The sequence below is a fragment of the Pseudomonas sp. Xaverov 259 genome, from assembly GCF_019352915.1.
GTDB lineage: Bacteria > Pseudomonadota > Gammaproteobacteria > Pseudomonadales > Pseudomonadaceae > Aquipseudomonas.
In genome coordinates this window covers 1-56,319 of record NZ_JAAAFV010000023.1, presented here as the reverse complement: position 1 = coordinate 56,319, position 56,319 = coordinate 1, and the positions used below count along the sequence as shown (strand labels likewise).

Here is a 56,319-nt window from a genome sequence, read left to right as displayed (position 1 = left end):
ACGAAAATTCAAACCAAACTGTCATTCTCACACTGACGCATGAAGCGATCAAAATCGGCACGCACTCAGTGAGTGAACACGGAAAGGCCTCTACCACGTTCGGCTATCGCCCCGTATCTTACCCAGGTATAAGTGGCGAGATTAAAATCACCGAGCTGGACTCAGAAAAACAGCATGTTAAAGGCAGCTTTTCATTTGAAACCCTACACGGAGGCGGCGTGTCTGGTCATTTTGACCTGAACCGCTTTCGCGTTAGCCCTTAGCGCAAGAGCCGGTTACCCAAAAATGAAGGTCTGGCATTGCGACAGCCACTGTTAGACCTTCATCATCAGCAACCCAAACTTTCAAGCGCCTGATCCCGCACTCAGGCTTCAAGACCTTCGCCCTCGACGGCCACAACTAAAACAAGGACTCCACCGTGAACGGACTCAACGTACTGCTGACCGGCGCCTGCGGCAGAATCGGCAAGACATTTTTCGAAGCCTCGAAAGACCGCTACCGCTTCACCCTCACTGACCGCATCGCGCCGGCGTTCGACTTGGGCGAGCACCGTTTCGTCCACGCCGACCTGAGCGACAAAGCCAGCCTGGCCGCGCTGCTCGACGGCATCGACGTGGTGGTGCACCTGTCGGGCATCCCCCACGCCAGTGCTTCATTCGACGAATTGCTGCCGAACAATATCCTCGCCACGACTTACCTGTTCGAAGCCGCCGTGGCCGCCGGCGTGAAACGTTTGGTGTTCGCCAGCAGCGCACAGACCATCGAAGGCTACCCGGTGGACCGGCAGATCACGCCCGGCATGCCGGTGATGCCCGCCAACCTGTACGGCGTGAGCAAATGCTACGGCGAGGCGCTGTGCGGCTATTACGCCGCCAAGACGCCGCTGTCGACCATCGCCCTGCGCATCGGCGCCTTTGAGTTCGCCGAAACCCACGACCTCAACAACGCCCGCGACCTCAGCGCCTGGCTCAGCCCGCGTGATGCGGTGCAACTGCTGCAACGCTCAGTGGAAGCCGAAGGCGTGAAACACCTGATCGCCCATGGCATTTCCAATAACCGTTTCAAGCGCCTGGACCTGAGCGAAACCACACGGGTGTTGGGTTACCATCCGGTCGACGATGCATTCCAGGAATTTGAAATCCCGATTACTTATTGAGTTCTGCCCATGCCCGCACCTTCCACCGCTGACGGCATCGACCCGATCCGCGCTGCCCACATCAGCGCGCGCATTGACCGCCTGCCCGCCGTCGCCACCGTCTGGCGCCTGGTGGCGCTGCTGTCGATCGGTGGTTTTTTCGAGCTGTATGACCTGTTCCAGACCGCCTATATCAGCCCTGGCCTGATCAGCGACGGGATCTTCCACACCGGCAGCGAAGGCGTGTTTGGCTTCTCGGATCAAGCGGCGTTCGCCTCGGCGACCTTTCTGGGTCTGTTCCTCGGCGCCAGCCTGCTCAGCCCCATCGCCGACCGTTTCGGGCGCCGGGCGATCTTCACCTTTGCGTTGATCTGGTACACCGTGGCCACGGTGCTGATGGGCATTCAAACATCGGCGCTGGGCATTATCGGCATGCGCTTTCTGGTGGGCATTGGCCTGGGGATCGAGCTGGTAACCATCGACGCCTACCTGTCGGAACTGGTGCCCAAGCGCATGCGCAGTTCGGCGTTTGCCTTCGCGTTTTTTATTCAGTTTCTGTCGGTGCCGGCGGTGGCGTTGATGTCGTGGTGGCTGGTGCCCCAGGCGCCGTTCGGGGTTTCGGGTTGGCGCTGGGTGGTACTCAGCAGTGCAGTGTTTGCGCTGTTTATCTGGCAACTGCGCAAGCGCCTGCCGGAATCACCGCGCTGGCTCGCGCAAAAAGGTCGCTTTGATGAGGCCGGGCAGATCATGGACAACCTGGAGGCGCGCTGCCAGAAGGATCACGGCAAACCGCTGGATGAACCCGAATCGCAGGCCGTCAGCGTGCAAGGCAGCGGCCGTTTTGCCGATATCTGGCAACCGCCGTACCGGCGCCGTGCGTTGATGCTGATCGTGTTTCACGTGTTCCAGGCCATCGGCTTTTTCGGCTTCGGCAATTGGTTGCCGGCGTTGCTGTCGGGCCAGGGCGTGAGCGTGACCCACAGCCTGATGTACGCCTTTATCATCACCCTCGCCTACCCGCTTGGGCCGTTGCTGTTTGTGAAGGTGGCCAACCGTTTCGAAAACAAATGGCAGATCGTCGGCTCGGCCATGGGCGCAATGATCTTCGGCAGCCTGTTCGCCCTGCAAACCACGGCGGTGGGGCTGGTGATCTGCGGGGTGATGATCACCTTCTGCAACGCCTGGCTGAGCTTCAGTTACCACTCGTACCAGAGCGAACTGTTCCCGACCAATATCCGCGCACGGGCGGTGGGGTTCTGCTATTCGTTCAGCCGCTTGTCCACGGTGTTCAGCAGTTTATTGATCGGTTTTATCCTGGAGCACCTGGGCACGCCGGGCGTGCTGGCGTTTATTGCCAGCAGCATGCTGATTGTGATGATCACCATCAGTTGGTTCGGGCCACGCACGCGTAACCTGGCGTTGGAGAATATTGCGCACTGACGTGTAACCCGCTGGTCGGGTAGACGCCCAAACCTGTGAAATATGACAGTAGACGGTTTGTTTTATAAGTCACTAAATAGCCTTACTGACGCTGCCGGATGCAGAGTCGATAAGGAGCTCACAATGACCACAGGTACTTTTAACGTCACAAAATCGATTCACGGCGCCTTTACTGCGCCCACTTTAGAGTTTTATGAAAGTAGAGCAACACTCACCATCGGAGCATGGCATCCTAATTTAGCTAATAAAAAAGTGAATATTGAGCTCGCCGTAAAATCTATACTTGGCCAATCGAACGGTGCGTTCAAAGGAGACGGAAAAGTTCCCTTATCGCATTTCGGCATACACAAAGATGGCACTTCAATTTTTTACTCTTCAGCCACCGGCAGCTATGAAGTGACTTATGACAAAGCAAAGCAGCATGTAAAGGGCAAGGCTCATTTCCAATCGCGCGAATTGGACGAACAGGGCAAGCCGATCGAGTTTGCCTTCGATTTCGACCTCACGGGCTTCAGCTCATAAAACTGCCCGCCAACTGGCTCCCTGACGGCTAAACATGGCCGCGCAGCGGACAATGTTTGCCGCGGCCGCCACGCCATCCCCAACAAAACTGGGGGTGGCGCACCCGGCATGTTATTTGCTCCACCTGACGCACCGAACACATTCCAGGTGAGCAATCATGCTGATCAACAACAACACCCAAGCCGTATCGACCGTGCAACAGCTCAAGCGTCCCGACATGGACCCGGCCAACGCTGCCGCCAGCACGTTGTACAGCGGCGCCCTGCAAGCCGCACAGCAGAGCGTGACTGTGCCGGCTGCGCAAAAGGATTTGGACAAAGCCAACGACCGCATCGACGAAGCCTTCGCCAAGACCCGTGTGCAGCTGCAAGCCACCACCGCCGCCCCTGCCGCATCGACGGATGTGCCGGCAGCCGGTTCGGGCACCAGCACCGCACGTGCTGATTTCACCGACTACATGAACAAATCCCCGGCCGAACGCATCCGCGAGCAGTTGCTCAAGGAACAGGGTTTGACCGAGGCGCAAGTGCAGGCGATGCCGAAGGAAAAACAGGACGCGATTGCCAAAGAAGTGGCAGACCGCGTGAAGCAGCAGCAAGAGCAGCAGGTAGCGGCGAAAGCCACTGATCCGGCGCAGGCGGTTAAAGAAACCCTGGCGGCGATCTAACCGACACCGCTGGGTAAATGTGGGAGCCAGCTCCCACATGGATCGTGCTCACTGCGCTACAGCGCTTTGCCCGGCTGATCCGTCGGGGCGCTGAAGATCTGCTCCATCTGCGTGGAAAAGGGCACTTCGAGATTAAGCGTCTTGACCACAATCGGCGACTCAAACCATTTGGCATACAGCGTCTTGGCGTCCCCGGACGCCATTAACGCAGCCAGGGTCTTGTCCACAGTACGTTTTAACGCGGGGTTATTTTTCGGCATGATCAACCCCAGGTGTTCCACCACCAGCACATCGTTCAAAAACTGATAACGCGCAGGTTCGGCGGCGCTTGCCATCAGCGGCGCCACTACCACTTCATCGAACACCAGACTGTCGGCTCGGCTATCAACCAACATTTTGAATCCCTCAGTCAGGTTTTTGGCATGTACCTTTTTAAGGGTCCACCCTTCGCGCTTTTCAAGTTGTTGAACCACCTCGCCAACGGTGGTGCCATCAACAATCACCACGGATCGACCATTGAGGTCCTTCAAGCTATCCAACTTTTCACCGACCCTGGAAACCACTTTAATCGAGGCCGCGAAGGTTGAAACGCTGAAATCAACCTGCTTCTGGCGCTCCAGCGTGTTGGTGGTAGAGCCACATTCGAGGTCTACCGCACCGCTGCTGACGGCAGTGAGACGGTCTTTGAAACTCAAGGGTTTGAAGCTCAAGGCCAGTTGATCAAGCTTGAGGTTTTTCTTCACGTCATCGGCAATGCGCCGACACAGGTCGATGGAGTAACCCACCGGTTCACCCGCGCCGGTCTGATAGGAAAAAGGCAGCGCTTCCGCCGGATACCCAATGACCATTTGCTTCTTATCGCGGATTTTTTCCAGAACGGCATCGTTTGCCAGCGCGCTGGCCGACAGCATGCATAACGACAGGAATAAGGCACCTTGCAACTTCATAGTTCGTCTCACGCATTGAATAACCTGCGCTCTTATACCGACGCCGTTGAAGCTGCTCTGTAGGGCAAATCTGCGCTCGCTGCCGAACCTGTCTCGCCAGCAAGCGCGATGATGTCTATTGCAGTTGCAACGTCGAGTTGAACTGGCTGATGGCATCCACCACATGCCGCGAGCCTTCCTGAATCTCCAGGATCACCTGCCCCGCCTCATTCGCCAACTCCACACCCAGCCCTGTGCGGCTCAGGCTCGACTGCATGCTCGACACCGCGCTCAGCGACAGGTCGTGGTTCTTGCGTACCACATCCACAATCTCCACCGTTGCCTGGCTGGTGCGTGCGGCAAGGCTGCGCACTTCATCGGCCACCACCGCAAAACCACGCCCATGCTCACCGGCCCGGGCCGCTTCAATGGCCGCGTTGAGCGCGAGCATATTGGTCTGTTCGGCAATGCTGCGGATGGTCTGCACGATGGAGCCGATGATGTCCGATTGCTTGCTCACCGCATCGATACTCTGAGCCGCCTGGTTCAGGTCGTTGGAGATCGCCTCGATGATCTGCACGGTTTGCTGCACCACCTCCGAGCCTTTGCGCGCACAGGCGTCGTTCTGCACCGAGGTGGCATGCGCCGAATCGGCAGCGGTGCGCAGGGTGGTGACCTGGTCGGTGATGTCGCTGGCGAACTTCACCACTTTGTACAGGCGCCCGTTGGTGTCGAAAATCGGGTTGTAGGACGCTTCCAGAAACAGGGTCTTGCCGTATTTGTTCTTACGCTCGAAGCGGTGGGAATGGTATTCGCCACGGTTGAGCGAGGCCCAAAAGGCCTTGTACGCCGGCGATTCAACCTCGGCGCGATGGCAAAACATGCTGTGGTGCTGGCCGATGATTTCTTCGCGTGAGTACTGCACGGTGCGCAAGAAATTGTCGTTGGCGTTGAGGATCTGGCCTTGGGGCGTGAACTCGATCACCGCCATGGAACGGCTGATGGCATCGATCAGGCTCTGGTTCTCGTGTTCGTGGTGGACCCGCGCCGAAATATCCGATGCCACTTTGATTACGCTCTGCACCTGGTTGTGGCTGTCGAGCACCGGCATATAACTGGCTTCCAGCCACACCTCTTCGCCACGCTTGTTCAGGCGCATGAAGGTGCCGCTGAGGGCTTCGCCGCGCGCCAGGTCACGCCATAGCTTGGTGTAGGCCTCGGTGTGGGTGTAGGCCTCTTCGCAGAAAATACGGTGATGTTTGCCGCGAATCTCCTCCACGCTGTAGCCCATGGCTTTGCAGAAGTTGTCGTTGGCATCGAGGATCACGCCATTGCGGTCGAACTCGATCATCGCCATGGACCGGCTGATGGCAGCGAGTTTGGCGTTGGACTCGGTGAGGGCACAGGAGAAACGTTCGATTTCTTGCAGGTCGGATTTGTGATGGCGGTTGAACATGGTCAGATCACCCTTGATTCCCGGCGCCTGAAAGGCGCATTCCATTTATTTTTTGGATAGTACTGGCTAACCTTCATGGGGAAATAACCATCCGAAACGCTTTATATGCCAAACGTCATCAACGGTTCTGGGTGAGCATAGACAGGGCTTGGCGCTATGCAAGGCCACTAGTCAGCCAGCATTTTTAACAATGCGCAGGCTGCGGCTGAAGGCGCCCGGGTGGTGGAGCCGACCAAAGCAAATTCACGGTGCAGCGCCACCGTCAGCGGCATCACGCGCAGGCCATTGCGCTGGGCCGGCAAGGCCATTTCCGGTACGAGCGTGACACCGACGCCCTCGCGTACCAGGCTGTAGGCGCTGTTCCATTCGCGCACCTCTACGCGGATATCGCGCAAGCTCAACCCGGCAGCCGCGCCCAGGCTGCGGGCGTTGGCGGTGCAACCGCCGGTGGCGAGTACAAAGGGCTGTTCGAGCAACTCTTGCAGCGACACGCTGGCATCGGCCGGGCGCTGCGCGATGGGATGATCAACCGGCAGCACCGCCATCCAGTAATCACGCCCCAACACCGTGGCATTGCGCTCGGGCTTGGGGTTGAGGACGACGCCCAGGTCGATCAGGTCAGCGTCGAGCAAGGTAAGCACCTCGCTGTCGGTGACATCCAGGGTGGTGACCTCGATACCGGGGTTCAACTGACGGAAACGCTGCAACAACGGCGTCAGAAAGGTTGCCAGCACCATAGGGAAACTGGCGATGCGAATGCTGCCGCGCAACAACGGGCGGGCTTCATCGACGGTAGTGCGTATGGTCTGTAATGCCGCCATCATCACCCGCGCCTGCGCGATCACACTCAACCCGAGGGCAGTGGGCAAGGTCTTGCGCGGCTCACGGGTGAACAGTTGCGCACCCAGGGTGGCCTCCATGGACGCCATGGCCTGGCTGGCGGCGGACTGGGTCATGCCCACCTGTTCGGCCGCCGCCGTGATGCTGCCGTGATCGGCCACGGCCACCAGCAAGCGCCAGTGCATCAGGTTCATCATGGCAGTAGCTGTCCTTATGGATGGGGTCTGAAGGTTTAATTTTACCCACGGTGCCATGCCCATGAGACTGGCGCAAATTCAACCGAGCGCGCCAACATGAAACTGTATTTTTTCCCGAATGCCTGTTCCCTCGCCCCGCATATCGTGTTGCGCGAATTGGCCTTGCCCTTCGATTTGGTGCTGGTCGACAACCAGGCCAAAACCACCGCCAATGGCGAAGACTTCCTGCAGATCAACCCCAAGGGCTACGTGGCGGCGCTGCAACTGGATAACGGCCTGGTGCTGACCGAAGCCAGTGCGATCCTGCAATACTTGGCCGATCTGCAACCCACCGCCCATTTGGCCCCGGCCAATGGCAGTTGGGAGCGTGTGCGCTTGCAGGAATGGCTGAATTTTATCGCCAGCGAGATTCATGGCGGGCTGGCGATTTTCTTCAACCCGGCGATTCAGGGTGATGTGCGGGCGATGTTTGTGGCTACGTTGTACAAGCGTTTGGCGATTCTGGTGCAGACGCTGGAGCGTCAGGATTATTTGCTGGGCGAGCGGTATTCGGTGGCGGATGCGTATTTGTTTGTGGTGCTGCGCTGGGCTGGTTTCCACGATATTGATCTGCAGCAGTGGCCGGCGCTGGCGGCGTTTGTGCAGCGCGTGGGCGCACGGCCTGCCGTGACTGCGGCACTGGCAGCCGAATCTGCATGACCTGAAATGCAATTAAAAATGTGGGAGCGGGCTTGCTCGCGAATGCGGTGTGTCAGCCAGCACATGCATTAACTGATACACCGCATTCGCGAGCAAGCCCGCTCCCACATTTGATCTGCTTCGCTTTAAAGAAAGGGTTTCAGGTGGCCATTGTGGATGAAAGTGCTCAGTGCCAACACATCCACCGAACCTGAACGATCCTGATCCAGATGCGCCACCCGACTGCGCACCGCCGCATGAATCTGCCGAGCGCCCTGCCCCAGCCGCAACACACCACGCAGGTCCACCGCCTGCGCAGCCACGATCAATTCAATGCTGGCCAACCACAACACTCGCTCGGTCAAGCGCCGGGTCTTGTCGACCACGGCAAGCGCCTGCCCGGCATAGTCTTCCACCCGATCCGCCACCGGCACGCTCACGGCGGGCAATGGATTGGCCAGATGCCCAATCTCTGCCACCAACGCCGAACTGGTGCGCTGCAAGGCCGCCATGCCGACATGCCCCGGTTGCGTGATCAGAAAACGTGGCAAGTCACTGGAGGCAGGCGACAGCAATTTGGCAATACGTTCGGCACTGCATGCGGCCACTCGACTGAGGGCCAAGCCCAACCCTTCAGCGGCCAGCGCCAAGTGCGTGCTGTCGAAATTGGCCGTGGCCAGTACCATCGATTCTTCGCTGATCAACGCCGGGTTATCCGCGCCGCTGTGCAGTTCCAACTCGACCAGCGCGTGCAATTGCTGCAACGCCTGTTGCGCCGCGCCCTGCACAACGGTGGCGCAGCGAAAGCTCAACGGGTCTTGCAAACGCCGTGGGCTCTGCGCCAACTCGCCACCGTCCAACAGTTGCAACAACGCCTCCGACTGCTCGGTTTGCCCAGGCGCCGGGCGCAAACGTGAAGCCCACGGCTGAAATGGGCTGAGGTTGGCGCGATAGCCTTCGCACGACAAGGCCAGCGCGGCCAATAACGCCTCCAACACCTGCTGCACCTCGGCCACCAACAGCGCACCAAGGCCGACACTCGCAGCATTTGCCGACACCAGCGCCAAGCCATCCTTGCCGGTCAATGGCACGTCCAGCGCCAGGCTCAAGTGCGCCAGCGGCGCCAGATCACTCTCACCCAATGAGCCGAGCAACGGCACTTCGGGTTCGATGCCTGAATTAAGCAAATTCAACAATGCATCAGCCGCTGCCAGTGAAATACCCGAGCGGCCCTGTGTTAATCCAGCCAGACGTGCAGCGGTGATCGCGCGCAGTTCCTGGCGATTGGCCAACCGCCCAACCCCGACCGCACGGCCCAATGGAATATTCGTCTGAACCGGCGCCACCGGTGTATCCACCGCCGCACCGAGGCCGGTAGTCAGGCCATAAATAGGTGTGCCTTGCGCTGCCAGTTTCAGCAGCAACCGGTGGCCTTCGTCGATGCGTTGGCGCGCCTGGGCGCTGAAGTTTGCCGGACCATCCTGGCGTGCAATGGTCAGCAAATCATCCAGCGTCAAACCCTGGGGGTCGAAGTGAATCATGCCCAACGCAACCGCTGCCCGATGCCTAGACGCTTGGCTTTTTCCAGCAGCGCATGGCCCAAGGCGATGTCACTGAGGCTCAGGCCACGGTGCCAGAACAGGATGGTTTCCTCGGGGTTTTCGCGACCGTTTTTCAAACCGGCAACGACCTGCCCAAGCTCGGCGTGCAGGGTTTCGGCGCTGAGTTTTCCGGCGTCCACGTGCGCCCGCAGTGCGCCGAACATGCCGCCTTTGCACTGGCCCCAATCGTCGACCACCAGCTTGCTCATAATGTCGGTCAGCGACAGCTCCACTGCGCTCATTGTGCCGTAGGGCACCACAAAGGCGCCGGGTTTGATCCAGTCGGTGCGCAACAGCGGCTCGGGCTGATCCAGGCGCGAGGCCTCGACCACGATGTCGGCGCCGCGCACGGTGCTTTCCCAATCGTCGGTGACAATTACCGGCTTGCCCAGGTCTTGGCGCAGGCGTTCGGCAAAGGCTTCGCGGCTTTCACTGCGGCGCGAATGCACGCGGATTTCCTCGAAGTCGAACAGATGATCGAGCAAGCGCACATTCCAGTAGGCCGTGCCGCGCGCGCCGATATGCGCCAGCACTTTGCTGCCCGGCCGGGCCAGGTATTTGGCGCCGATGGCGGTGACGGCGCCGGTGCGCATGTCGGTAATGGCCGAGGCGTCGAGGATGGCTTTGGGAATGCCGGTGGCCGGGTCCAGCAGGTTGAGGATGGCCAGTTCCGATGGCAGTCCCTTGCGGTAGTTGTCGACAAAATCGCCGACCACCTTGACTCCGGCGTAGCCGATATCGCCACCCAGCACGCCGCGTAATACGTTGAAGTGACCGTTGATATCACCGCCGGGAATCAGGTGCGTACGCGGCTCGATCACCGCCTCGCCGCGCCCCTGGATACCCAGGCTGGCTTCGATGGCGCTGAGGATTTCGTCATTGCTGAGGCCCAGTTCGTCGATGTCCAGGCCGTTGAGAAAGTCGATGTAGATCGGTTGCATGGTCTGCTCACTGATTGAAGTCGTTGGACTTGTTTACCTTGTGGCGAGCGGGCTTGCCCCGCGTTGGGCTGCGAAGCGGCCCCATTCAAACCCCACCGTGCTACTCCTGATTAAACGCGTTGAATGGTTTTGGGGCTGCTGCGCAGCCCAACGCGGGGCAAGCCCGCTCGCCACAGAGATTTGTGCACAGCTCAGTTAGGCGCTTTGAACACGATTTGCTGCACATCGACCTTTTTCGGGATCAGCCCGTTGGCGAAGAACAGGTCGGCGGTGCGTTGCTGGTTGGCGATATCGATGGCCTGCAGCGGGCGAATCGGCTCCGGCGAGCGGTGTTCGAAGTAGCTTTTAACCACGGCCGGTTGCAGGCCCAAGGTCTTGGCCATCAAGGCGATGCTTTCTGCGGGCTGGTCCAGGGACAGGCGCTGGGCCTTGCCGAGCGTCTTGATGATGGTGGCGACGGCGTGCGGGTACTGTTTGGCAAATGGGCTGTTGACCACAAAGAAACTGCCGGCCGGGTTAAGGCCTTGGCCGTCACCCAGTACGCGGGCGGAACCATCGACCACGGCCGCCGAGTAGTACGGGTCCCACACCACCCAGGCGTCGACTTTGCCTTGCTCAAACGCCGCGCGGCCGTCGGACGGCGACAGGTACACCACGTTTACATCCTTCCACTGCAACCCCGCGCGCAGCAGGCTTTTGAGGAACAGGTTGTGTGCGCTGGAACCCTTGAGCAGCGCCACGCGCTTGCCTTTGAGTTCGGCCACGCTTTGGATGCTGCTAGCTTTGGGCACCAGCACCGCTTCGGTCTTGCCTTCATTGGGCTCGACGGCGAAGTACTGCAAATCAATGCCGGCGGCCTGGGCGAAGATCGGCGGGATGTCGCCGATATTGCCGATGTCCAGGCTGCCGGCGTTCAACGCCTCGATCAGCGGCGGGCCGCCGAGGAATTCGGTCCACTGCACCTGGGTGCCGGGCAGCGCTTCTTCGAACAGCTTGTGCTCACGGGCCAGCACCATGCTCACCGAGCTTTTCTGGTAGCCGATACGCAAGGTGGACGGTTCGGCCGCAGACACCGCTGCCGAGAACACAAGTGAAGCCAGGACCACACTGAAAAACTTAACCATCATTGTTACCTCCGATCGTTCCCACGCTCTGCGTGGGAATGCCGCCAGGGACGCTCCGCGTCCCGCTCTAAAATCGTGACGCAGAGCGTCACGGGATGCATTCCCACGCGGAGCGTGGGAACGATCAACTACAGGCCAGCTTTGACTTTGGCCGCGACATCCGCAGGCACCCATTGCTGCCACACGTGCGGCTGCTCTTTGAGGAACGCCAGCGCGACCTGGCGCGGCTGTTCACGCTTCTCGCTCATCTGCGCGAGGATGCCGTTGAGCAGGTCGATCGGCAGGTCGACTTTTTCAAACAACGTCACCAGTTGCGGGTACTGCTCCTTGAACGGCGCCGACACGCCAATCGCCAAGTGCGCAGGCATCGAGCGGGTGCCAATGGGGTGCGGGTTGTTGGCGTCGGCCAGGGTTTTCCAGGCTTCGGCGTTGAACGGCGGTTCTTCGAGTTTGATCAGCTTGAAGCGGCCGAGCAGCGGCGTCGGCGACCAGTAGTAGAACAACACCGGTTTGCCACGGCGGATCGAGGAGGCCACTTCAGCATCCAGCGCTGCGCCGGAGCCGGTGCGGAAATTGACGAAGGTGTCGGTCAGGCCATAGGCCTTGAGTTTCTGACTGTTGACGATTTCCGAGGTCCAGCCGGTGGGGCTGTTGAGGAAGCGGCCTTTACTTGGGTCTTCCGGGTCGCGGAACACGTCCTTGTAGCGCGCCAGATCGGCCACCGATTTCAGCTCCGGCGCCAGCGGTTTGATGCCGCGTTCGGCATCCCCCTTGATCACGTATTCGGGCACCCACCAGCCTTCGGTGGCGCCTTTGACCGTGTCGCCCAGGCCGAATACTTTGCCTTCGGCCTCGGCCTTGACCCACGCCGGACTGCGCCCGGCCCACTCTTCGCCGATCACCTGGATGTCGTCCTTGGCCAGGGCGGCTTCCAGGCTCACGGTGCTGCCGGGCAAGGTGTCGGTGGGCAGGCCGTAGCCTTTCTCGACGATCAGGCGCAGCACTTCGGTGATCAGGCTGCCGCTTTCCCAGGTGATGTCGCCGAAGTGGATGGGTTTGATGGCCTCGGCGGCCTGGGTGGGCTGCGTCAGCACAGCGAGCGCCAGTAGCGAGCCACCGAGCAGGTTTTTAATTGTTTTCATGCAGAACCTCATGGTGATGATCGTTCCCACGCTCCGCGTGGGAATGCAGCCCCGGACGCTCTGCGTCCAACCGGTGACGCAGAGCGTCACAAGAGGCATTCCCACGCAGAGCGTGGGAACGATCGGTGAGCGGGTTAAAAGTCATAACTGAGCCGCGTGTAGTAGAACGCTCCTTCCGGCGCGGTCGGTGACAGGTAGCTGTATTGCTGGCCTGGCGTCTGGCGCAGGCGGCTGTTGAAGTCGTCGGGCTTGCTGTCGAACAGGTTGTTTACGCCCACCGACACGCGCAGTTGCTTGGTGAACGCGTAGTTCACGTCCAGGTCAGTGGTCCATTGCGCACTGAACACTTGGTCGTACTGGGCGTTGGTCTCGCTGGCCGCATACTTGCGGTATTTGCCGTAGCGGGTTTGGTTAAGGGCGATGGTCCATTGGCTGATTTTGTGCACCGCGCCGAACACCAGCTTGTCTTCGGGGTAGCCGTGCTCGACAAAACCACGGGCTTCGCGGGTCAACACTTCAAAACCGTTGGGGTTTTCGTGGACCTTCTCAATCGTGGTGCGTGCCTTGGTGTAGCCAGCCGACAGGGCCAGGTTGCCGAACTGCGCAAGGTCCAGGTTGTACTTGCCAACAATGTCGACACCCCGGGTGCGGGTGTCGGCGGCGTTGGTCATGAACTGCGCCCAGGAATACTGGCCGTAGCCGGCATTGGTGAGGATCTGCTCGGCCAAAGGCCCGGAAATACCACCGCTGAACAACAAGCGGTCGCGAATCGAGATCTGGTAGGCGTCGATGGTCAGCGAGGCGTTGTCGGCAGGTCGCAGCACCAGGCCCAACGAGTAGTTGGTCGACTTTTCCGGCTTGAGCGGTTGCGCGCCAAGGGCGCGGGCGGCCGGATTGTCGGCGGGCAACATACGGGTCAACACCGGGTTGCCGTTGGCGTCGAGGTTGGTGGTGGTGGTCCATGACGTGCCGATCTGCCCCAGGCTGGGTGCGTGATAGGCATTGTTGACCGTGGCACGCAGGCCCACTTTCGGGGTGAAGTCATACCGCGCCGACAGCTTGCCGGTGGTGGCCGAGCCGAAGTCCGAGTAGTGCTCGGTGCGCCCGGCGACGCCGACTTGCAGCTTTTCGGTGACCTGGTTTTCGAGACCGAAATACACCCCGGCCACATCGCGTTTGAAGGTGTCGGCATCGTCCGGGGTCAGGCCGGAGGCTTGTACGGCGCCGACCTGCACGCCATCAATACCGCCAAACGAGTAGGAGTCATAATCGCCCGCTTCGAGGCGATATTGTTCGTGCCGGTAGGCCACGCCGCCCGAAACCGTCAGCGGGTGGCTGGACCAGTTCACGTCCAGGTCCTTGGCGTAGTCGAGGGTGATATTGGTCTGGTCGTTGACTAACGTAGCGACGTTGAATTTGGTCGGGCTGTTGGCACCGTAGCTCGGGTTGACGGTGTTGAAGGCCAGCTCGTCGTGCTCGTCGCGGCCATAGGTGGCGCTCAGGTCGAAGCGGCCGATGGACTCGTCTTCATAGCGCGTACCCACGGTGATGGCGCCGTCTTCATAGCGATAGCGGTACTTGGGAATGGTGCCGCCGGGGTAGATCGACGCCACATTGTTCGGGCTGCTCGCGAGTAACGGCGGCGTGTTGTTGACCGAGGTGTCCTGGCCGAACGTGGCGAAGCTGTAGAGGCGCCATTTATCGTTGAGGCCGATTTCGGCGTTGGCGGCCAGGTTGTATTTGTCGCGCCCGGCACCGCCCCAGCGTGGGTCTTGCACTTGGCCGTCGGCGACGTATTTGTCGCCGATATCATCGGGCTTGTTGTTCAGGGTGTTGAAGCTCAGGGTCAGGAAACCATCGCCCGGCAGGCCAATGCCGTACCAGCCATCCGTGGTCTTGCTGAAGCCGTCGCCCTGGGCGTATTTGCCCAGTTGGGTGTTGATGCCGCCACCGCTGTCGCGCTCCTTGAGCACAATGTTGACCACCCCGGCCACCGCGTCGGAGCCGTACTGCGCCGAGGCACCGTCGCGCAGCACTTCGACGTGGTCGATGGCGCTGATGGGGATCATGTCCAGGTCTACCGGCTGCGCGCCAATAAACGGCACGCCACCGGAAATATTCACCACCGCCGAGGTGTGACGGCGCTTGCCGTTGATCAGCACCAGGGTCTGGTCGGGCGACAGGCCACGCAGCGACGCACCCTTGGGGTCTTGCCCGCGGGTGGCGCTGTTGTTCTGCGGAAAGTTGAACGACGGCAGCAACTGGAACAGCGCCTGGTTGAGGCTGGTGGCACCGGTTTGCTTGAGTTCTTCGGCGTTGATCACATCCACCGGGGCGCTGCTGGTCAGGGCAGTGGCGTCGCTGCGACGGGTGCCGATGGCGACCACGCGGTCGAGGGTCGGTGCCTGGGCGGCGCTGGTTTGGGCCTTAACATTGCTGCTGGCCTGCGCGCCTTCCTTGATGATAAACGCACCGTCCGGGCTGACTTGCACCTGCAGGCCGGTGCCTTTGAGCGCGGCATCCACGGCCTGTTGCGCCGACAATGAACCGTCGACCTGAGCCGACGAATAGTTACCTAGTTGCGGCGTGAAAGAGATCACCTGGCCGCTCTGGCGGCTGATGTTCAGCAGCACTTCATCCAGTGGGCCAGGGGCGATGTGGTAGACCTGACGCGCGTCTTCGGCGCTGGCGGCGAATGAAAAAAGCAGGCTGGCCAACGGCACCAGGGCAAAGGTTCGAAGCGGCACACGGTTGAACTGACTCACTTTGGCTCCCCCCAAGGAAACTCGAGAACGCTGCTCCCCGCAGCGCTTACGGGAGTGATGTGGGTTGGCGGGGGCAAAACTTGCAGACTGTTTGGTTATGTCCTTAGAACCCGGATGATCGTTCCCACGCTCTGCGTGGGAATGCCTCTTGTGACGCTCCGCGTCACGCTTTGGGACGCGGAGCGTCCTTGGCTGCATTCCCACGCAGAGCGCGGGAACGATCAGGCTAGGCAGCATTGACGGTCCCCCACAGGCCGGTGCGGCGGGTAATGTGAATGGGCAAGGTGCGCGCCAGGGTGTCGAGGATTTGCTGTGGGTTGTCGAGCCGATAAAGACCACTGACGCGCAACCCGGCTACGGCAGGGTCCAGGCGCAGCACGCCATTGTGATAGGGCCGCAACGCCTCGATGACTTCCGCCAGCGGGCGGTCGCGCACTTGCAGGAAGCCATCGACCCACGCGGTGGCGCCGGATGAACTGGCCTGCACCGGGCCGAAACCGCCACGGTCGTAATGCACTGCATGGCCGGCGGCGAGTTGCAGGCGCTCGCCGCTCTGACTGTCGATGTGTACCGCGCCATTGAGCGCCACGACTTGGCCCTGCCCTTCGCGCTCACGCACCAGAAAACGGTTGCCATAGGCGTGCAGGCGCGCCTGGTCGGTCTGAAGCAAAAAGGGGCGGTTGCGGTCGCTGGCAACCTTGGCCAGTAACTCGCCTTCGCGCAGGCGCACCAGGCGTTGCTGCGGGTTGAACTGGATATCCGCCGCGCTCTGCGCATTGAGCAGCAACTCGCTGCCATCGGCCAAGGTGACGGTGCGACGCTCACCGGTGCCGGTGCGGAGGTCGGCGGTCAGCTCCGACAGGCCTACGGGTTTGGCCAACAGCGCGGCACCGATAGCCACGCCTGCGCCCGCCAGCGCGATCTGCAACACCTGGCGACGGCTGGAAGGCGCATCCAACGCCTGCTGCAAGACCTTGCCGCTGACACCCTGAGCCTGGGGAATCTGAAACACGCCCAGGCGCGCTTCCAGTTGCTGGCATAACGCATCATGGCGCGGGTCGGCCGCGCGCCACTGGTGATAGCGCTGCCAGTCCGCCGCCGAGGCCTGGCCCGAACGCAGCAGCACGTACCAGCGCGTAGCGCTGTCGATCAGGGCGTCGTTCATTCCAGGCACAGCCGCAGGCAACGGTTGAGGGCGCGGGCCATATAGTCGCTGACCGAGCGCTGGGAAATCCCCAGCTCGGCGGCGATCTCGGGGTACGTCAGGCCATTGAGTTGCGAGAGCAAAAAGGTCGCCTTGACCTTGGCCGGCAAGCCGTCGAGTAGTTGGTCGATGGCCTGCAGGGCTTCGAGCATTTGCGCGAGGTCTTCGGGCGACGGTGCGTTGCAGGTTTCGTCATTGTCGAGGGCATCGAGGTAGGCGCGTTCGAGGTCACGGCGGCGCCACAGTTGGTACATCAAACGCTGGGCGATGGTAGTGAGCAAGGCGCGGGGCTGACGAATCGGCAGTACGCCGGGCGCACTCAGCAACTGGACGAAGGTGTCGGCGGCGATGTCTTCGGCGTGTGCGCGGGAATCGAGATGGCGGTGCAAACGGCTGCACAGCCAGTCGTAATGACTGCGGAACAATCCGCCCACGTAATCGCTGTGAGAAGTGTCGGCGCCGGACATAGTGGCTCCATCTGAGTTGGTTGCACGTTATGTCCGGTGTTCCGGTGGGGCGATCCTAGCAAGGCTGCTTATTCTTTAATAATATTTAAAATTCATTTTTATATAACCAATTGTTCGCACGATGATCGTTCCCACGCTCTGCGTGGGAATGCAGCCCTGGACGCTCTGCGTCTGCTCTTGAACGCGTAACGCGGAGCGTCACTGGAGGCATTCCCACGCGGAGCGTGGGAACGATCAGCGTCGATCAGCGTAGGTGCGGGTAGCCGGCAGTGGCGGCGGCTTGTTGATAGTTCAGCAGGACTTGGTAGTCGTCTTCGCTGGCAGGCAGAACTGCCTGGATGCCCAGGGTTGCGACCACGTGCGGTAAATCCTGCAACGCCTGATTCATCACGTCACGAATGTGCGCCGCTTGCTGATCGTTCAAGTGCAGCGGGCCGATGTAGGGCAGGGTCGGGCTCGGTGCGCTGTGGGTGACGATGCGCAGCCCCGACACTTCTTCGGCGGCGAAACGGGCGAGGTAGTCGTAGGTCACGCTGTCGATGGCGGCGAGGTCGGCGCGGCCTTCGCGCAGCCAGCGCAAGCTTTCACGGTGGGCGCCGCTGATGCCGACGTTGGCGAAAAATCGGCCGTCGTGCTGCAAAGGTGCAAGGCGTTCACGCAGTAAGTTCATGCCGCTGTTGGAGTCGTGGCCATTGATCACGCCACGGCTGTTATAAAAGTCCGCAAGCTGGGTGCGCGGGTTGTCGTCGCGGGTCAGCAACAGGCTGCAATGTTCACCGTTGCTGCTGTGAGCCAACTCGTAGCGCGGGCGGCCGATCACGCGCACTTTGCCGCGCAGTTGGGTCATGAGCGGGTAGCCACAGGTTTGCGTCACCAGCAGTTCGGGCGCCAGCCACAGGCCGTGCAGGTCGAGGTGGTCAGCGTTGCGGCGTGTCAGGTCCAGGCGCTCGAAAATACGCGCCAGCCACTCTTGGTTGGCCTGTTGCACGGCTGCAGGCGCGACGTACATCAACAACTCGGCGTAGTGGTCACTCATGGTCGTCTCTCACGCAAAAGGGTGCCTTGGGCTGTCGATGGCCTTGAGGCCGTGGCGGCTGAGCAACTGGCCATAACCCTGCACCAGAAAACCGCCGCTGCGCGCCACCCATTGTTCACGTCGCGCCCGGTAGACCGTGGGCAATAGATACCAGGGCAACTTGGGCAAGTCGTGGTGCACCAGATGCAGGTTGTTATTGAGGAACAGCCAGGTCCACGGCCAGGACGCTTCGTTGAGCACCGTACGCTGTTCCGGCTGCAGGTGTGGGCGGTGTTCATAGTAGGAACGGATTGACGCCAGGGACAAGGCTGGCGCGGTCACCAGCAGCAGGTAATGCCATACAGGGATTGCGCTGTAGTGGGCAATAAAGCTCAGCATCAGGATGGTCACGCCGCCGTGGGCCAGCCACATCGGCCACACCTGGGGCAGGCGCTGGAATTGATGACGTGCCAATCGGGCGATGGCCAGCGGCGCTGCCAGCAGAAAACGCCCAAGTAGAGTTTTGGTCAGCCAGTGCACGCCGCGCTGGAGCAACGAGCTGTTATCCCACTGGTGTTGATTGAGGTAACGGCTTTCCGGGTCGATGCCCGGCAGGGTCAGGTCTTCATCGTTGTGATGCAACAGGTGACTGTCGCGGTACAACGTGTAGGGATACCACACGGCAAAAGGCGCGTAGCCGAGCAGTTTGTTGATCAGGGGCGAACGGGTGGGATGGCCATGCAGCAATTCGTGTTGCACCGACAGCCAGAGCGTCACCAGCGGGATCAGCAACGCAGTGCTCAGCCACAGGCCCAGCCAGTGACTGGCGAGGATCACGGCGAACCAGCCGGCGTATACGCCAATCAGCAGCAACCAGGTTGGCCATTCGGTGATTGCGGTAAAACTGCGCGCCAGGGCTTCGATTTCCCGGCGTTGGGTCAGATCAAGGTAGTTGGCCATCGGCAGCTCAGAGCAGGTGTTTCCTGCTCTGTGCAGCGAGACGCAAAAATCTTGCAGATCGATTGGTTCTAAGCTTGTAACTCAGTGACCGAACAGGCCGGCTTCGGACTTCTTGGTTTTTTTCTCGGCGCGTTTTTCATCGGCGGTCTTTGCCGGTTTTTTCTTCGCGGCTTTCTTTGAATCCATACCTTTGGCCATGATGCATGCTCCACGTGAAGGGGATGTAACACTGGGTATACCACCTATTGCCCGGCAGAAGGCGCTTATAATCGGCGGCCCTTGATTACGTTGCCCACACACCATGCCCGAACTGCACCTCCAATTGCTGGCAGAGCCATTGTGGCCGCTGCTGAACAAGTTTTACCGCCGCCATAATTCGTCGATGAAGGCGCTCAAGGGCGGGCGCTTGTGGGTGGCGCGCGACAGCGAGATTGTCGCCGGGCTGTGCCTGTCGCCTGTGGTGGGCGGGCAATGGTTAACCGGCGTGTTTGTCGACCCGGCGTATCGCGGCCAAGGGCTGGCGGCGCGGTTGATTGCTGCGGCAGTGGCCGATGTGGAAGGCACGGTGTGGTTGCTGTGCCATCCAGACCTGGAAGGGTTGTATCAGCGCATGGGTTTTACCCAGGAAACCACACTGCCTCAATCTTTAAGCGAGCGCTTGGTGCGCTACAAACGCAACAAGCCAATGATCGCCATGGGCTTAGAACCTTTAGGAAGGACAACTGCGGATAATGTGTGATCGACCCGTGCATGGCCCGTGCTAGCCTCGAGCGCACAGTGGCCCCTTACAGGATGATCATGAAAACGACGCTTGCAGCTCTGTCCCTCACCGCCCTGCTCTTTCCGGCTTTAAGCCAGGCAGCGGATGCGCCGATTACCGCCGAGCAATACGCCAGCGTGTTGGCCGGCAGTTGGCGCGACCCGGCTAACAGCGCGCGTGACGGCTACCGCCACCCGCAGCAAACCCTGGAGTTCTTTGGCCTGAGCGCCAAACAGAGCGTGATCGAGATCACCCCGGGCGGCGGTTGGTTCAGCGAAATTCTCGCGCCGCTGCTCAAGGACCACGGGCATTACATCGCCGCCGTGCAAGCAGCCAGCAGCAGCGCTTACGCCGCGACGTCCGAACAGAACCTGAAAAACAAATTCGCCGCCGACCCTGCGCGCTATGCCAAGGCCGAAGTCGTCGAGTTCAACCCTAAAGCCCCGGTGTTCGGCAAACCGGCTTCGGTGGACGCGGTGCTGACCTTTCGCAATGTGCATAACTGGGTCGATGCGGGCACCGCACCGGCGACCTTCAGCGCGTTCTACACCGTGCTCAAACCCGGCGGTGTACTGGGCGTGGAAGATCACCGGGCCAAAGACGGCGCGGACCTGGAAGCGATCAAGGACAGTGGCTACCTGACCACGGCGCAAGTGGTGAAACTGGCGACGGATGCCGGGTTCAAGCTGGCTGGGCAAAGCGAGGTGAATGCCAACTCCAAAGACACCAAGGACTACCCGGGCGGCGTGTGGACGTTGCCGCCGTCGTTGCGGTATGGGGAGCAGGATAAGGCCAAGTATCTGGCGATTGGGGAGTCGGATCGGATGACGTTGCGGTTTATCAAACCCATCAAATAGTTCGGTTGAAATGCAAGCCAAATGTGGGAGTGGGCTTGTGTGGGAGCTGGCTTGCCTGCGATGCAGGCGCCTCGGTGTATCAGTGTCACCGAGGCGATGCTATCGCAGGCAAGCCAGCTCCCACACAAGCCCCGCTCCCACATTTAGTTATGAGCGCGTCAGAGACTCACTCGTCAGCGTTTGGATCCATATCCGGGAACATCACTTCGATAAACCCGAACTTGCTGAAGTCGGTAATCCGCGAGGGGTATAACCGGCCGATCAGGTGATCGCATTCATGCTGCACCACCCGCGCATGGAAGCCGTCGGCAACGCGCACAATCGGCTCGCCCTTGGGATCAAAACCCTCGTAGCGAATCTGCTGGTAACGGTCCACCGCACCGCGCAGGCCGGGCACCGACAGGCAACCTTCGTAACCTTCTTCCAGCACCGGGCTGAGCGGTGTGATCAGCGGGTTGATCAGGATGGTCTGCGGCACCGGCGGCGCGTCCGGGTAGCGTTCGCTGGCCTCGAAACCGAAGATCACCAACTGCAGGTCCACACCAATCTGCGGGGCGGCCAGGCCGACACCGCCGACGTGTTCCATGGTCTGGAACATGTCATCAATCAATTGCCACAGCTCAGGGCTGTCGAACATTTCCGGCGGAACCGGTGGCGCGATACGCAGCAGGCGCTCGTCGCCCATTTTCAGGATTTCACGGATCATCGATCAGACTTCATCGGTAGTGGGCTTGGAGTGGTCCCGGCCTAGGCCTGAGACGTGCTGTTTTTCATCCGTGTGGCTGTCTTCATCGAATTCCTTTTCCCCTGGGTCTTTGCCTTCAGCCGACATATGCTCGATCACAGCATTCATCTCCGCCCCGAGCAACAACACGGCGGCGGAAATATAGAAGTACAGGAGCAGGACGATGATCGCACCGATACTGCCATACATGGCGTTGTAGTCGGCAAAGGTTTTGACGTAATAACCAAAGCCCAGCGAGGCGATAATCCACACCACCACGGCCAACACTGAGCCTGGGGTGATAAAGCGGAATTTCTGCTCCACATCGGGCATCACGTAGTACATGAGGGCCACGGCGAACATCAGCAGAATCACGATCAAGGGCCAGCGCAGGATGGTCCATAAGGTCACCACGAATTCCTGCATGCCGATCTGCCCGGCGAGCCATTCCATCACCTGCGGCCCGAGCACCATCAGTGCGGCAGCAGCGAGCAACATGCCGGCGATGCCGACGGTGTAGAAAATCGACAGCGGGAAGCGCTTCCAGATCGGCCGGCCTTCGACCACGTCGTAGGCGGCGTTCATTGCGCTCATCATCAGGCGCACGCCGGCCGAGGCGGTCCACAGCGCGATGACGATACCCACCGAAAGCAAACCGCCCTTGGACTGCTGCAACTGGTCGATCACCGGGTTGACCTGCTCCAGCGCCTGAGGCGGCAACACCAGTTCCGACTGCATGCGCAGCCAGGTGAAAAAGTCCGGCAGGTGCAGGAAACCGATCAGGGCAATCAGGAACAGCAGGAAGGGAAACAGCGAGAACAGCATCTGGTAGGCCAGTGCCGAGGCGTAGGTGGGCATTTCGTCATCGACGAATTCCTTGACGGTGCGCACCAGCACTTTGTGGAGCTTGAGGCCGTCTAGTACTGGAAAAATCATAGCGTCTCCTTTCGCCGCAAAAGGGTGAGGTCGTGGGCGACTCAGGGGCCGTTTTCTACATCAAAGTAGCCCATTTGGCGACTTTGAAACAATTTCCAAACTTTAGTTGCACGTTTTACACAAAAACGGCCATCCGTAGATGGCCGTCGGGCTGCATGAATCCAGCCGGCGATTCAGTCTTACTTGACGGCTTTTTTTACCGCATCTTTGGTGTCGCCGACGGCTTTCTGCACTTCGCCTTTCTTTTCCTGAACCACGCCTTCAGCGCGCAGTTTGTCGTTGCCAGTCACTTTGCCAACGCCTTGCTTGATGTTACCAACGGCTTCGTTGGCCAAACCTTTTGCCTTATCCGATGTGCTGCTCATGGTATTTCTCCGAAAGAACAATCAAGGGTTTTGGTCATTACCTAAAGATTGACCGGCGGCCGTTCGGCAGAGTTTCAATTATTTTCATCACGCATTTCATCGCCGGCGACAGGTTTGACTTTATGTTTTGCCGCCAACCCACGAGAATGCCCGGCACATTCAGGCTATAACGCTGAATAACAGATCCCGTAGGAAGGTTATGAAACTCAATAAAGCACAGGCCATCGCCCGCAGAAACCAGGAACTGGGCGGTGCCGTACTCGGCGTCAACAACTGCCACTTCACCGACCTGGACCGCAAACGCAACATCTGGTGGTTCGACCTGCCGCTGGTGCGCATTGGTGTGGGCCAGTACGAGTGGGTTCACTTGTTGATGCACAACGCCGAGACGGACCAGTTGCTGCACTTGAAGGTGCCGACGGCGTTCCTGCGCGAACACATCGAAGGGCTGGTGGTGCGCAATGCGGGCAAGCGCAAGCCGGAGATTACCCTGGAGCTGAGCGCGGATAAGGATTCGTTCTTGAAGGATGTGCGCCCGGCGGGTGCCGGCGTGGGCTTCGCGCAGTTCTCCTTGTAGGAAAACGGAGCAAAATGTGGGAGCGGGCTTGCTCGCGAATGCAGAGTGTCAGTCACCGGATGTGCCACTGACACACCGCATTCGCGAGCAAGCCCGCTCCCACATTTGGAATGTATTTCAATGCTGAAAGATCAGCAGCCATAAAAAACCCCGCATCAGCGGGGTTTTTTATTGGTTACTTTTTAAGGCCGAGCTTCTTCAGCTCTTCATCACGCAACTCACGGCGCAGGATCTTGCCCACGTTGGTGGTCGGCAATGCATCGCGGAACTCCACGGCCTTGGGCACCTTGTAGCCGGTGACATTGGCGCGCATGTGTTCCATCACTTGGTCCTTGGTCAGGGTCGCCCCTGGCTTGACCACGATAAAGATCTTGATGTGCTCACCGGACTTTTCATCCGGCACACCGATGGCCGCACATTGCAGCACGCCCGGCAGGCTTGTCAGCACGTCTTCCAGCTCGTTGGGGTAGACGTTGAAACCGGAGACCAGAATCATGTCTTTCTTGCGGTCGACAATGCGGATGTAGCCGTCTTGCTGGATGATCGCGATGTCACCGGTCTTCAACCAGCCTTCGCTGTCGAGCATTTCGGCGGTGGAGTCGTCGCGCAACCAGTAGCCCTTCATCACCTGCGGGCCTTTCACACACAGCTCGCCGGTTTCGCCCAGTGCCAACTCGGTGCCGTCGTCGGCGATGACTTTGCACACCGTGGATGGCACCGGAATGCCGATGGTGCCGATCTGGATATGCTGGATCGGGTTGACGGTGGCCACCGGGCTGGTTTCGGTCATGCCGTAACCTTCGCAGATGCCACAGCCGGTCACGGCTTTCCAGCGCTCAGCGGCCGCCAGTTGCAGGGCCATGCCGCCCGACAGGGTGACTTTGAGCGCGGAAAAGTCCAGCTTGCGAAATGCCTCGTTATTGCACAGCGCCACGAACAGGGTGTTCAAGCCGACAAAGCCGCTGAACTTCCACTTCGACAGTTCCTTGACCATCGCCGGCAGGTCGCGCGGGTTGCTGATCAGGATGTTGTGGTTGCCGATCAGCATCATCGCCATGCAATGAAAGGTGAACGCATAGATGTGGTACAGCGGCAGCGGCGTGATCAGGATCTCGCAGCCTTCGTTGAGGTTGGAGCCCATCAGCGCCTTGCACTGCAACATGTTGGCGACGAGGTTGCGGTGGGTAAGCATCGCGCCCTTGGCCACGCCGGTGGTGCCGCCGGTGTATTGCAGCACGGCCACATCGCCGCTGGCGGGGCTGGCGTCGTTGACCGGTTGACCGTGCCCCTTGGCCAGCACGTCGTTGAACTTGATCGCCTTGGGCAAGTGATAGGCCGGGACCATTTTCTTCACGTATTTGATGACGCTGTTGATCAGCAGGCGCTTGAACGGCGACAGCAAGTCAGCGACTTCGGTGACGATCACGTGTTTGACGGCGGTCTTGGGCACGACTTTTTCAGCCAGGTGCGCCATGTTCGCCAGGCAAACCAGGGCCTTGGCCCCGGAATCATTGAATTGGTGTTCCATTTCCCGCGCGGTGTACAGCGGGTTGGTGTTGACCACGATCAGGCCAGCACGGATGGCGCCAAACACGGCCACCGGGTATTGCAGGACGTTGGGCAGTTGCACGGCGATTCGATCGCCCGGCTTCAAGTCGGTATGCTGTTGCAGGTAGGCGGCGAAGGCGCCGGACAATTCGTACAGTTCACCGTAGGTGATGGTCTTGCCCAGGTTGCTGAAAGCCGGTTTGTCGGCGAAGCGCTGGCAGGACTGTTTCAGTACCGCCTGAATATTCTGATACTCGTCTGGATTGATGTCTGCAGCAATCCCGGCGGGGTACTTATCCTTCCAAAAGTCTTCGTTCATGGAAGCCCACTCCTCAGCGACGCGAATTCATCATCGCATTTGATGCGATTATTATTGGTGTATGTTTTTTTAGGTGAGTCTGGCGCTTTCAAGCAGGCCGAGAAGTCACAAAGCGCGCCGAGAGTAGCAGCTTTGCCAAGGGCCGCCTAGAGCCAAAAGAAGGCCCTACAGTCATAAACATGACTCAAGAATATCTAGTGGTCATTTTTAGAGCAAAGATTCTATAAGCCAGGAAATGGCTCTGGAATGGGCTTTACGGAGCGATAAATAGCAATGTGGGAGCTGGCTTGCCTGCGATAGCGGTGAATCAGTCGATAAATCTGGTGACTGATATATAGCTATCGCAGGCAAGCCAGCTCCCACATGTTTGATTGCATTTCAATTCAAGCTCAGGCGATGTCGCGCAGCTCCCTGCGCAGAATCTTGCCCACCGGCGTCATCGGCAGCGACTCACGCAACACAATGTGCTTGGGCACCTTGTACCCGGTGAAGTTGGTCTTGCAGTACGCCTTCAATTCCTCAACGCTCACGCCCTGGGCGCGCGCCACCACAAACAGCTTCACCGCCTCGCCGGTGCGTTCGTCCGGTACGCCGATTACCGCGCAATTGGCCACTGCCGGATGCGCCATCACCACGTCTTCGATCTCGTTGGGGTACACATTGAAGCCCGAGACGATGATCAGGTCCTTCTTGCGATCCACAATGCTGACAAAACCATCGGCGTCGATCACCGCAATATCACCGGTTTTGAGCCAGCCTTCGGCGTCGAGTGTCTCGGCGGTGGCCACGGGTTGCTGCCAATAGCCCTTCATCACCTGCGGGCCTTTGATGCACAGCTCGCCGCGCTCGCCCAAGGGCAACTCGCGGCCTTCATCATCAATCACCTTCATGGCCGTACCCGGCACCGGAATGCCCACGGTGCCCAGCCGCGACTGGCTGCCGTAGGGGTTGGTGCTGGCCACCGGCGAGGTTTCGGTGAGGCCGTAGCCTTCGCCGATGGAGCAACCGGTCAGCGCCTTCCAGCGCTCGGCAGTGGCCTTGACCAGCGCGGTGCCACCGGAGTTAGTGATCTTGAGATGGGAGAAATCCAGGGTCTTGAAATCGGGGTGGTCCATGAGCGCCACGAACAGCGTGTTCAGCCCGAGCAGGCAGGAGAACCGCCACTTTTTCAGCTCCCTGATAAACCCGCCGATGTCGCGCGGGTTGGTGATCAGCACGTTGTGGTTGCCGGTCACCATCATGCACATGCAGTTCGCCGTGAAGGCATAGATGTGATACAGCGGCAGTGGCGCGATCATCACCTCCTGCCCTTCTTTCACCAGCGGCTGGCCATCGTCCGAGACCTGGGACATGCACGCCCGCGCCTGCTGCATATTCGCTACCAGATTGCCGTGGGTGAGCATCGCGCCCTTGGCCAGGCCAGTGGTGCCGCCGGTGTATTGCAGCACGGCGATATCATCCAGGGTCACCGGATGGCGAACCACCGCCTGGCCCGCGCCCATGCGCAAGGCGCGCTTGAACGACACCGCACGCGGCAGGCTGTAGGCCGGGACCATTTTCTTGACCTTGTCGACCACAGTGTTGACCAGCCAGCCTTTGGCGGTGGGCATGAAGTCGCCCATTTTGGCTTCGATCAGGTAGTCGATCTCGGTATCGGTGCACACGTCCTGCACCCGCGAACCGAACAAGTTGAGGTAGACCAGCGCGCGCACGCCGGCGTCCTTGAACTGGTGGCGCATCTCACGCGGGGTGTACAACGGGTTGGTGTTGACCACGACCAACCCGGCGCGCAGCGCGCCGAACACCGCAATCGGGTAATGCAGCACGTTGGGCATCTGCACCGCGATGCGCTCGCCAGGCTTGAGGTCGGTGTGGTTTTGCAGGTAGCCGGCGAACGCGGCACTTTGGCGCTCAAGCTCGGCGTAGGTCAGGGTGATGCCCATGTTGCTGAACGCCGGACGGTCGGCAAAGGCCTTGCAGGAGCGTTCAAAGACTTCGATCACCGATTTATAGGTAGTGAGGTCGATATCATTGGGAACGCCCGCCGCGCGTTTGTCATTCCAGAAATCAGGTTGCATTATTCTTATCCTCGTACCTGAGTGTGTCCGGCCGCTTTCTCATTGGTATAAAAAGCGGAGCTTTGGGGACGTTAGCAGCTATGGCCAAACAGGCAAATACGCGCAACTGTGTCATTTATTGTATGAATCTTGCCCCTAACGTGTAGGCAGATACACCAGCCCCGGCCAGATGAGCTATACACTGCAACGACCCTGAGCAAAGGAAGCGCTATGAACCACAGCACCTTCTGGCTGACCGCGAATGACCGCAGCCGCCTGTACGTCAATCAATGGCTGCCGGACGGGCCCGCCGAGGCCATGATCATGCTGTCCCACGGCATGGCCGAACACAGCGGGCGCTATGCACGCCTGGCCGAGTCTTTGTGCGCAGCCGGCTACGGCCTGTACGCACCGGACCAGCGTGGCCATGGCCGCACCGCCGACGAGGGCACGCTGGGGCTGTACGCCGAAAAGGACGGCTGGAACAAAGTGGTGGGCGACCTGGCCAGCCTCAACCAGCACATCGGCCAGCAGCATTCGGGCCTGCCGATCATCCTGCTGGGCCACAGCATGGGCAGCTATATCGCCCAGGCGTACCTGTTGCACCATAGCGCGAGCCTGAATGGGGCGATTCTCAGCGGTTCGAATTTCCAGCCAGTGGCGCTGTACCGCGCTGCCGGCGTCATTGCCCGCCTGGAGCGCGCGCGCCAAGGGCTGCGCGGGCGCAGTGCATTGATCGACTTTCTGTCGTTCGGCTCATTCAACAAGGCATTCAAGCCCAACCGCACCGCGTTTGACTGGCTCAGCCGCGACCCGCTGGAGGTGGACAAATACATCAATGATCCGCTGTGCGGCTTTCGCTGCACCAACCAACTGTGGGTCGACTTGCTCGGCGGCTTGCAGCAAATCAGCAAAGCGTCCAACCTCGCACAGATCGACCCGGGCCTGCCAATTATGGTGATGGGTGGCGAATGTGATCCGGTGAGTGAAGGCAAACGTCTCAAAAGCCTGGCCCATGCCCTGCGTGAGGCCGGCTGCCAGAACCTGCAATTGACTATCTACCCGCAGGCGCGTCATGAAGTGTTCAACGAAACCAACCGCGATGAAGTGACAGCGGATGTGCTGAAGTGGCTCGACCAGGCCCTGACGTTACGCAGGCCGGCGCGCTGCGAATAATTTTTTCCTTTAAAATCAGCCTATTAAATTACCGATTAGCCACAGGATGCACCTTTAGATGACCCAGGTTACCAACACCCCATACGCAGCCCTCGAGGTCGGCCAGACCGCCAGCTACAGCAAAACCGTCGAAGAGCGCGATATCCAGTTGTTCGCGGCGATGTCCGGGGACCACAACCCGGTGCACCTGGATGCCGAGTACGCCAAGGCGACCATGTTCAAGGAGCGTATCGCCCACGGCATGTTCAGCGGCGCACTGATCAGTGCGGCGGTAGCCTGCGAGTTGCCTGGGCCGGGCACCATCTACATCGGCCAGCAGATGAGCTTTCAGAAGCCGGTAAAAATCGGCGACACCTTGACCGTGCGCCTGGAAATTCTGGAGAAGTTGCCCAAGTTTCGTGTGCGCATCGCCACCCGCGTATTCAACCAGCGCGATGAGCTGGTGGTGGACGGTGAGGCGGAAATTCTCGCGCCGCGTAAGCAGCAGGTTGTGACGTTGACTGATCTGCCGCCGATCAGCATTGGCTGAGAGCAGCTTCAAAGTTAATACAAAACAAATGTGGGCGCGGGCTTGCTCGCGAAAGCGGTGGATCAGTCACCTTAGATGTTGACTGACATTCCGTATTCGCGAGCAAGCCCGCTCCCACATTATTGGGTTACAGCACTGGGCTTACGAGTTAGCGCGAGCCTGGTTACGCAGCGCTTTCACTTGGTCGTGGTTGCGTTGTGCGCCGTGGAACTGACGCTCAACCAGGTCACGAATACCCAGCAGGTTGTGCTTGTTGATCTTTTCGATCGCTTCCTTGTAAGCCTTGAGGGCGTGGTCTTCACCGCGCTCGGCTTCGTTCAGCACGGCCTCTTCATCTTTACCAGTGACCAGCGACTTCACGTCGACCCAACCACGGTGCAGAGCGCCTGCAACCGAACCGGATTCTTCCGGATCGCCGCCCAGGGCACGCACAGCTGTTTGCAACTCGGCTGCGGCAGTGGCGCAGTCAACAGAGCGCTTGGTGAACAGCGCTTTCAATTCTGGGTGCTTGATATCTTCAGCGCAGGTTTTGAAGCCTTCCTGGCCGTCTTTGCTGGTCTCGATCAGGTCGTTGAGTACGGAGATCGATTCTTTATTGATGTCAGTCATTTTTCAATTCCTTGTGCGGGTTAAGAAGGTTGTCTTAATGATTGCAGCGCCCGTGCCAGGTTTTTAAAAATTACTTTATTGATATATTTCAGACACTTACGAAATATTGAACCATCTGTATGTACGTTATTTGCATGATCTGTCATTTGGCCTTCATGCAGAATGCCTGTATTTTCCAAGGTCTCGACTCCAGCCCCTGAAGACCATGAACCCCGAAAAACTCGAACTGCTGATCACCCGCGAAATGCCCTTCGGCAAGTACAAGGGACGGATCATCGCCGACCTGCCCGGCCCTTACCTGAACTGGTTTGCCCGTGAAGGTTTTCCCCACAGCGAGCTGGGCGGTTTGCTGGCCTTGATGCAGGAAATCGACCACAACGGCCTGTCCGAACTGCTGGAGCCGCTGCGCGTAAAACACGGCAAACCTGCCCCCCGTCATTAAAGAGCGCACGCTATGCCAAGGAATGCGGACAACGAACGTCACTGGCACGCCATCGCCCAGGGCTATGAGCTGGAGCCCGGCCCGATCAATCTGGAAAATGGCTACTTCGGGCGCATGAGCCGTGCTGTGCGGGCGCAGTATCTGGAGCATGTGGCCTTTATCAACCGCAGCAACTCGCTGTATGTGCGTCAGCGCTTCGAGCAAGGTGAAAACGTCGAGATCCGTCGGCAACTGGCCGGGCTGATCGATGCGGACCCGGAGGCGATCGCCTTCACCCGCAACGCCACCGAGGCTTTGCAGTCGTTGATCCGCAACTACAACGGCTTGCGGCCGGGCGATCAGGTGCTGATCAGTGATCTGGAGTACGACACGGTCAAAGGCGCCATGCGCTGGTTGGCCGGTGTTCGTGGCGTGGAAGTCGTCGAACTTTCCCAGACCCACCCGGCCAGTTTCGACAGCCTGGTGCAGACCTATCGCGATGCGTTCGTGCAGTACCCGCGCCTCAAGCTGATGGCGCTGACCCATGTCACCCACCGCACCGGCCTGGTGATGCCCGTGGCAGCCATCGCCAAGGCGGCCCGTGAGCATGGCGTGGACGTGATTCTGGATGGCGCCCATGCGTTGGGCCAGATTGAATTCAACCTGGCCGAACTGGGCATTCAGTTCGCCGGGTTCAACCTGCATAAATGGATCGGTGCGCCGCTGACCCTGGGCTTTCTGTATATCGCCCCGGAGCGCCTGGCCGATATCGACCCGGACATGGGCGAGTTTCACTACCCGGCCAGCGACGTGCGTGCGCGTACGTCCTACAGCACGCCGAACTTTCCGGCGTTGATGACCTTACCGCTGGTGCTGGAGGAGCATCGCAACCTGGGCGGCTCGGCGGCCAAGGGCGCACGGGTCAATTACCTACGTGATCGCTGGGTGAGCCAGGTGCGCGGGTTGCCGGGGATTGAGGTGCTGACGCCGGATGATCCGCGGCTGTATTGCGCGATTACGGCGTTCAAGTTTACTGGGCGGGATCAGCAGGAGATGGTGGATCGGTTGCTCAAGGACTATGGCTTGTTTACCACCACGCGCACGGGTGCGGCGTTTGGCAGCTGTATTCGGGTGACGCCGGGGCTGGTGACGTCGGCGGCGGACATGGATGTGTTGGTTAATGCAGTCATCAAGCTGAGCACGGCCTAAAAAAGTGGGAGCTGGCTGGCCTGCGATGGCGGTGGGTCAGGTTAGGATGTATTAACTGATACACCGCCATCGTAGGCAAGCCAGCTCCCACATTGATCGGAGTTCGATTTGATAGTTTTTTGCAGGCAAAAAAAAGCGGTACACCGACCAAGTGCACCGCAAAAATGCCGTTAAGCACAGCAACAACGATTCGGTAAATCAGATCAGTCCAGCAGCGCCAGCGCCTGTGCGGTGACTTCCTGGATACGGGCCCAGTCGCCGTTCTTGACCCATTCAGGGTCGAGCATCCAGCTACCGCCCACGCACATCACGTTTTTCAACGCCATGTAGTTTTTGATGTTGGCCGGGCCAACGCCGCCGGTTGGGCAGAATTTAACTTCGCCGAACGGGCCGCCCAGGGCCTTGATCGCCGCCACGCCGCCGCTGACTTCCGCCGGGAACAGCTTGAAGCGGCGATAACCCAGGCCATAGCCTTCCATGATGCCGGAAGCATTGCTGATGCCGGGCAGCAGCGGGATCGGGCTGTGCACCGAGGCTTCCAGCAGATCGCGGGTAATGCCAGGGGTGACGATAAATTGCGAACCGGCCACCTCGGCCGCTTCGAGCATGTGGCGGTCGAGCACGGTGCCAGCACCGGTGCACAATTCAGGGCGTTGCTCGCGCAGTACCTGAATGGCCTTAAGGCCGAACTCGGAGCGCAGGGTCACTTCCAATGCGGTCAAACCGCCGGCTGCCAGGGCATCGGCCAGCGGCAGGATGTCCTGTTCGCGGGCGATGGTTATCACCGGCAGGATCCGCGCCTTGGCGCAGAGGCTGTCGATCAGGGCAACTTTATCCGCCATGGACACGGTCGGTTGAGGGCTTTTCATAGCGGCTGATCCTTGGCTCATGGGCACCAGTAAATCTCTAAAGTAGGTTGCAAAAACGCGCGAATCGGCATGGCAGCAACGTCATAACTGGCCAGCGCGGCGCTCAAGGTGGTCAATTTCGAACTGCCGGAAATCGACAGCACGGTGTAATGGGCCGTGGCCAGCAGCGCGCGACTCATGGTCAGGCGCTGGTGCGGCACGGTCGGCGCCAGCATCGGCCAGCAACGGCGCGTGCCGTCAGGCTTAAGCGCCTCGCCCAGGTTGGGGCTGTTGGGGAACAGCGATGCGGTGTGGCCGTCATCGCCCATGCCGAGTACCAGCACATCGATAGCAGGTAGCTCTGCCAACTGGCGATCGGCCAGTTCGGCGGCGTCTTCAAGGTTCGCGGCAACGTTGTACAGGCTGAGGAACTTGGCCTTGGCCGCTGGGCCCTGGAGCAAATGCTTCTTCAACAGGCCGGCATTGCTGTCGGCGTGTTCCACCGGCACCCAGCGCTCGTCGGCCAGGGTGATGGTGACCTTGGACCAGTCCAGGCCTTGCTTGGCCAGGTTCTGGAAAAACGCCACGGGGCTGCGGCCGCCGGACACGACAAGGGTCGCTTCGCCACGGGCACTGATGGCCGCGCGCAGTTGCTCGGCCACGTCATTAGCCAGGCCATCGGCCAGCAACACCGGCGTGCGGAACTCATGGGCTGTGACGCCCTGAGGCAGTTTCAATTCAGATATCGCCATACCACGACCTCCCATCCCGCGTGATCAGTGCAATCGAGCTCATCGGCCCCCAGGACCCCGCCGCATACGGCTTGGGCGCATCACCGGATTTTTTCCACCCGGCGATCAACTGGTCACACCACTTCCACGCGGCTTCGATTTCATCTTTGCGAACAAACAGGTTCTGATTGCCGCGCATTACTTCCAGCAACAACCGCTCGTAGGCATCGGGAATCCGCGCGCTGCGATAGGTGTCGGAAAAATTCAGTTGCAGCGGGCCGCTGCGCAGTTGCATGCCCTTGTCCAGGCCTTGCTCTTTGGTCATTACGCGCAAGGAAATACCTTCGTCCGGCTGCAGGCGGATGATCAGTTTGTTGCTGATCTGCAGGCGCTGCTCGGGGGCGAAGATGTAGTGGGACGGTTCCTTGAAGTGGATGACGATCTGCGACAGTTTTTGCGGCATGCGTTTGCCAGTGCGCAGGTAGAACGGCACGCCGGCCCAACGCCAGTTGCGGATGTCGGCACGCAGGGCGACAAACGTCTCGGTGTCGCTCTGGGTGTTGGAATTCTCTTCTTCCAGGTAGCCCGGCACCGGCTTGCCGGCGCTGTAGCCGGCGATGTACTGGCCGCGCACCACCTGGGTGGTCAGGCCTTCCGGGCTGATCGGCGCCAGTGCCTTGAGCACCTTGACCTTCTCGTCACGGATGCTGTCGGCGGACAAGTCGGCCGGTGGGTCCATGGCGATCAGGCATAGCAGCTGCAACAGGTGGTTCTGGATCATGTCGCGCAGCTGGCCGGCCTTGTCGAAGTAACCCCAACGGCCTTCGATACCGACCTGCTCGGCCACGGTGATTTCCACGTGGGAAATGTAGTGCTGGTTCCACTGGGTTTCGAACAGGCTGTTGGCGAAACGCAGCGCAATCAGGTTCTGTACGGTTTCTTTGCCCAAGTAGTGGTCGATGCGGTAGGTGCGGTTCTCCGGGAAAAACTGCGCCACAGCGTCGTTGACCTTGCGCGAAGATTCCAGGTCCGAACCGATGGGTTTTTCCAGCACCACGCGGGTGTTGTCCGCCAGGCCAACCTTGGCGAGGTTCTCGCAGATCGCGCCATACACTGCCGCCGGGGTGGCGAAGTAGGCGATCAGGCGTTGTTCGGCACCGACCTTTTCGGCCAGGGCGACATAATCGGCGGCGTTCATGAAGTCGACGTGCACATAGGCCAGACGCGCCAGGAAGCGCGCGGCCACGGCCTCATCGAGTTCCTTGCCGACGTATTTACGCAGTTCTTTTTCGATATGGGCCAGGTGCTCCTGCTCGGAGCCGGCTTCACGGGCCAGGCCCAGGATGCGCGTGTCCTCGTGCAGCAGCCCGGCGCCATCGAGTTGATAGAGGGCAGGAAATAACTTGCGCAGCGCCAGATCACCCAAGGCGCCAAACAGGGCAAAGGTGCAGGGTTCTACGGTTATCGAAGGCATGATGTTTGTTCTTTTATCAAGTTAAGCTACAAATACCTTTTTTCAAGGCATCACTCAAGGAAAAATGTAGTAATAACCACAACATTTTCCCGAAAAACGCATTGCGAGTGGTGGTGTTCAGCTACCCTCAGTAGGATAGGCCACCGCAAAGGGCCACTCGTCGATTGGTTGCCGCCCTTTATTTGCATCGTCGCCCGAAGGAAAGACTGAATGGACCGCGTGCGAAATCTTCTGGAACAGATCCGGAACCGCCTCGAAGAATTGAACAAGGCCGAGAAAAAAGTCGCCGAGGTCATCCTGCAAAACCCTCAGCAGGCGACCCGCTTCTCTATTGCTGCCCTCGCCCAAGCCGCTTCGGTCAGTGAACCGACGGTCAACCGTTTCTGCCGTTCGTTCGGCGTCAGCGGTTACCCTGAACTTAAATTGCAGCTGGCGCAAAGTTTGGCCAGTGGTGCGGCGTATGTCAGCCGCGCCGTGGAGGCTGATGATAACCCTGAGGCCTACACCCAGAAGATCTTTGGCAGCGCCATTGCCTCGCTGGACAGTGCCTGCCAGGCCCTCGACCCGGCACTGATCAGCAAGGCCGTGGATTTGTTGATCCAGGCGCGGCAGATCCACTTCTTCGGCCTCGGCGCTTCGGCACCGGTGGCCATGGATGCGCTGCACAAGTTCTTCCGCTTCAACCTGGCCGTGACCGCCCATGCCGACGTGCTGATGCAGCGCATGATCGCGTCTGTGGCGCACACCGGCGAGCTGTTTGTGATCATTTCCTATACCGGGCGTACCCGCGAGTTGGTGGAAGTGGCGCGTATCGCCCGGGAAAACGGCGCGTCAGTGCTGGGCGTAACTGCCGAGAACTCGCCGTTGGCCAAGGCCAGCACCGTGAGCCTGAACATTCCACTGCCGGAAGACACCGACATCTACATGCCGATGACCTCGCGGATCATTCAGTTGACGGTGCTGGACGTGCTGGCCACCGGCATGACCCTGCGCCGTGGGGTGGATTTCCAGCCGCATCTGCGCAAGATCAAAGAGAGCTTGAATGACAGCCGGTATCCGGTGGGGGATGAGTTTAACTAGCAGCAATCTCCACCAGCAGTATCGGCGCTATCGCAGGCAAGCCAGCTCCCACATTGGACCGAGTTCCACATTTGGAATGCATTCCCCTGTGGGAGCTGGGTTGCCTGCGATGGCGCCATAAGCGCCACCGCTAAACCCCAGCCCTGGCCTGCAAACTCAAATGCGCCCGCTCCCCCGGCGCCAGACTGGCCCCGGCCATCGCCGACTCCACACACACAAACCCCGACGCTTCGTTAAAGCTCACGCCCAACAACGGCCGGCTGCCTGGATGCCATACCACGGTGTCGGCGCTGTCGCCGGTGTCGATGCACAGTTCGCGTTGCCAGGCGTGGTCCTTGAGCTGCAATTCACCGTCATGCTGGAACACTCGCTGGCAGCCGCCATCCACCCGCAGCTCACCTTCCTGCTGGCAGGTCTGGCGACTGAGCTGGTCATAACCTTGCGCACCGTCAAGCCCAGACAGCGCTATCTCGTCGACGTGACCAATACGCCAATAGGCGTGCAAAGCATGGCTCAGCTGACACGGCAACTCGTCCTGATGCTCGGTGCTCAGGCGCAACTCAAGGGTTTCACCCAGGTGCGCGTGCAGGTCTACCTGCCAGTCGCACAGCTGCAATTGCCAGTGCAGACGCACGCCGTCGTCGTCGGTGCTGCTGTCGAGCAGTTTCCAATCGATCAACCGCGCCCAACCATGGGACGGCCAAGCGTTTTCGCTTGGATGGCGCCCATACCACGGCCAGCACACCGGCACGCCGCCACGGATGGCACCGACCTGCGGCCACTTGGCTGCGCACCACAGCCAGGGTTTCTGGCCTGTGGGTTGAAAGTGCAGCAGTTGCGCACCCTGGCGACTGAACACCGCCTGACACAGCGGATGGTCAATCACCAACACGTCGCGCATCTGAAAGCGTTCCCAGGCAAACACCGGTTGTTCACGCAGGGATTTGAAAAAGCGTTGCAGCGGATGCTCATGCATGTGCCACGGTCCTGAATATCGTCACAGCGCGCCCCAAAAAAAACGGGTAGCCATGGCTACCCGCAAAATGCGCACAGAGAGAAGGAGCTTATCGCAACAGCGTTAGAACGTAGACTGAATTTTCAGGCCCGCTACCAGCGCGTTGTCGACTTCTTTCACACCGCCCGGGTTTTTGATGTATTGCAGGTTCGGGCGTACGGTCAGCCAGTTGGTGACGTGGAAGCCATAGTTGAGTTCGACGTTGTACTCGGTGTTACGCAGCGGGGAGAAACCCGCCTGGTCGTAATCGGTAAAACCGCCTGAAGCATTGAGCAGTTCAGCAGTTTTCTTCACGTCGCTGTTGGCATGGATACGCGAAACACCGATACCCACGTCGTCTTTGGTACGCGCGTCAAATGGCCCTTTATACACAAGCATCAGCGACTGGTAGTTGTCGACCAGGTTGGTGTCTTTGTCGTGGAAGGTCACGTTGGCCGCGATGTTCAAGCCGCGCGAAGCATCGCCGTTGTGGGTGGTGAGTTGCTGTTGCAGAACGCCCCAGTAACCGCTTTTGCTGCTGCGAACGCGGAAGCCTGCGCCAGTGGTGCCGGCATCGTTACCGTTGACGTCTTCACGCACATCGGTAGCGTCGGCGGTGCTTTTGTAGTAACCCACACGGTATTCGCCCGGCAGGCCATTGACCTTCGGCGACCAGACCAATTCCACTGGCAATACGGTGCCCTTGGTGCCGCTGCCGCTGAGTTTGAAGCCGTTGCCGTGTTCCAGCTGCGACGGGTTCTGGTTGTACGCGCCGATTTGCGCATACAGCTCAGGCGTGATGTTGTACTTCACGCGGATCGCCGCCTGGCTGACTGGCCAGTTGTACCAGGTGTTTACGTAGTTACCGACTTGCGAGCCGCAGAACGACAGGTTCTGGAAGTCGCATGGGAAGGTGTTGAAGTCTTCGCCTTCGCCGAAGTAACCGAGTTTCACGTCCAACTTGTTGTCGAACATCTGGTGCTGGATCCAGAACTGGGTCAGACGCACCATGTGGCCACGGCCATCGACTTCTTGAGACGAACTCAAGGTGCCGGCACGCGGGTCACCAATACGGTCATTGGAGATGTTCGCGCCATTACGGTTGGTCAGTTGGATCTTGGCCTGGGTGTTATCCCAGCCCCACAGCTTTTGCAGATCCAGTGCTACGCCCAGACCAAACTGGTCAGCGTAACGGGCAGTTTTGTCGTTGTTGTAGCCACCGTGCAGGTTGCCACCGACTTCCCCAACGTAGTCAGCCTTGATGTCGATACCTTGCTCGATCAGCTTGGTACGCTCGCCACCCCAATCGCCGGTCATCCACTTGGAATCGGCGCTGAATGCATCGGCCGCCATCGCATTGGCGGACAATACCAGGGCTGCTGCTGCTGACAGTTGGCAGATCAGCCGAGTGTTGTTGTGTTGCTTTTTCATCCCTACATCCTCGTCTTTATTGTTATTAAACTGTTTTTATCTAACGCGGTTTACTTTTTTTAACAAAAACAACACTTTAACTGCTTTAGCGGCCTTTGAATTGGGCCACGTTGTCGGCATGCCCGTGTGCAGGCAATGAGGCAGCAGTGCCCAAACGCTCGCCGGTTTTGGCGTCGAACAGCAATACTTTGGCCGGGTCGAACTGCAGGGTCAGGGTCTCACCCACCTGCGGCGCAACGTCCGGGGCCAGGCGGCAGCAGACTTTGGTGTCGTTGAGCTGCACGAACACCAGGGTGTCCGGGCCGGTTGGCTCGGTGACCTGGACTTCAGCACGAATGCTCGAAGCACTGTCGCTGTCGCTGGTCGCCAACATGATCTGCTCCGGGCGCAGGCCCAGGATCACATCGCGGTCTTCCAGGCCGGCATCGCTCACGTTAAGTGCCAGTTCGCAACGCGCCTGGCCGCTGTCGAGCAGCGCCACCAGGCGACCGTCCTTGCGCTGCAGGCGCAGCGGCACGAAGTTCATCGGCGGCGAACCGATAAAGCTCGCCACGAACTGGTTGGCCGGGTTGGTGTAGATGTCTTTGGGCGTGCCGAACTGCTGAATGATGCCGTCCTTCATCACCGCCACTTTATCGCCCAGAGTCATTGCTTCGATCTGGTCGTGGGTGACGTACACGGTGGTGGTTTTCAGGCGCTGGTGCATCAGCTTCATTTCGGTACGCATCTCGACACGCAGTTTGGCGTCGAGGTTGGACAGCGGTTCGTCGAACAGGTAGATCTTCGGCCGACGTGCCAGGGCGCGGCCCATGGCCACACGCTGTTGCTGGCCACCGGAAAGCTGGCCCGGCTTGCGGTTGAGCAGGTGTTCGATTTGCAGCAGCTTGGCCACACGCGCTACTTCAGCGTCGATATCGGCCTGGGGCATCTTGCGGATCTTGAGGCCGAACTCGATGTTCTCGCGCACGCTCATGGTCGGGTACAGCGCGTAGGACTGGAACACCATGGCGATGTCACGGTCCTTGGGGCTCATGCCGCTCACGTCCTGGTCGCCGATCATGATGGCGCCGCCGGTGATGGTCTCCAGGCCGGCGATGCAGTTCATCAAGGTCGATTTACCGCACCCCGAAGGGCCGACCAGAATCAGGAACTCACCCTCTTTGATCGACAGTTCGATGTTCTTCAAGGTGTCGGGCAGGCCGGCGCCATAGGTCTTGTTTACATTGCGAAGTTCAAGCGTAGCCATGATTACCCCTTGACCGCGCCGGCCGTGAGGCCGCGCACGAAATACTTGCCTGCGATCACATAGACCAGCAGGGTCGGCAGCCCGGCGATCATCGCCGCCGCCATATCCACGTTATATTCCTTGGCCCCGGTGCTGGTGTTGACCAGGTTGTTCAGCGCCACCGTAATGGGCTGCGAGTCGCCGCTGGAGAACACCACGCCGAACAGGAAGTCATTCCAGATCTGGGTGAATTGCCATATCAGGCAGACCATGATAATTGGCGTCGACATCGGCAGAATGATCTGACGGAAGATGGTGAAGAACCCTGCACCGTCCAGTCGTGCCGCCTTGATCAGCGCGTCAGGAATGCTCACGTAGTAGTTACGGAAGAACAGTGTAGTAAACGCCAACCCGTAGACCACGTGTACAAACACCAGGCCCGTGGTGGTACTGGCCAGGCCCATCTTGCCAAGGGTGAACGACGCCGGCAGCAGCACGGTCTGGAACGGCAGGAAGCAGCCGAACAACAGCAGGCCGAAGAACAGCTGCGAGCCTTTGAAGCGCCAGAACGACAGCACGTAGCCGTTCAACGCGCCGATGGCGGTGGAGATCAATACCGCCGGAACGGTGATCTTGATCGAGTTCCAGAAGTAACCGTCAACAGTGGCCCAGGCCTTGACCCAGCCAATGCCGGTGACCACGGTCGGCCAGCTCAGCAGGTTGCCGGTGCTGATGTCTTCCGGGGTTTTGAAGCTGGTCAGCAGCATCACCACCAGCGGTACCAGGTACAGCAGCACGGCGAGGATCAGCACCGCGTAGATCGCGATGCGACTCAGGCTGATGGCAGGTTTGGAGGCGAGACTAGTCATTGCGCTTGGTCCTCAGCTCGGAATACAGGTAAGGCACGATGATTGCGAGGATCGCGCCGAGCATCAGGATTGCACTGGCCGAGCCCATGCCCATCTGGCCACGGCTGAAGGTGAACGAGTACATGAACATCGCCGGCAGGTCGGACGAGTAGCCCGGGCCGCCAGCCGTCATGGCCGCTACCAGGTCGAAGCTCTTGATCGCAATGTGCGCGAGGATCATCACGGCACTGAAGAACACCGGGCGCAGGCTTGGCAGCACCACGCTCCAGTAGATACGCGGCAGGCTGGCGCCATCGATTTGCGCGGCGCGCACAATCGACTGGTCGACGCCACGCAGGCCTGCCAGGAACATCGCCATGATGAACCCCGAGGCTTGCCACACGGCAGCAATCACCAGGCAGTACACGACGCGGTCGGGGTCGATCAGCCAGTCGAGACGGAAGCCTTCCCAGCCCCAGTCACGCAGAAGTTTGTCCAGGCCCATGCCCGGGTTGAGCAGCCATTTCCAGGCCGTACCGGTCACGATCATAGAGAGCGCCATCGGGTACAGGTAAATGGTGCGGATAAAGCCTTCGCGGCGGATCTTCTGGTCGAGGAAAATCGCCAGGGTCACGCCGATCACCAAAGTGATGCCGATAAACATCCCGCCAAAAACCGCCAGGTTCTTGCTCGCTACCCACCAGCGGTCGTTGTCGAACAACCGCGCGTATTGCGCAAGACCCGCCCATTTGTAGCTGGGCAGGAACGTGGACGTGGTGAACGACAGCACGAATGTCCACAGAATGTAGCCGTAGAAGCCCACCAGCACGATGAACATGCTCGGCGCCAGCACCAGTTTAGGGAGCCAGCGCTGCAGCGCATCGAACGGCGAGGCCTTGCTGAACACAGCAACAGAACTCATGGGAAAATCCAGTACAGGGAAAAAGGACTACAGGAGCAAGCCTTGTGAGGGGTCAGGGGGTTTCCCCTCACAAGGACACGCAGTGCTAACCGTTACTTGGCAGACTTGATCGCAGCGCCGAGTTTCTTGGCGGTGTCGGCCGGGTCGGCTTTCGGGTCGTTGATGTAGTTGGTCACGACATCAAAGAACGCGCCTTGCACGGCCAGGGTGGTGGCCATGTTGTGCGCCATGCTTGGCTGCAGGCCGCCGGTCTTGGCGTCAGCCAGGAAGTCCTTGGCAGCGGTCTGGGCGCAGGAATCGAAACCGAGCTTGTCCATTTCGTTGAGCATGTCGGTCCGCACCGGGATCGAGCCTTTGTTGATGCTGAAGACTTTCTGGAAGTTTTCACCCAGCACGACTTTGGCAATGTCCTGCTGACCGGCAGCAGTGCCTTTGTCTTTCTGCTTGAACACCGCCAGGGAGTCGATGTTGTAGGTGAAGGCTTTGTCGGTGCCCGGGAAGGCTACGCACTCGTAGTCCTTGCCGGCGACTTTCTTGGCGGCGGTCCACTCGGACTTGGCCCAGTCACCCATGATCTGCATGCCGGCCTTGCCGTTGATGACCTTGCCTGCTTCCAGGTTCCAGTCCTGGCCTTTGCCGTCGACGTCCATATAGGTCGCGACCTTTTTAAGCTCCGTCAGGGCCTTGACCATTTGTGGGCCGGTCAGCGCATCGTTATCCAGGTCAACCAAGGCTTTCTTGTAGCCATCAGCCCCCATCACCGACAGAACGACGGCTTCGAATACCGTGCTGTCCTGCCAAGGCTGGCCACCGTGGGCGAGCGGGATGAAGCCAGCGGCTTTGAGCTTGTCGCCGGCTGCGTAGAATTCTTCGAGGGTGGTCGGGTTCTTGGTGATACCGGCTTTCTTGAAGACTTCCGGGTTGATCCACAGCCAGTTTACGCGGTGGATGTTGACCGGTACGGCAACGTAGTTACCTTCGTACTTCACGGTATCGGAGACTTTCTTGTCGAGCAGCGAGTCCCACTTTTCTTCTTTGGCGACGTCTTTGAGCACGTCGGTGTCGAGCAAGCCAGTAGACGCCCATTCCTGGATGTCCGGGCCTTTGATCTGGGCAACGCCTGGCGGGTTACCCGCGACTGCGCGGCTTTTCAGCACAGTCATTGCAGTGGCGCCACCGCCACCGGCTACGGCACCGTCTTTCCAGACGAAGCCATCTTTCTCAACTTGAGCCTTCAGTACGTCCACTGCAGCTTTTTCACCGCCTGAGGTCCACCAATGCACAACTTCAACCGTCCCTTTCGAGTCGGCGGCAAATGCACTGAGGGGAAACAACGAGGCAATGGAAATAGCAACGGCGAGGCGATTAATCGCGTTCATCTGAATACCTTTTCTTGTTGTTATGCATGCAAGTCTAGAGCTTGCGCTGCACGGAGTTTAAACATGGTTTTTTAGCGCGCAGGTAACAAAGGGACGCACAAATGTCACCACTTGGTGACATAACGTCCTTGGCCCAATGCGCTGGTCATACTCGGTGACAAGGGCAGTACCGGCAGCACGACCGCTTGCCAGGCATGGTACAGGTCCGGCTTGCCACCCCAGATCTTGCTGCTGGGCTGGTTGTGCGGGCTGAGTTCGTGGTGCCAGCTGCCGTTGATACGGTCGATAAAGTGGCTTTCGCAGAACTCCCAGAAGCGCCGGTACCAGGTTTCGTAATGCAATTCGCCAGTGCGTTTGAGCAAGGCCTGGGCCGCCGCGCTCGCTTCGGCGTGGGTCCAGTGCAGGCGCTCGCGCACCACTGGCTGGTGCTTCCAGTCCAGGGTGTAGACGATGCCGGGAGCGCCATCCACGGCCCACGCATATTCGCAGGCGCTGGCAAACAGGCCGCGGGCGTCGCTCACCAGCCAGTCCGGCGTGGCCAGCCCGGCTTGCAGGCGTGCAGCTTCCAGATGCAGCACCAACCGTGCCCATTCGAAACCGTGGCCGGGGGTGATGCCATACGGGCGGAAGCCATCGGCAGGGTTATCTTCGTTGTAGCCGAGCAAGGGTTGCCAGTGCGTGTCGAAATGCTCGATCACCATGAACTGGTTGCCGGCAGCATGGGTGTGGATAACGCGCTCGACAATGCGCAGCGCGCGGTCCAGCCAGCGTGTTTCACCGGTGACATCGGCCAGTGCCAGGAAGGCTTCGGTGGCGTGCATGTTGCTGTTGGCGCCGCGATACGCTTCGACACCGCTCCAGTCCCGGGCGAAGGACTCGAGCATCACGCCCTCCTCCTCGCTCCACAAAAACTGGTCGATGATATGCACGGCGTCGTTGAGCAGGTTTTGCGCACCGGGCGCACCGGCCACCACCGCAGAGCTGGCAGCCAGGGCAACAAAAGCATGCAGGTAAGCGGCTTTGCCACGGTTGCCATCCAGGGCGTTGGGCGCGGCGAACCAGCCGCCGTGCTCGCTATCGCGCAAGGGGCCACTGAGGGCGGCCACACCATGGGCGACCAGGCCAGCATAACCCGGCAACCCCATGGCGTGGGCCATGGCGAAGCTATGGGTCATGCGCGCCGTGTTCATGGTTTCGGCGTGAGCATCGGCCGGCAGTTGGCCTTTGTCGTCAAGGTTGCCGAAGCCGTCCGGCAGGCGTGAGGCTTTGGCGAACGCCAACAGGCGTTGGCCTTCGCTGGCGAGCCAGGCGTGATGGGCAGGTGCGTTCAGCCAACTGCTGGCAGGCAGTGGTTGCATGGTCATGGGTAGCCCTTTTTATTATTTGTGGGATGACCGGAGTCTAAACAAGGGCGCGATGAGGGCAAGTAACGAAGGGGGGGGGAAATGTCACAAGGCTGTGACATTGATCGTTCCCATGCTCCGCGTGGGAATGCAGCCCGTGGCGCTCTGCGCCACCCGCGCACCGCCCCAGAGCGGGACGCGGAGCGTCCATGGCGGCATTCCCACGCAGAGCGTGGGAACGATCATTGGCCCAGCGGGGTGACCCGCGCGGGCGCGTTGAGCTTTTGGTTCAGGTTCTGCACCTGGCTCTGCAAGGTGGTGATGTTGCGTGTGGTCTGGATGCGGAACACGTCAAACTCTTTATTGGTTGGCGCGTCGCTATTGGCGGGCTGGTTTTCCTGCGCGCTTTTAAGCACCACCAGGTCCTGCTCCAGGCGGGCGATAGCCGCGCTCGGGTTGCCTTGCTTTTTAAGCGCAGCCACATCGGCGGACAAATCCTTGACCTCACCCTGCGCCGCCTTGAGCGTGGCCACGGCCTCGGTCAGCGCCTGCACCTGGCCTTGCAGCTTGGCATTCGCGCTCGACAGTTCGGTGGTGCTGGCACTCATCTGTGCCAGGCGCTGGTCGAGTTCGGTCGCCTGCCCGGCCACGCCGACTTGCTGCTTGCCTTGCTCCAGCAATTGCGCTTCCAACTGCTTTATCTGCAACTTGAGAGCTTCGCTGCCATTGTTCACACTGGCTTCGCTGGCCACCACCTTGCCGGAAATGTCCTGCAGACGCCCCGCCGCTTCTTCGCTGATGCGCGCAAAACTTTCCTGGGTGGCGACCAACTGCTGGCCCATCAGGGAAATCTGTTGGAAGCTCCACCAGGCAAGGCCGGCGAAGGCGATCAACAGCGCGCCGACCAAGGCCCACAGTGGGCCGGTGCTGGCGCTCTTGACCTTGACCACCTTGGTTGTGCGCGAGCGCACGGAGGTGGCGGGAGTCGGCTCGAAATCATCATCGTCCCCGATGTCAGCCCGCAGGCTGGGAACGTTGTCGAAATCGTCTTTGGCATCGTTACGCATGAATCAACCCTGAATCGGTGAGATGGCGACCGGAAAAGCCGAGCGAGCGGATTATAAACCCCGTACGCGCCGCATTGATCGACCCGCAAGCCTGAATTCGGTTCCCGATGTGTTGCTGGTTGTGAGCTTATTTGAGCCCTGGATCCTGAGCTTTCCACCAACTGCAGAACTCATCGAGCGCCGTCCACAGGCTGACCTTGGGCTCGTAGTCGAGATAATGCCTGGCGCGGCTGATGTCCAAGGTGAAATCTTTGTTCATGACCTGCATGCCCAGGCGCGACAGCGAAGGCTCCGGGCGCCCCGGCCACATCGCGCAGAATGCCTCGTTCAGCGCCGCCACGCTGTAGGACAAACCGTAAGACCGATACCGCGTGACCTGGGGCATGTCCATCTGGCGCATCACGTAATTGACCACATCCCATACCGGCACCGGCGCGCCATTACTGATGTTGTAGGCCTTGCCCAACGCCGAGCCGGTGGCGAGCAAGCTGCTGAGCAGCGCCTCGTTGAGGTTGTGTACGCTGGTGAAATCGACCTTGTTCAAACCGTCGCCGACGATAGCCAGGCGGTTCTTGCGCTGCATTTTAAGCAGGCGCGGGAAGATGCTCATGTCGCCGGCACCGGTCACGAAACGCGGGCGCAGGGCCAGTACTTCAAGGCCGAACTCCTGGGCGCCGAACACCTTCTGCTCCGCCAGGTACTTGGTGGCGGCATACGGATGCTTGAAGCGCTTGGGCACTTGTTCCTCGGTCAGCCCCAGGTGGTCGCGGCCATCAAAGTAGATCGACGGCGACGACAAGTGCACCAGGCGCCCGACGCGCTCCTTGAGGCAGGCTTCAACGACGTTTTCGGTGACCAGCACATTGCCCTGATGGAAGTCCTGGTACTTGCCCCACAGCCCGACGGCGCCGGCACAATGCACCACGGCTTCGACATCGCGGCACAGCTCGCGCACCAGTTCGGCATCATTGAGATCACCCTGGATAAACTCGGCACCGCGCCTTACCAGGTGCTCCACACCTTCGGCGCGCCGCCCGTTGACCCGCACGTCCAGGCCTTGCTCCAGGGCGAAACGCGCAAAACGCCCGCCGATGAAGCCGCTTGCGCCGGTGACCAGAATTTTCATTTGTTACCCCATGTTCTTTGGTTTCTCATCGCTGTTGCCTTGACGCCCGCCATCACTTCAACGGCACCAACCATTGGCCACAGGCTTGGGCCAAATGATCGGTGAGCAGGCCCAACAATTGTCCACCACTGCGCCAATGATGCCAGTACAGCGGCACGTCGATGGGCTTATCTGGCAACAACTCGACTAATTCGCCGGTTTGCAGCTGGTCGCGCACCTGGAGTTCCGGGACCAGGCCCCAGCCCAGCCCGGCTTCGGTCAGGCGAATAAAACCTTCGGAGGACGGGCACAAATGGTGCTCGAAACCGCCGTCCACGCCCAGCGATGCCAGGTAGCGGTGCTGCAGGAAATCGTCCGGGCCAAACACCAGCGCCGGTGTGCGTGCCAACAGATCGGCACGCACGCCCTCGGGAAAATGCCGCGCAATAAATGCAGGGCTTGCCAACGCACGATAGCGCATGGCACCGAGCAACAGGCTGCGCGCCCCGGCCACCGGGCGTTCGCTGGCGCAGATACAGGCCGCCACCTCACCGGCGCGCATGCGCTTGAGGCCCACGGTCTGGTCTTCTACCACCAGGTCGAGCAACAAATGCTGTTCGGCGCAAAAGTCACTGACGGCCTCGGCCCACCAGGTGGCGAGGCTGTCGGCATTCAAGGCGATGCGCAGACGCTCGGGCATGCCCTCCTCGTCCAGTGCAGGCACCTGGCTTTGCAGGTCGCGCTCAAGCAAGCGCACCTGCTGCACATGGTTGAGCAAGCGCCGGCCGATATCGGTGGGCGTGGGCGGCGTGGCCCGCACCAGCACCGGTTGGCCAATACGCGCCTCCAGTAACTTGATGCGCTGGGAAATCGCCGACTGCGACAACCCCAGCACCTGGGCGCCACGTTCGAAGCCGGCCTGTTCCACCACCGCCGCCAGGGCGGAAAGCAATTTATAGTCGAACATCAGTTTCTCTAATGAGCGATCAGCAATATTGGTTTTTCTTATACAGCGCCAGATATGAGAATGACCAGCATCGCTCCTCTTTATTTAAGGAATTCACACATGGCTGGCGAAACCGCCCTGGCAACCCTGCTGCGCAGCATGAGCCCTCATCTTAATGAAGGCGACTACGTGTTCTGCACCCTGCCCGACCAACGCATCCCGGCAGGTTGCGAGATCATCGGCAGCTTTCGTGAACAGGAAGGCTTGACCCTGATTCTGGAGCGCAAGCAAGCAGAGCAGGCCGGGCTGGCCTTCGAGTATGTGGCCGCGTGGATCACCCTGAATGTGCATTCGGCCCTTGAAGCCGTGGGCCTGACGGCGGCGTTCGCCAGTGCGCTGGGCAGCGCCGGTATCAGTTGCAACGTGATTGCCGGGTTTTATCACGACCACCTGTTCGTCGGCCGCGCCGATGCCGAGCGGGCCATGGATGTATTGCGCCAACTGGCAACCAACGCGGAGTAATGGCTATGTGGCAAAGTTATGTAAACGGGCTGCTGGTGGCTCTTGGCCTGATCATGGCGATTGGCACCCAGAACGCGTTTGTATTGGCACAAAGCCTGCGCCGTGAGCATCACTTGCCGGTGGCGGCGCTGTGCATCGTATGTGATGCAATTCTGGTGGCGCTCGGGGTCTTCGGCCTGGCCACTGTGCTTGCGCAAAACCCGCTGCTGCTGGCCATTGCCCGCTGGGGCGGCGCCGCGTTCCTGTTGTGGTACGGCACCCTGGCGTTGCGTCGGGCGTGTTCCCGGCAAAGCCTGGAACAAGGCGCAAACCTCAAGGTGCGTTCATTGCGCGCAGTGTTGCTCAGTGCCTTGGCGGTAACGCTGCTCAACCCCCATGTGTACCTGGACACCGTGCTGCTGATCGGCTCACTGGGCGCACAACAGACCGAGCCCGGTGCGTATGTCGCCGGTGCTGCCAGCGCTTCGTTCCTGTGGTTCGCCACCCTGGCACTCGGCGCAGCGTGGCTGGCGCCTTGGTTGGCACGCCCGGCGACCTGGCGTCTGCTCGACCTTCTGGTGGCGGTGATGATGTTCAGCGTGGCCTACCAATTGATCAGTGCCGGATGAATATTCCAAAACGCTCTGGAACCTCTATCCCACACAGTTGTTGCGTGGTTTTGCCGCACCCCCGGTGCTATGATCCGGACCCTGCGCCGCAAAGAGTACAAACTCCCCGGCGCTTGTTTGGCCGCCCGTGATCGGCCTTGCGCTCACCGCAACTGACCTGATTAGGAGAATCATCATGGCTTTCGAATTGCCGCCGCTGCCCTACGCACACGATGCCCTGCAGCCGCACATTTCCAAGGAAACCTTGGAGTACCACCACGACAAGCACCACAACACCTACGTCGTGAACCTGAACAACCTGGTGCCTGGCACCGAGTTCGAAGGCAAGACCCTGGAAGAAATCGTCAAATCCTCTTCGGGCGGCATCTTCAACAACGCCGCTCAGGTCTGGAACCACACTTTCTACTGGAACTGCCTGGCGCCAAACGCCGGCGGCCAACCGACTGGCGCGCTGGCTGAAGCCATCAACGCAGCCTTCGGTTCGTTCGACAAGTTCAAGGAAGAGTTCACCAAGACCTCCGTCGGCACCTTCGGTTCCGGTTGGGGCTGGCTGGTGAAAAAAGCTGACGGTTCCCTGGCCCTGGCCAGCACCATCGGCGCCGGCAACCCGCTGACCAGCGGCGACACCCCGCTGCTGACCTGCGACGTGTGGGAACACGCTTACTACATCGACTACCGCAACGTGCGTCCAAAGTATGTGGAAGCGTTCTGGAACCTGGTCAACTGGAAGTTCGTGGCTGAGCAGTTTGAAGGCAAGGCCTTTACTGCTTAAGCAACGCTTGCTGTAGAAAGAGCCCGGCCATTGCCGGGCTTTTTTGTGGCCGATGAAAAATGAAATTAATGCAGGAAGTGTGGAACTCGCTAAAAGGAATTGGCCACCCAGCAAGCGAGAGAAATAACTCTCTCACTTCATCCTGTAGGAGAGTTCGCAATGGATCCGTTATCGATGGGTATGTCAGCCGTGTCTTCAGCTTTGCCAATCGTCGGCAAAGGCATGGACCTGCTGGGTAAAGGCATGGACCTGCTGGGGAAGCTGGTGGAAGGGAAAAACAAGGGTGCTGGTGAGCAGCAAGGCAAAATCGGTGAGGATACCCACCAGAAGCAGGAGCATCAGATTACGTTCAACAACATAAACGAAAACTCAATCAAAATGTCTTAAGCCCGCAACACTCTATGCAGGGACATCGAAGGCGTTCCCTTCCTTTCCTGCGCGGTACCCGAGGGCGATGAATATCATCGCCCTCTTCCTTCCAGGCATTCCCTCTACAGCCTCCAGGCGCCTTAGCCGCAATGTCCCTTTGACTGCCATCACGAGATTGCCAATACTCATGGCATATTGAGGCCGCCCGCATGGAACAAGGAATGACCCTTTGAAGCTGGAACTCAAAAACAGCTTGTCGGTGAAGTTGCTACGGGTTGTGCTGCTCTCGGCATTGATCGTGGGCGTGGCGCTTAGCGTGGCGCAGATCGTGTTTGATGCCTATAAGACGCGTCAGGCCGTGGCCGGTGACGCTCAGCGAATCCTCGACATGTTTCGCGACCCCTCGACCCAGGCGGTCTACAGCCTGGACCGCGAGATGGGCATGCAGGTGATCGAAGGCCTGTTTCAGGACGACGCCGTGCGCATGGCCTCCATCGGCCACCCCAACGAAACCATGCTGGCGGAAAAAAGCCGCGCCTTGCAGCAATCCCCAACTCGCTGGCTGACCGATCTGATTCTTGACCAGGAACGCACCTTCACCACCGCCCTGGTCGGCAAAGGGCCGTACAGCGAGTATTACGGCGACCTGAGCATTACCCTCGACACCGCCACCTACGGCAAAGGTTTTATTGTCAGCTCGGTGATCATCTTTATTTCCGGCGTACTGCGCGCCCTGGCCATGGGCCTGGTGCTGTACCTGGTGTATCACTGGCTGCTGACCAAGCCATTGTCGCGGATTATCGAGCACTTGACCTCGATCAACCCCGACCGCCCCAGCGAACACAAGATCCCCCAGCTCAAAGGCCATGAACGCAACGAACTGGGGCTGTGGATCAACACCGCCAACCAGTTGCTCGAGTCCATCGAACGCAATACGCATTTGCGCCATGAGGCGGAATCGAGCCTCTTGCGCATGGCCCAGTACGACTTTCTTACCGGCCTGCCGAACCGCCAGAAACTGCAGGAGCAATTGGACAAGATCCTCACCGACGCCGGCCGTCGGCAGCGCCGGGTGGCGGTGCTGTGCGTAGGGCTGGACGACTTCAAAAGCGTCAACGAACAGTTCACCTATCAGGCCGGTGACAAATTGCTGCTGGCCCTGGCCGACCGCCTGCGCGCCCACAGCGGCCGCCTCGGCGCGCTCGCCCGTTTGGGCGGCGACCAGTTTGCACTGGTGCAGGCCGATATCGACCAGCCTTACGAGGCCGCCGAGCTGGCGCAAAGCATCCTCGATGACCTGGAAGCCGAATTCGCCCTCGACCAGGACCAGATCCGCCTGCGTGCCACCATCGGCATCACCCTGTTCCCGGAAGACGGCGACAGCACCGAGAAGCTGCTGCAAAAAGCCGAACAGACCATGACCCTGGCCAAAAGCCGCTCGCGCAACCGCTATCAGTTCTATATCGCCAGCGTCGACAGCGAAATGCGCCGCCGCCGCGAGCTGGAAAAAGACCTGCGCGATGCCCTGAGCCGCGACCAGTTCCACTTGGTCTACCAGCCGCAGATCAGCTACCGCGACCACCGCGTGGTGGGCGTGGAGGCGCTGATTCGCTGGCAGCACCCGGAACACGGCCTGGTGCCGCCGGACCTGTTCATTCCGCTGGCGGAACAGAACGGCACCATTATCCCGATTGGCGAATGGGTGCTGGACCAGGCTTGCCGGCAGTTGCGCGAATGGCATGACCTGGGCTTCACCGAGCTGCGCATGGCGGTCAACCTGTCCACCGTGCAGCTGCACCACACCGAGCTGCCGCGAGTGGTCAACAACCTGATGCAGATCTACCGCCTGCCGCCACGCAGCCTGGAGCTGGAAGTGACCGAGACCGGCCTGATGGAAGACATCAGCACCGCCGCCCAGCACTTGCTGAGCCTGCGCCGCTCCGGGGCATTGATTGCGATTGATGACTTCGGCACTGGCTATTCATCCCTGAGCTACCTCAAGAGCCTGCCGCTGGACAAGATCAAGATCGACAAGAGCTTCGTCCAGGACCTGCTGGATGACGACGACGACGCAACCATCGTGCGCGCCATCATCCAACTGGGCAAAAGCCTGGGCATGCAGGTGATAGCCGAAGGTGTGGAAACCGCCGAGCAGGAGGCCTATATCATTTCCGAAGGCTGCCATGAGGGCCAGGGCTACCACTACAGCAAACCGCTGCAGGCCCGTGAGCTGGCGGCGTATTTGAAACAGTCCGAGCGCAACAACGCGGCGATTCTCTGAACCGGCAAATCGATACCAAATATTTCCCTCGCATAAACCTTTACACAAAATGCAAATCTTTCGCATTATGTCGCAGTTTTTGCGCTCCCCCGCGCGTCCTATCAACAACCGAAGCAGGATGTTCGCCATGATTCGTATGCCCCTGGCCACCGCCAGTCTGCTGGCCATTGCCATTTCTCTCGCCGGTTGCGGCGAAGGTAAAGACAAGGCTGCCGCGCCTCAAGCGCCGACCCCGGCTGCCAGCACTACCGCTCCAGCGGCTGCCACGCCTGCCGGCCAGGTCGACGAAGCCGCCGCCAAGGCCGTTGTCGCGCATTACGCCGACATGGTGTTCGCGGTCTACAGCGACGCCGAATCCACTGCGAAGACCCTGCAAACCGCAATCGACACCTTCCTCGCCAACCCGAGCGACGACACCCTCAAAGCCGCCCGCACCGCCTGGGTCGCAGCCCGTGTGCCGTACCTGCAGAGCGAAGTGTTCCGTTTCGGCAACACCATCATCGACGACTGGGAAGGCCAAGTGAACGCCTGGCCCCTGGACGAAGGCCTGATCGACTACGTAGACAAATCCTACGAGCACGCGCTGGGTAACCCCGGCGCGAATGCCAACATCATCGCCAACACCGAGATCCAGGTGGGTGAAGACAAGGTTGACGTCAAGGAAATCACCCCGGAAAAACTCGCCAGCCTCAATGAGCTGGGCGGTTCCGAAGCCAACGTCGCCACCGGCTACCACGCCATCGAATTCCTGCTCTGGGGCCAAGACCTCAACGGCACCGGCCCAGGTGCGGGCAACCGTCCGGCGTCGGACTACATGACCGGCGACGGTGCCACCGGCGGCAACAACGAGCGCCGTCGCACTTACCTGCGCGCCGTGACTCAACTGCTGGTCAGCGACCTGGAAGAAATGGTCGGCAACTGGAAACCCAAGGTCGACGACAACTACCGCGCCACCCTGGAGGCAGAACCTGCCACCGACGGCCTGCGCAAAATGTTGTTCGGCATGGGCAGCCTGTCCCTGGGCGAACTGGCCGGTGAGCGCATGAAGGTTTCCCTGGAAGCCAACTCGCCGGAAGACGAACAGGATTGCTTCAGCGACAACACCCACAACTCGCACTTCTACGACGCCAAGGGCATCCGCAACGTCTACCTGGGCGAGTACACCCGCACCGACGGCACCAAGATGACCGGCGCCAGCCTGTCGTCGCTGGTGGCCAAGGCCGATCCAGCCGCCGACTCGGCGCTCAAGGCCGACCTGGCGTCGACCGAAGCGAAGATCCAGGTCATGGTTGACCAGGCCAACGCCGGTGAGCACTACGACCAACTGATCGCTGCCGGTAACGACAAGGGCAACCAGATCGTGCGTGACGCGATTGCAGCACTGGTCAAGCAGACCGGCGCGATCGAAACTGCGGCGGGCAAGCTGGGCATCAGTGATTTGAACCCGGATAACGCTGACCACGAGTTCTGATTGATCCTGCGCTGAACAAGGCGACCTTCGGGTCGCCTTTTTTGTGCGCGCGTGCCCCTATTCATTACCTCTGTGGGAGCTGGCTTGCCTGCGATAGCGGTGGGTCAGCAACAGAGCGGCTGGATGACAGGTCGCCATCGCAGGCAAGCCAGCTCCCACAGTTGAACTGCATCGCCTCGGACACCCCGGTTTACAAGACCTGCACCGCAGGTAGAATGGCGCCACTCTCTCAAACCCGAGCTTTCTTCATGGCGTTGCCGACTCTACGCATCATCGGTTTCATCATCGGCATCTTCCTGATCACTCTCGCGATCGCCATGGTCGTCCCGATGGCCACCCTGGTGATCTTCGAACGCACCAGCGACCTGCCCTCGTTCCTGTGGGCCAGCATGATCACCTTCCTGGCCGGCCTGGCGCTGGTCATCCCGGGCCGCCCTGAACACGTGCACCTGCGGCCCAGGGACATGTACCTCCTTACAGTGACCAGCTGGCTGGTGGTGTGCATCTTCGCTGCGCTGCCGTTTCTGCTCACCCAGCACATCAGCTACACCGACTCGTTCTTTGAAAGCATGTCGGGCATCACTGCCACCGGCTCCACGGTGCTGAGCGGGCTGGACAGCATGTCCCCCGGTATCCTGATGTGGCGCTCGCTGCTGCACTGGCTGGGCGGCATCGGCTTTATCGGCATGGCGGTGGCGATCCTGCCGCTGCTGCGCATTGGTGGCATGCGCCTGTTCCAGACCGAATCCTCGGACCGCTCAGAGAAGGTCATGCCGCGCTCGCACATGGTGGCGCGCCTGATCGTGGCGGCTTATGTGGGCATCACCATCCTGGGCAGCCTGGCGTTCTGGTGGGCCGGCATGGGCTTGTTTGATGCGATCAACCACGCGATGTCAGCGATTTCCACCGGTGGGTTTTCCACCTCCGATGAATCCCTGGCCCACTGGAAACAACCGGCGGTGCACTGGGTAGCGGTGGTGGTGATGATCCTCGGCAGCTTGCCGTTCACCCTGTATGTGGCCACCTTGCGCGGCAACCGCCGTGCGCTGATCAAGGATCAGCAGGTGCAAGGCTTGCTCGGTTTGCTGGTCGTGACGTGGCTGGTACTCGGCACCTGGTACTGGTGGACCACCAACCTGCACTGGCTGGATGCCCTGCGCCATGTAGCCCTGAACGTTACCTCGGTGGTGACCACCACCGGCTTTGCGCTGGGGGACTACAGCCTGTGGGGTAACTTCTCGCTGATGCTGTTCTTTTACCTGGGTTTTATTGGCGGCTGTTCGGGCTCGACGGCGGGCGGGATCAAGATCTTCCGCTTTCAGGTCGCCTATATCCTGCTCAAGGCCAACTTGAACCAGTTGATCCACCCGCGCGCGGTGATCAAGCAGAAGTACAACGGCCACCGCCTCGACGAAGAAATCGTGCGTTCGATCCTGACCTTTTCGTTTTTCTTCGCCATCACCATCTGCGCCATCGCACTGGCCCTGTCGCTGCTGGGGCTGGACTGGATGACCGCGTTGACGGGCGCCGCCAGCACCGTGTCCGGCGTCGGCCCAGGCCTTGGCGAAACCATCGGCCCGGCTGGTAACTTCGCCAGCCTGCCGGATGCGGCCAAGTGGATCTTGTCGTTCGGCATGCTGCTGGGGCGACTGGAGATTATTACAGTGTTTGTGCTGTGCATTCCGGCGTTTTGGCGCCACTGACCGTCGAGGTTTGCAATAACCGCGCTCGGTATTCACCGGGCGTGGCATCGAACCAGCGGCGAAACGCGCGGAAGAAATTACTCGGGTCGGCAAAACCCAACAGGTAGGCGATTTCCAGCAAGGTCATGCTCGGCTGCGCCAGGTATTGTTCGGCAAGTTCGCGGCGCGTGTCGTCGAGCAACGTCTGGAAACTGGTGCCCTCCTCCTGCAAACGCCGCTGCAATGTGCGCTGGGACAAGTGCAAGGTTTGCGCCACCACTTCGCGCTTGGGCTCGCCTTGGGGCAGCAATCGGCACAGCACCTGACGCGCCTTGTGGGTCACGCGACTCTCGGAAAACCGCGCCAGGTATTCGCCGGCAAACCGATCATGCAGCAGCGCCATGGCCTCGTTGGCAGTCGGCAGCGGCGCATCCATGTCGGCTTGCTCGAAAATCAGCGCATCGTAGGGCCCATTGAACTCCATCGGCGCGTGGAAGGCCTGTTTATAAGGCGCCAGGTCGGCCGGTTGATCGCCTTGCAGCACCACCTTGCGCGGCTGCAGGGTGCGGCCGGTCAGCCAGCCGCACAAGGCCAGGGCGCTGGCCAGCGAGGCTTCGGCGCTTTGGCGGGTCGGCGGCAGGTGATCGCCATGCACCGTCAGAATCAGCGCATAGCCTTCAGGTAACAGGCGAAAGCTCAGGTCGGCGCTTTCGGCGATAATGCGTTGGTAACGCACCAGACGCATAAAACCTTCGGCCAGTGTGTTGCTGGACATCAGGGCGTAACCGGCCACATGAAACGACGCCGGGCGCACGACCTTGCCCATGTTCAGGCCGATTGCGGGGTTGCCTGACAGCTCTACCGCGCGCTGCCACAGCCGGGTCATGGAGTCTTGCGCAAAACGGGCATCGGGGTCGCTGAGGGCGGCGTAGTCCAGGCCCAGTTGTTTGAACAAGACGCGGCAATCCAGGCCATCCATTTCCAATGCCTTGACGATGCCCATTGCCCAGCTTGCAGAAGTTGTTCGTTCGCTCATGGCGTCTTCTTGAAAAAGGCAGGCTTAAACGGCAGCCAGGAAGCCAAGGATACTAAAGTGGCATCTATTGTCACTGGCTGTTACCACTGATCACTCTAGACTCAAATAAGCTCCCCGCCGAACATCTGTTGGGCGGCATCACCAGCCAAGGGCCGATCACTGTGGAAAACGTCAAGCAATTCAACAGCTTCGCTGAGTTTTACCCTTACTACCTGAGTGAGCATGCCAACAGCACCTGTCGGCGACTGCACTTTATTGGTACCACCCTGGTGATTGGGATTCTGGCCTATGCCATCGGCCGTGGCTCCGTGGGCCTGCTGCTGGCCCTGCCGGTAGCCGGCTACACCTTTGCCTGGATCGGGCACTTCTTCTTCGAAAAGAACCGTCCGGCGACGTTTCAACATCCGTTCTACAGTTTGTTGGGGGATTTTGTGATGTATCGCGACATGATTTTGGGGAAGGTGCCTTTTTGAGGTAGATGTTTTTTGAATTTAGGGGGGGTTGCTGAGTACATATCCGTTATTTGGGTGATGGCGGATTAGGGTTCCGCCCTGACGGCGGGTCACTTTTGTAAAGACCGGAATGCCGGCCCAGACAAAAGTAACCAAAAAGTCTTCGCCCCACCACTCGGTGCCTCGCTGTGGCTCGGCATGCCCTCACTCCGGCTTGAATCCGTGGGCCGCCGCGATGGGCCATCCTTGGCCCAGCGCGGCTAACCCGGCGTCCTGCCGGGTTACCCACGGATTCAAGCCTGCGTTCGGCCATCGTGGTTAACGGGGCGATTCTCAGATCAAAAGCAGATCAAGATCAAAAGCAGAGCACGGCGGCCTGAAAGCCGACCTGAGTGGTTGAATCAAAAGCCAGATCAAGTGCAAAGCAAAAGCCTGTCTACCTGATGCAACGCTCCCACAGTTGACCGCATCCTACCTTGATGGTGAGGTTGGCAGTTGCTGTTGCTGTTGCTGTTGCTCTGGCCCTTACATCCTTTTCGCTGACGAAGTCAGCGGTCTTTTGATCT

General features: G+C 59.9%; 54 protein-coding genes (1 of these 54 only partly in view). 22 read left to right on the top strand and 32 right to left on the bottom strand.

From position 1 onward, the window contains the following. From K0H48_RS07315 to K0H48_RS07295, 5 genes are all read left to right on the top strand, one after another. Positions 1-263 carry the 3' portion of a hypothetical protein gene (locus K0H48_RS07315; protein WP_219266969.1) on the top strand. 121 nt of this gene lie to the left of the window's left edge, so 263 of the gene's 384 nt are visible here — the last part of the coding sequence; the start codon falls outside the window, past its left edge; it ends in the stop codon at positions 261-263. A 155-nt stretch (positions 264-418) separates the two neighbouring features. Next, positions 419-1,156, top strand: coding sequence for an NAD(P)-dependent oxidoreductase (locus tag K0H48_RS07310; RefSeq protein WP_219266968.1), 738 nt, complete (start codon positions 419-421; stop codon positions 1,154-1,156). 9 nt (positions 1,157-1,165) lie between these two features. After that, positions 1,166-2,575, top strand: coding sequence for an MFS transporter (locus tag K0H48_RS07305; protein ID WP_219266967.1), 1,410 nt, complete (start codon positions 1,166-1,168; stop codon positions 2,573-2,575). Between the two features lie 123 nt (positions 2,576-2,698). Beyond that, the gene (locus tag K0H48_RS07300; protein WP_219266966.1) at positions 2,699-3,097 is read left to right on the top strand and encodes a hypothetical protein; all 399 of its coding nucleotides are present in this window, start codon (positions 2,699-2,701) and stop codon (positions 3,095-3,097) included. Between the two features lie 157 nt (positions 3,098-3,254). Next, a complete protein-coding gene (locus K0H48_RS07295; RefSeq protein ID WP_219266965.1) occupies positions 3,255-3,764 on the top strand; it encodes a hypothetical protein in 510 nt (169 codons plus the stop codon). Between the two features lie 56 nt (positions 3,765-3,820). On the opposite strand, the gene K0H48_RS07290 is transcribed toward K0H48_RS07295, so the two are convergent. The 3 genes from K0H48_RS07290 to K0H48_RS07280 all read right to left on the bottom strand — a co-directional run bounded on the left by K0H48_RS07290 (position 3,821) and on the right by K0H48_RS07280 (position 7,183). Next, the gene (locus K0H48_RS07290; RefSeq protein ID WP_219266964.1) at positions 3,821-4,876 is read right to left on the bottom strand and encodes an amino acid ABC transporter substrate-binding protein; all 1,056 of its coding nucleotides are present in this window, start codon (positions 4,874-4,876) and stop codon (positions 3,821-3,823) included. After that, complete coding sequence (locus K0H48_RS07285) at positions 4,827-6,146, bottom strand: PAS domain-containing methyl-accepting chemotaxis protein (RefSeq protein ID WP_219266963.1); 1,320 nt, start codon at positions 6,144-6,146, stop codon at positions 4,827-4,829. The genes K0H48_RS07290 and K0H48_RS07285 overlap by 50 nt, the downstream gene beginning before the upstream one ends. A gap of 167 nt (positions 6,147-6,313) precedes the next feature. After that, entirely contained in the window at positions 6,314-7,183 is an 870-nt protein-coding gene (locus K0H48_RS07280) for a LysR family transcriptional regulator (protein ID WP_219266962.1), read from the bottom strand. A gap of 96 nt (positions 7,184-7,279) precedes the next feature. Here K0H48_RS07280 and gstA point away from each other — a divergent pair, with 96 nt between their 5' ends. After that, positions 7,280-7,882, top strand: coding sequence for a glutathione transferase GstA (gene gstA / locus K0H48_RS07275; protein WP_219266961.1), 603 nt, complete (start codon positions 7,280-7,282; stop codon positions 7,880-7,882). A 125-nt stretch (positions 7,883-8,007) separates the two neighbouring features. On the opposite strand, the gene K0H48_RS07270 is transcribed toward gstA, so the two are convergent. The 9 genes from K0H48_RS07270 to K0H48_RS07230 all read right to left on the bottom strand — a co-directional run bounded on the left by K0H48_RS07270 (position 8,008) and on the right by K0H48_RS07230 (position 19,080). Beyond that, entirely contained in the window at positions 8,008-9,402 is a 1,395-nt protein-coding gene (locus K0H48_RS07270) for an aromatic amino acid lyase (protein ID WP_219266960.1), read from the bottom strand. Continuing rightward, positions 9,399-10,403: an ornithine cyclodeaminase family protein gene (locus K0H48_RS07265; RefSeq protein ID WP_219266959.1), complete on the bottom strand. Its 1,005-nt coding sequence runs from the start codon at positions 10,401-10,403 to the stop codon at positions 9,399-9,401. Before K0H48_RS07265 ends, K0H48_RS07270 begins: the two co-directional genes overlap by 4 nt. A gap of 191 nt (positions 10,404-10,594) precedes the next feature. Next, on the bottom strand, positions 10,595-11,527 hold the full coding sequence (locus K0H48_RS07260; protein ID WP_219267166.1) for an aliphatic sulfonate ABC transporter substrate-binding protein: 933 nt from the start codon (positions 11,525-11,527) through the stop codon (positions 10,595-10,597). A 128-nt stretch (positions 11,528-11,655) separates the two neighbouring features. Continuing rightward, complete coding sequence (locus tag K0H48_RS07255) at positions 11,656-12,669, bottom strand: ABC transporter substrate-binding protein (RefSeq protein ID WP_219266958.1); 1,014 nt, start codon at positions 12,667-12,669, stop codon at positions 11,656-11,658. Between the two features lie 134 nt (positions 12,670-12,803). Then, complete coding sequence (locus K0H48_RS07250) at positions 12,804-15,434, bottom strand: TonB-dependent receptor (protein ID WP_219266957.1); 2,631 nt, start codon at positions 15,432-15,434, stop codon at positions 12,804-12,806. 226 nt (positions 15,435-15,660) lie between these two features. Continuing rightward, positions 15,661-16,599 (bottom strand): FecR domain-containing protein, encoded by a 939-nt coding sequence (locus K0H48_RS07245; RefSeq protein WP_219266956.1) that lies wholly within the window; start codon positions 16,597-16,599, stop codon positions 15,661-15,663. Then, positions 16,596-17,105, bottom strand: coding sequence for a sigma-70 family RNA polymerase sigma factor (locus K0H48_RS07240; protein ID WP_219266955.1), 510 nt, complete (start codon positions 17,103-17,105; stop codon positions 16,596-16,598). Before K0H48_RS07240 ends, K0H48_RS07245 begins: the two co-directional genes overlap by 4 nt. Positions 17,106-17,349: 244 nt before the next feature. Continuing rightward, positions 17,350-18,141 (bottom strand): phosphate/phosphite/phosphonate ABC transporter substrate-binding protein, encoded by a 792-nt coding sequence (locus K0H48_RS07235; RefSeq protein ID WP_219266954.1) that lies wholly within the window; start codon positions 18,139-18,141, stop codon positions 17,350-17,352. Between the two features lie 9 nt (positions 18,142-18,150). Beyond that, positions 18,151-19,080 (bottom strand): fatty acid desaturase, encoded by a 930-nt coding sequence (locus tag K0H48_RS07230; protein ID WP_219266953.1) that lies wholly within the window; start codon positions 19,078-19,080, stop codon positions 18,151-18,153. A 301-nt stretch (positions 19,081-19,381) separates the two neighbouring features. On the opposite strand from K0H48_RS07230, the gene K0H48_RS07225 reads away from it, so the two are divergent. Together K0H48_RS07225 and K0H48_RS07220 are read left to right on the top strand one after the other, a co-directional pair. Next, on the top strand, positions 19,382-19,819 hold the full coding sequence (locus K0H48_RS07225) for a GNAT family N-acetyltransferase (protein WP_219266952.1): 438 nt from the start codon (positions 19,382-19,384) through the stop codon (positions 19,817-19,819). Between the two features lie 59 nt (positions 19,820-19,878). Next, complete coding sequence (locus K0H48_RS07220) at positions 19,879-20,697, top strand: class I SAM-dependent methyltransferase (RefSeq protein ID WP_219266951.1); 819 nt, start codon at positions 19,879-19,881, stop codon at positions 20,695-20,697. A gap of 166 nt (positions 20,698-20,863) precedes the next feature. Here the strand turns inward: K0H48_RS07220 and def are convergent, their stop codons facing one another. The 3 genes from def to K0H48_RS07205 all read right to left on the bottom strand — a co-directional run bounded on the left by def (position 20,864) and on the right by K0H48_RS07205 (position 22,722). Next, complete coding sequence (def, locus tag K0H48_RS07215) at positions 20,864-21,403, bottom strand: peptide deformylase (RefSeq protein ID WP_017139199.1); 540 nt, start codon at positions 21,401-21,403, stop codon at positions 20,864-20,866. A gap of 3 nt (positions 21,404-21,406) precedes the next feature. Beyond that, entirely contained in the window at positions 21,407-22,357 is a 951-nt protein-coding gene (locus K0H48_RS07210; RefSeq protein ID WP_056858638.1) for a YihY/virulence factor BrkB family protein, read from the bottom strand. Between the two features lie 179 nt (positions 22,358-22,536). Further along, positions 22,537-22,722: a CsbD family protein gene (locus K0H48_RS07205; protein ID WP_003213044.1), complete on the bottom strand. Its 186-nt coding sequence runs from the start codon at positions 22,720-22,722 to the stop codon at positions 22,537-22,539. Between the two features lie 199 nt (positions 22,723-22,921). Between K0H48_RS07205 and K0H48_RS07200 the strand changes: the two genes are divergently transcribed. Continuing rightward, a complete protein-coding gene (locus K0H48_RS07200; protein WP_219266950.1) occupies positions 22,922-23,299 on the top strand; it encodes a hypothetical protein in 378 nt (125 codons plus the stop codon). 175 nt (positions 23,300-23,474) lie between these two features. Here the strand turns inward: K0H48_RS07200 and fadD1 are convergent, their stop codons facing one another. Continuing rightward, positions 23,475-25,166: a long-chain-fatty-acid--CoA ligase FadD1 gene (gene fadD1, locus K0H48_RS07195; RefSeq protein WP_219266949.1), complete on the bottom strand. Its 1,692-nt coding sequence runs from the start codon at positions 25,164-25,166 to the stop codon at positions 23,475-23,477. Positions 25,167-25,555: 389 nt separating this feature from the next. Next, positions 25,556-27,244: a long-chain-fatty-acid--CoA ligase FadD2 gene (fadD2, locus tag K0H48_RS07190; protein WP_219266948.1), complete on the bottom strand. Its 1,689-nt coding sequence runs from the start codon at positions 27,242-27,244 to the stop codon at positions 25,556-25,558. Between the two features lie 210 nt (positions 27,245-27,454). On the opposite strand from fadD2, the gene K0H48_RS07185 reads away from it, so the two are divergent. Both K0H48_RS07185 and K0H48_RS07180 read left to right on the top strand, forming a co-directional pair. After that, positions 27,455-28,399: an alpha/beta hydrolase gene (locus K0H48_RS07185; protein ID WP_219266947.1), complete on the top strand. Its 945-nt coding sequence runs from the start codon at positions 27,455-27,457 to the stop codon at positions 28,397-28,399. A 58-nt stretch (positions 28,400-28,457) separates the two neighbouring features. Continuing rightward, positions 28,458-28,928, top strand: coding sequence for a MaoC family dehydratase (locus tag K0H48_RS07180; RefSeq protein WP_219266946.1), 471 nt, complete (start codon positions 28,458-28,460; stop codon positions 28,926-28,928). 141 nt (positions 28,929-29,069) lie between these two features. Here K0H48_RS07180 and K0H48_RS07175 read toward each other — a convergent pair whose 3' ends face one another. Continuing rightward, the gene (locus tag K0H48_RS07175; protein WP_219266945.1) at positions 29,070-29,537 is read right to left on the bottom strand and encodes a PA2169 family four-helix-bundle protein; all 468 of its coding nucleotides are present in this window, start codon (positions 29,535-29,537) and stop codon (positions 29,070-29,072) included. A gap of 205 nt (positions 29,538-29,742) precedes the next feature. Here K0H48_RS07175 and K0H48_RS07170 point away from each other — a divergent pair, with 205 nt between their 5' ends. Further along, a complete protein-coding gene (locus K0H48_RS07170; protein ID WP_219266944.1) occupies positions 29,743-29,979 on the top strand; it encodes a DUF3820 family protein in 237 nt (78 codons plus the stop codon). 12 nt (positions 29,980-29,991) lie between these two features. Next, positions 29,992-31,167: an aminotransferase class V-fold PLP-dependent enzyme gene (locus K0H48_RS07165; protein WP_219266943.1), complete on the top strand. Its 1,176-nt coding sequence runs from the start codon at positions 29,992-29,994 to the stop codon at positions 31,165-31,167. Between the two features lie 203 nt (positions 31,168-31,370). Here the strand turns inward: K0H48_RS07165 and K0H48_RS07160 are convergent, their stop codons facing one another. From K0H48_RS07160 to zwf, 3 genes are read right to left on the bottom strand one after another with little or no spacing between them, the layout of a single operon-like run. Continuing rightward, positions 31,371-32,036: a bifunctional 4-hydroxy-2-oxoglutarate aldolase/2-dehydro-3-deoxy-phosphogluconate aldolase gene (locus K0H48_RS07160; RefSeq protein ID WP_026013852.1), complete on the bottom strand. Its 666-nt coding sequence runs from the start codon at positions 32,034-32,036 to the stop codon at positions 31,371-31,373. A gap of 17 nt (positions 32,037-32,053) precedes the next feature. Then, the gene (gene pgl / locus K0H48_RS07155; protein WP_219266942.1) at positions 32,054-32,767 is read right to left on the bottom strand and encodes a 6-phosphogluconolactonase; all 714 of its coding nucleotides are present in this window, start codon (positions 32,765-32,767) and stop codon (positions 32,054-32,056) included. Further along, on the bottom strand, positions 32,754-34,220 hold the full coding sequence (zwf, locus tag K0H48_RS07150) for a glucose-6-phosphate dehydrogenase (RefSeq protein ID WP_138814107.1): 1,467 nt from the start codon (positions 34,218-34,220) through the stop codon (positions 32,754-32,756). The genes pgl and zwf overlap by 14 nt, the downstream gene beginning before the upstream one ends. Positions 34,221-34,439: 219 nt before the next feature. On the opposite strand from zwf, the gene K0H48_RS07145 reads away from it, so the two are divergent. After that, positions 34,440-35,300, top strand: coding sequence for a MurR/RpiR family transcriptional regulator (locus K0H48_RS07145; RefSeq protein ID WP_169985276.1), 861 nt, complete (start codon positions 34,440-34,442; stop codon positions 35,298-35,300). A 130-nt stretch (positions 35,301-35,430) separates the two neighbouring features. On the opposite strand, the gene K0H48_RS07140 is transcribed toward K0H48_RS07145, so the two are convergent. From K0H48_RS07140 to K0H48_RS07095, 10 genes are all read right to left on the bottom strand, one after another. Beyond that, the gene (locus K0H48_RS07140; protein ID WP_219266941.1) at positions 35,431-36,276 is read right to left on the bottom strand and encodes a D-hexose-6-phosphate mutarotase; all 846 of its coding nucleotides are present in this window, start codon (positions 36,274-36,276) and stop codon (positions 35,431-35,433) included. A 102-nt stretch (positions 36,277-36,378) separates the two neighbouring features. Next, complete coding sequence (locus K0H48_RS07135) at positions 36,379-37,725, bottom strand: carbohydrate porin (protein WP_219266940.1); 1,347 nt, start codon at positions 37,723-37,725, stop codon at positions 36,379-36,381. Between the two features lie 85 nt (positions 37,726-37,810). Beyond that, complete coding sequence (locus tag K0H48_RS07130) at positions 37,811-38,971, bottom strand: ABC transporter ATP-binding protein (protein WP_219266939.1); 1,161 nt, start codon at positions 38,969-38,971, stop codon at positions 37,811-37,813. 2 nt (positions 38,972-38,973) lie between these two features. Beyond that, positions 38,974-39,819, bottom strand: coding sequence for a carbohydrate ABC transporter permease (locus K0H48_RS07125; protein ID WP_058421424.1), 846 nt, complete (start codon positions 39,817-39,819; stop codon positions 38,974-38,976). After that, complete coding sequence (locus tag K0H48_RS07120; RefSeq protein WP_138814103.1) at positions 39,812-40,720, bottom strand: carbohydrate ABC transporter permease; 909 nt, start codon at positions 40,718-40,720, stop codon at positions 39,812-39,814. The genes K0H48_RS07125 and K0H48_RS07120 overlap by 8 nt, the downstream gene beginning before the upstream one ends. Positions 40,721-40,812: 92 nt before the next feature. Beyond that, positions 40,813-42,099, bottom strand: a complete 1,287-nt coding sequence (locus K0H48_RS07115) for an ABC transporter substrate-binding protein (protein WP_219266938.1) — start codon at positions 42,097-42,099, stop codon at positions 40,813-40,815. 104 nt (positions 42,100-42,203) lie between these two features. Continuing rightward, the gene (locus tag K0H48_RS07110) at positions 42,204-43,463 is read right to left on the bottom strand and encodes an AGE family epimerase/isomerase (RefSeq protein WP_219266937.1); all 1,260 of its coding nucleotides are present in this window, start codon (positions 43,461-43,463) and stop codon (positions 42,204-42,206) included. Between the two features lie 221 nt (positions 43,464-43,684). Next, on the bottom strand, positions 43,685-44,509 hold the full coding sequence (locus K0H48_RS07105) for an ATPase (protein ID WP_219266936.1): 825 nt from the start codon (positions 44,507-44,509) through the stop codon (positions 43,685-43,687). A 127-nt stretch (positions 44,510-44,636) separates the two neighbouring features. After that, the gene (locus K0H48_RS07100; protein WP_138814099.1) at positions 44,637-45,635 is read right to left on the bottom strand and encodes an NAD(P)-dependent oxidoreductase; all 999 of its coding nucleotides are present in this window, start codon (positions 45,633-45,635) and stop codon (positions 44,637-44,639) included. Between the two features lie 52 nt (positions 45,636-45,687). Beyond that, entirely contained in the window at positions 45,688-46,581 is an 894-nt protein-coding gene (locus tag K0H48_RS07095; protein ID WP_138814098.1) for a LysR family transcriptional regulator ArgP, read from the bottom strand. A 99-nt stretch (positions 46,582-46,680) separates the two neighbouring features. On the opposite strand from K0H48_RS07095, the gene K0H48_RS07090 reads away from it, so the two are divergent. The 7 genes from K0H48_RS07090 (at position 46,681) to K0H48_RS07060 (ending at position 54,286) form a co-directional block, all read left to right on the top strand. Next, complete coding sequence (locus tag K0H48_RS07090; protein ID WP_219266935.1) at positions 46,681-47,082, top strand: ACT domain-containing protein; 402 nt, start codon at positions 46,681-46,683, stop codon at positions 47,080-47,082. Between the two features lie 5 nt (positions 47,083-47,087). After that, positions 47,088-47,690, top strand: coding sequence for a LysE/ArgO family amino acid transporter (locus tag K0H48_RS07085; protein WP_056858652.1), 603 nt, complete (start codon positions 47,088-47,090; stop codon positions 47,688-47,690). Positions 47,691-47,865: 175 nt separating this feature from the next. Next, positions 47,866-48,462, top strand: a complete 597-nt coding sequence (locus K0H48_RS07080; protein WP_043049045.1) for a superoxide dismutase — start codon at positions 47,866-47,868, stop codon at positions 48,460-48,462. Between the two features lie 159 nt (positions 48,463-48,621). Then, a complete protein-coding gene (locus K0H48_RS07075) occupies positions 48,622-48,849 on the top strand; it encodes a hypothetical protein (protein ID WP_219266934.1) in 228 nt (75 codons plus the stop codon). A 211-nt stretch (positions 48,850-49,060) separates the two neighbouring features. After that, a complete protein-coding gene (locus K0H48_RS07070) occupies positions 49,061-51,112 on the top strand; it encodes a bifunctional diguanylate cyclase/phosphodiesterase (RefSeq protein WP_219266933.1) in 2,052 nt (683 codons plus the stop codon). 127 nt (positions 51,113-51,239) lie between these two features. After that, positions 51,240-52,583, top strand: a complete 1,344-nt coding sequence (locus tag K0H48_RS07065; protein WP_138814093.1) for an imelysin family protein — start codon at positions 51,240-51,242, stop codon at positions 52,581-52,583. Between the two features lie 248 nt (positions 52,584-52,831). Beyond that, entirely contained in the window at positions 52,832-54,286 is a 1,455-nt protein-coding gene (locus K0H48_RS07060; RefSeq protein ID WP_219266932.1) for a TrkH family potassium uptake protein, read from the top strand. Here K0H48_RS07060 and K0H48_RS07055 read toward each other — a convergent pair. Beyond that, the gene (locus tag K0H48_RS07055) at positions 54,243-55,301 is read right to left on the bottom strand and encodes an AraC family transcriptional regulator (RefSeq protein WP_219266931.1); all 1,059 of its coding nucleotides are present in this window, start codon (positions 55,299-55,301) and stop codon (positions 54,243-54,245) included. The two genes, K0H48_RS07060 and K0H48_RS07055, sit on opposite strands and share 44 nt — an antisense overlap. A gap of 161 nt (positions 55,302-55,462) precedes the next feature. Between K0H48_RS07055 and K0H48_RS07050 the strand changes: the two genes are divergently transcribed. Continuing rightward, entirely contained in the window at positions 55,463-55,774 is a 312-nt protein-coding gene (locus K0H48_RS07050) for a DUF962 domain-containing protein (protein WP_138815351.1), read from the top strand. Positions 55,775-56,319 lie beyond the last annotated feature (545 nt).

What these genes read in the sequence shown, in the direction of transcription:
- K0H48_RS07240 (WP_219266955.1), bottom strand. Translation starts at nt 17,105, where the DNA reads ATGTCCGGCGCCGACACTTCTCACAGCGATTACGTGGGCGGATTGTTC.
- K0H48_RS07170 (WP_219266944.1), top strand. Translation starts at nt 29,743, where the DNA reads ATGAACCCCGAAAAACTCGAACTGCTGATCACCCGCGAAATGCCCTTC.
- K0H48_RS07260 (WP_219267166.1), bottom strand. Translation starts at nt 11,527, where the DNA reads ATGGTTAAGTTTTTCAGTGTGGTCCTGGCTTCACTTGTGTTCTCGGCA.
- K0H48_RS07080 (WP_043049045.1), top strand. Translation starts at nt 47,866, where the DNA reads ATGGCTTTCGAATTGCCGCCGCTGCCCTACGCACACGATGCCCTGCAG.
- K0H48_RS07235 (WP_219266954.1), bottom strand. Translation starts at nt 18,141, where the DNA reads ATGAGTGACCACTACGCCGAGTTGTTGATGTACGTCGCGCCTGCAGCC.
- K0H48_RS07180 (WP_219266946.1), top strand. Translation starts at nt 28,458, where the DNA reads ATGACCCAGGTTACCAACACCCCATACGCAGCCCTCGAGGTCGGCCAG.
- K0H48_RS07300 (WP_219266966.1), top strand. Translation starts at nt 2,699, where the DNA reads ATGACCACAGGTACTTTTAACGTCACAAAATCGATTCACGGCGCCTTT.
- K0H48_RS07255 (WP_219266958.1), bottom strand. Translation starts at nt 12,669, where the DNA reads ATGAAAACAATTAAAAACCTGCTCGGTGGCTCGCTACTGGCGCTCGCT.
- K0H48_RS07185 (WP_219266947.1), top strand. Translation starts at nt 27,455, where the DNA reads ATGAACCACAGCACCTTCTGGCTGACCGCGAATGACCGCAGCCGCCTG.
- K0H48_RS07115 (WP_219266938.1), bottom strand. Translation starts at nt 42,099, where the DNA reads ATGAACGCGATTAATCGCCTCGCCGTTGCTATTTCCATTGCCTCGTTG.
- K0H48_RS07075 (WP_219266934.1), top strand. Translation starts at nt 48,622, where the DNA reads ATGGATCCGTTATCGATGGGTATGTCAGCCGTGTCTTCAGCTTTGCCA.
- fadD2 (WP_219266948.1), bottom strand. Translation starts at nt 27,244, where the DNA reads ATGCAACCTGATTTCTGGAATGACAAACGCGCGGCGGGCGTTCCCAAT.
- K0H48_RS07205 (WP_003213044.1), bottom strand. Translation starts at nt 22,722, where the DNA reads ATGAGCAGCACATCGGATAAGGCAAAAGGTTTGGCCAACGAAGCCGTT.
- K0H48_RS07085 (WP_056858652.1), top strand. Translation starts at nt 47,088, where the DNA reads ATGTGGCAAAGTTATGTAAACGGGCTGCTGGTGGCTCTTGGCCTGATC.
- K0H48_RS07105 (WP_219266936.1), bottom strand. Translation starts at nt 44,509, where the DNA reads ATGCGTAACGATGCCAAAGACGATTTCGACAACGTTCCCAGCCTGCGG.
- K0H48_RS07100 (WP_138814099.1), bottom strand. Translation starts at nt 45,635, where the DNA reads ATGAAAATTCTGGTCACCGGCGCAAGCGGCTTCATCGGCGGGCGTTTT.
- K0H48_RS07060 (WP_219266932.1), top strand. Translation starts at nt 52,832, where the DNA reads ATGGCGTTGCCGACTCTACGCATCATCGGTTTCATCATCGGCATCTTC.
- K0H48_RS07055 (WP_219266931.1), bottom strand. Translation starts at nt 55,301, where the DNA reads ATGAGCGAACGAACAACTTCTGCAAGCTGGGCAATGGGCATCGTCAAG.
- zwf (WP_138814107.1), bottom strand. Translation starts at nt 34,220, where the DNA reads ATGCCTTCGATAACCGTAGAACCCTGCACCTTTGCCCTGTTTGGCGCC.
- K0H48_RS07175 (WP_219266945.1), bottom strand. Translation starts at nt 29,537, where the DNA reads ATGACTGACATCAATAAAGAATCGATCTCCGTACTCAACGACCTGATC.
- K0H48_RS07265 (WP_219266959.1), bottom strand. Translation starts at nt 10,403, where the DNA reads ATGCAACCGATCTACATCGACTTTCTCAACGGCCTGGACATCGACGAA.
- K0H48_RS07225 (WP_219266952.1), top strand. Translation starts at nt 19,382, where the DNA reads ATGCCCGAACTGCACCTCCAATTGCTGGCAGAGCCATTGTGGCCGCTG.
- fadD1 (WP_219266949.1), bottom strand. Translation starts at nt 25,166, where the DNA reads ATGAACGAAGACTTTTGGAAGGATAAGTACCCCGCCGGGATTGCTGCA.
- K0H48_RS07140 (WP_219266941.1), bottom strand. Translation starts at nt 36,276, where the DNA reads ATGCATGAGCATCCGCTGCAACGCTTTTTCAAATCCCTGCGTGAACAA.
- K0H48_RS07280 (WP_219266962.1), bottom strand. Translation starts at nt 7,183, where the DNA reads ATGATGAACCTGATGCACTGGCGCTTGCTGGTGGCCGTGGCCGATCAC.
- pgl (WP_219266942.1), bottom strand. Translation starts at nt 32,767, where the DNA reads ATGGCGATATCTGAATTGAAACTGCCTCAGGGCGTCACAGCCCATGAG.
- K0H48_RS07295 (WP_219266965.1), top strand. Translation starts at nt 3,255, where the DNA reads ATGCTGATCAACAACAACACCCAAGCCGTATCGACCGTGCAACAGCTC.
- K0H48_RS07095 (WP_138814098.1), bottom strand. Translation starts at nt 46,581, where the DNA reads ATGTTCGACTATAAATTGCTTTCCGCCCTGGCGGCGGTGGTGGAACAG.
- def (WP_017139199.1), bottom strand. Translation starts at nt 21,403, where the DNA reads ATGATCCGTGAAATCCTGAAAATGGGCGACGAGCGCCTGCTGCGTATC.
- K0H48_RS07135 (WP_219266940.1), bottom strand. Translation starts at nt 37,725, where the DNA reads ATGAAAAAGCAACACAACAACACTCGGCTGATCTGCCAACTGTCAGCA.
- gstA (WP_219266961.1), top strand. Translation starts at nt 7,280, where the DNA reads ATGAAACTGTATTTTTTCCCGAATGCCTGTTCCCTCGCCCCGCATATC.
- K0H48_RS07290 (WP_219266964.1), bottom strand. Translation starts at nt 4,876, where the DNA reads ATGTGGTGGATGCCATCAGCCAGTTCAACTCGACGTTGCAACTGCAAT.
- K0H48_RS07245 (WP_219266956.1), bottom strand. Translation starts at nt 16,599, where the DNA reads ATGAACGACGCCCTGATCGACAGCGCTACGCGCTGGTACGTGCTGCTG.
- K0H48_RS07220 (WP_219266951.1), top strand. Translation starts at nt 19,879, where the DNA reads ATGAAAACGACGCTTGCAGCTCTGTCCCTCACCGCCCTGCTCTTTCCG.
- K0H48_RS07130 (WP_219266939.1), bottom strand. Translation starts at nt 38,971, where the DNA reads ATGGCTACGCTTGAACTTCGCAATGTAAACAAGACCTATGGCGCCGGC.
- K0H48_RS07160 (WP_026013852.1), bottom strand. Translation starts at nt 32,036, where the DNA reads ATGAAAAGCCCTCAACCGACCGTGTCCATGGCGGATAAAGTTGCCCTG.
- K0H48_RS07200 (WP_219266950.1), top strand. Translation starts at nt 22,922, where the DNA reads ATGAAACTCAATAAAGCACAGGCCATCGCCCGCAGAAACCAGGAACTG.
- K0H48_RS07090 (WP_219266935.1), top strand. Translation starts at nt 46,681, where the DNA reads ATGGCTGGCGAAACCGCCCTGGCAACCCTGCTGCGCAGCATGAGCCCT.
- K0H48_RS07065 (WP_138814093.1), top strand. Translation starts at nt 51,240, where the DNA reads ATGATTCGTATGCCCCTGGCCACCGCCAGTCTGCTGGCCATTGCCATT.
- K0H48_RS07270 (WP_219266960.1), bottom strand. Translation starts at nt 9,402, where the DNA reads ATGATTCACTTCGACCCCCAGGGTTTGACGCTGGATGATTTGCTGACC.
- K0H48_RS07285 (WP_219266963.1), bottom strand. Translation starts at nt 6,146, where the DNA reads ATGTTCAACCGCCATCACAAATCCGACCTGCAAGAAATCGAACGTTTC.
- K0H48_RS07120 (WP_138814103.1), bottom strand. Translation starts at nt 40,720, where the DNA reads ATGAGTTCTGTTGCTGTGTTCAGCAAGGCCTCGCCGTTCGATGCGCTG.
- K0H48_RS07110 (WP_219266937.1), bottom strand. Translation starts at nt 43,463, where the DNA reads ATGACCATGCAACCACTGCCTGCCAGCAGTTGGCTGAACGCACCTGCC.
- K0H48_RS07305 (WP_219266967.1), top strand. Translation starts at nt 1,166, where the DNA reads ATGCCCGCACCTTCCACCGCTGACGGCATCGACCCGATCCGCGCTGCC.
- K0H48_RS07210 (WP_056858638.1), bottom strand. Translation starts at nt 22,357, where the DNA reads ATGATTTTTCCAGTACTAGACGGCCTCAAGCTCCACAAAGTGCTGGTG.
- K0H48_RS07230 (WP_219266953.1), bottom strand. Translation starts at nt 19,080, where the DNA reads ATGGCCAACTACCTTGATCTGACCCAACGCCGGGAAATCGAAGCCCTG.
- K0H48_RS07165 (WP_219266943.1), top strand. Translation starts at nt 29,992, where the DNA reads ATGCCAAGGAATGCGGACAACGAACGTCACTGGCACGCCATCGCCCAG.
- K0H48_RS07125 (WP_058421424.1), bottom strand. Translation starts at nt 39,819, where the DNA reads ATGACTAGTCTCGCCTCCAAACCTGCCATCAGCCTGAGTCGCATCGCG.